This window comes from Nonomuraea sp. CX421 (assembly GCF_059358955.1).
The window spans coordinates 1-52528 of sequence record NZ_JCADBK010000039.1 but is presented as its reverse complement, the minus strand read 5'-3'; the positions used below and the strand labels follow the sequence as shown (position 1 = coordinate 52528).

The following is a 52528-nucleotide window of genomic DNA, read 5'->3' as shown; positions in this document are numbered from 1 at the left end:
CGTCTCTTGTCACATGGATCTCACCCGCACCACAGCATGGGCTAGATCACCCGCACACCATCTCCCTGGACGTGAACGTCGCTTTCGCAGGTCAGCGCCATGTTAACGACAGAGTTCGCGTCGATGCATGCTTCCGTGTCGGCTGTGTGGTGCAGCCGTCAGACGGGCGAGGGTCTCGCAGTTCTGCGGCGTTTCGGCAGCTGAATCCGTGCGAGGGAACCTTCGCTCTGCTGACACGTCGTGGCACAAGTGCCATCCACTGACCTGGTTGACGGGCAGATGACCTGCCGTTTTGCCGCGAGTTGTCAGCGCCGAGGTGCCAGCGGATGTCAGTGCGGATCCAGGACATCCAATAGACGCCTTGTCCCTCGAGAGAGGTGCGCTATTAGGACCAGACACGTGAGTTTCTTGGCGTTCGTCCTACTCGACGCCACCGGTAATCCTGCGTCGAGCCCTGCCTGGTCGCGCGGATGGGACAGTGCCTGAAATCTGCGGGTCGCCGTCCTGGCCACCGCAGTGTGCGCAGCATGGCGGCGTCCACAGGAGCGTCCAGTGCATCGACAAGTCGCGCGCTTGCCGCTCTTGCCTTCTCGCTGGTCAGAGCCCCACATTGCGCATGGCGTTGTCGCGCCAGCGGTCGACGGCTCTGATGTAGCGCAGGACCACGGGTGAGGCGGGGGCCCAGCGGCCGTGTTTGGCGATGACGGCGACGGGGACGCCGGCGGCGTAGGCGACGGTGGCGCCGCCGGCGCGCAGGCTGTGCGCGGTGACGGTGTCGGCAGAGGGCACGGCGGCGCGGACGGCGAGGTCGCGGACGATGGTGTTGACGGCGTCGGCGCCGAGGGAGGGGCCGATGGTGCCGTGCCGGTTGATGCGGCGCAGCAGCCGCCCGCTGGTGTGCCCGGCTTGGTCGAGGACGTGCAGCCAGTCGCGCCAGGCGGCGACGGGGTCGGTGAGCGGGTGGGTGCCGCGCGGGATGGCGATGGTCTCGCTAGCCGAGTCCTTGTCGGTCTTGGAGGTGCGGATGGTGACCTCGAGGCCGTCGGCGACCTCGCGCACGTCGTCGCGCTGCAGGGCGACGAGTTCGCTGCGGCGGCCCATCAGGGCCAGACCGAGTACGAGCAGCAGCCGGTCGCGCCGCCCGATCGGGGTGTCGAGGTCGCAGGCGGTGACCATGGCGCGCAGGGCGTCGATGGTGATGGGCGGGGCTTCGCGCTGGCCGCGGCCGCCGGCTTCGGCGCGCCGGCGTTTGTAGGCGCGCAGCGCCAGGCGGGCGGATTCGGTGGCCGGGCGTCCGGTGTGGCCGGCCAGCCGGTGCATGGTGCGCACCGCGGCGATGGCTTGTTCGATGCTGGCCGGGGCCTGCCTGGCTTCGCACAGCTGGGAGGTGTATTCGGCCAGCGTGTGGGCGGTGGCGGGCAAGCTGATACGGCCATGGTCGGCGCACCAGGCGGTGAACAGCGCCCACTGCCGGGCGTAGGCGCGGCGGGTGTTGGCCGGCACCCCGTCGGCGATCCGCTCCTGGGTTCGCGCGCTGAGCGCGTAGTCCGCGGTGGTATGCCCGCTATCGCTCCCCGTATTTTCTGGCAGCGGATAAATCGGCGGCCGCTCCCCTGCCACCGGGGCCGGCAGCGCCTCCCGCTCGTCGTGCACGCCGTCTCCCGCCCGTTCCGTGGCCCGTCCGGCACCGGTCCGGCGCCGCGATTCTGACCCGCGATAAGGAAGGTTATCACGGGTCAGGCCGAACCTTAGGATCGTTTGCGAACGCACGAAACTGCTGCGATCGAACGCTGCGAACGCTACGCTGCCGCCTGTGACGAACGATCAGGAAACTGCGGCGGCGGACGTACCGGACAAAGGTGACGACAAAGCGGACGGCGGGAGTAACGGAACGGCAGAGGAGCTACGGTGCGCCGGTCCCGGCTGTGCCAAGGCCCTGCCCGGGCGCAGCAGCCGCGCCAAATACTGCAGCGACGCCTGCCGGGCAGCCGCCTATCGGGCGCGCACCACCGTGCACGCCGCTCCCGTGGCCAACGCACTGCTGCGCACTCAGGACCTGATCACGCCGCTGCTGGCGGTCGGCGAGCAATGGCGGGTCGCCCAGGAGGCGCTGCGCGCCCAGCTCGCCGAGCTCAGCAGCGGCGCGCTGGCCCAGGTCGAGGCCGCCGAACAGGCCGCCGAGGAGGCCCGCGCCGCCGCTGCGGCGGCCGAGCAACGCGCCACGACCGCGGCCAACACCGCCGCAGCCCGGATCGCCGCCGCCGAACAGGCCCGCGCCCAGGCCGAGACCGCCCGTAACCGCGCCGAGGAGCGCGAGCAGGACGCCTGGCGGCAGGTCGGTGAGCACCAGAACGCGCGCGTCCAAGCTGAGCAGGTCGCCGCTGACGCCGCCAACCGGCAACGTCAGGCCGAGCACGACCGGGACACCGCCCGCCAGCGGGCCACCGAGCTCACCGAGTTGCACGCCACCGCGACCGCGCACATCGCCGAACTGGAACAGCAGGCCGAGGACGGGCAGCACGAGCTCGCGGGTCTTCGTCGCCTCCTGCAGGAGCAGGATCTTCGGACCCGGGAGACTGAGCAGGAGCGCGACCTGGCCCGCGGCACCGCCGCGGCGCACGCAGAGGAGGCCGAGCGGCTACGCCACGCGCTGGCCGCCGAACAACAGCAGCGCGTCCAGGCCGGCACCATGGCCGCCGTGGCCGAGCAGGCACGCGAGAGTGCCGTTCAGGACCGAGCCGACGCCACCGGTGAGGCCGATCGGCTGCGTGGTCAAGTCGCCGACCTGACCCTCACGCTGAGAACCGCCCAGCAGCAACGCGAAGAGGCTGTCACCGCCGCCGCGGTGGCGCAGGCTCTATTGCGCAAGCAGCAGGACGCTGAGCCTGAAGACTCTGCCGAGCCTGCAGGTGCGGGCCATAGTGGCGGCTAACAAGGCCACCTCCTCCACCGTTGATTCGCGAAGCCGCGACGGGCCGCAGTCACACGCTTGCCGAGTCTTCGGAGTCGTAGTCATCGTTGCCCTCGTCGGCAATCGCGTCCAAGAGCAGTAGGGTGCCCTCCGAGTCGACGCAGTTGAGTAGGTCGCGGTGCGGGACGTCGTCCGCTGCGTATGCGTATCGCCTGGTCAGGAGGTCACGCATCGCTCCCTCGCCGGGTGCCTCCTGCCGCCCGCGGAGGTTCCAGCGGCTGGCGACGATAGCGGTCTGCATGTCCATGTGCATGTCAATGAGGTGGTCTGCGAACGCTGCGAGCGGCATCTGCGGGGATGCTGCAGTCTCGCTTTGGCGGGCGAGCTCCATGACCCTCGGGTCGCCGACGTCAGGCCTGATACCAGCGTGCTGCATCCGCCAGTTCCAGGCGGCGTTCATCAGAGCCACCAGAATCTGCCAGTCGAGCCATCCCGCATCACGCAGCCGCACCATCGTCGTGTGGCCACCTTCATCAGCCAGGAGACGCGGGAGGGTGTACCGGAGGGTATCGCTCGCAACCTCGTACCGCTCGTGGATGACCTGAAGCGCTTCCCTGCGGTCGTAACCCGGCCCGGCAGCAGTCGAGGGCCCGAGATGCTCCTGTTCGGCTGGCCGGAAAGTTCCCGACGACAGTGGCCTGGTTGCAGCGGCACACCGACCATAGTGGTCGTCATCGAGGAGAGCGGCAGACTCCGTGTACGGCCGGCCGACTGAGACCTTGTGGAAGAGGCCGCCTTTGACCAGTGGCTCCAGGAGGTCTTGAAGATCTCTCGGCGGGCGGGCATGAACCGCCTGGAGAAGCTGATAGCACTGTGCGACGACGGCTGCATCGTCCAGTGTGCCGGAAAGGATCACGCTGGCTACGACTTCGGGATTGGAGTCGTCGATGTCGATGCTGTCGGTACCGTGGCTCGTACCCGCCCTCACCTGAACGGTGATGCGGACCGTGCTGGTGATGAGGACCGGGTGCATGAGTGCGATATCGGCCAGGAGAATCTGGAGGGCAGCGACGAACCCCTCGGCAGCCAGCACTGTCATCCGGTCGTTGGCGAACTCGACGATCCAGCGGACGCCGAGAGCCCGGAAGTCGATCACTCTGGTCGGGCCGAGGTCGCCGAGGACCGGTCCTGCAAGCTGCTCGGCCGCACGAGCCTGGAATTCTTCCTCGGTCAGGTCGAATGCAGCGTCGACATGATTGATGGCCTCAACGAGCCGCTCGTACCACTTCGTTGTGTTGTGCGCGGCTTCGATGAGTGGCTCAAGATCTGGCCAGAACGTGCGGATGCCGGCCAGCTCGAGGATGGCGTTTGTCTCGTGCGCCGTGAGCTCGGGGTACTGGTCGCAGTCGAACGGATCGGTCAGTAGCTGGGCTCGGGCGATGAGTGCGATCTCCGTCAAGGCCGCCGCGTCAACCCAGGTGCCGGCCTGTTGCGCGTACCTGGCTGCTTCGAGGAGCGCTTTCGGCACGTGCTGCTTCACATCGGGGTCGTCGCTCGTCATGGCCACGGTGGCGGATGTGCAGGTGTACATCTTCGCCGCGTACATCAGCCCTAGATCGGCGTACACCGAGCCCAGGTATCGCATCGTGAGGATAGCGCCGTACAACGTGTCGCCGTGGAACCACTTGATCTTCGCGTGGTGCAGCTCGGCTAGGCCCTGCAGTGGCTTGCCGACCCGCAGAAAGGCTAGTCCGCGATCGCGGCACCGTTCCGCGGTAGCGGCATCACCCTGAACCTGGGCCAGCGCGGCGTCGAGGCCGTCGCGCACCTTCTCGTAGTTCGGGTGCTCGGATGCGGCCGGGGCGAACATCGTGAACACGCGAGCCAATTGCCTGGGCGAGTACACACGCGCCCGCGGGAGCAGATCCACCAGCTCCTCCAGGTGCGCCATCGCAGCCTCAAGGTCGACCAGGCCCGACTGCGCCACCCTTGAGGCGTCGACCTCGGATTCGTCGAATTGCACCCCGACGCCGAAAGCGACCGCTGCAGGTTCAGGCTTACCGTCGGCGGCTTCGACCTTCTCCCAGTTTGGAACCAGGTACGTGAAGGCAAGCGTTCCGGTCAGGGTCGCGGCACGGACCGGATGCGTGCTTGAGTCGGTCGCACGGCGCAGGTCGAGGAGATGCGCCCGCAGCCGCGCCATAGCCGCAGCGATCTCGGATGCCTCCGCCTTGGCGACGCCCGTTCTCCACATCACACCCCAGTACGAGGCTAAGGTCACGGCATCGTCGATGATGTCCGGCCGGTTGCTGGTGCCCGCGTAGCCGATGGCGCGGCGGACCAGATCCTCGATGCCGTCCGCGATTCCCATGCCGCGAAATCGTGCGACGGCCATCTCGTAGCAAGCCCGGAACACCAATTCGGTGTCCTCATCGTCTTTGGAGTCAGCCAAGAACATGCCCATGAAGTTGAGCCATTCCGGCAAGTCGGCGTTCACGTCCTGGTCCCACGTCGCATGTCGGAGCCCGTGCGTGACCTCCCCCTGCACCGCTGGCGTCAGGGCAATCGGCCCTTTGTTGCGCCGCAGACCTTCGATGAGGTCGGCGTACCATCGCGGCGCCGGCTCACCCTCCAGCGGCGGCACCAGATGCGATGGCAGCTCCAGATAGTGCCGTGCGACCCACACCAGGTCCTGCTGGGCGAGAAACGTCGCAATATCGGCACCGCAGAAGATGTCGAGCATCACCCCGTACGTCTCCCGCGCCGTTCGCTGCAGGTCGTGGGTAATGCCCTCGGAGATGGCGTGCACGCTGAAGAACGCCACATGTTCCGCTGGCGCGGCACCCGCAGCACAGATACCGGCGAGGTCGTCGAGAACCTTCTGCTTCAAGCTCCCGTTCTGTACCGTGCAGGCGACCACGACCGGTGAGGTCGACGCCGCGGCGGCGAATCCCGCCGAGTGCGGCAGTTCGTCAGGCAGCCGGGTTGTGAACGACTCCGCGTCCCGCTGCTGATCACCGCCCGAGCTGACTGGTCCAGTGGCGATGAGGATATTCGAGCTGATGCGCTTTTGGGCGACCCGTGTCGCGATCTCCTCGAACCGATGGTGCTCGTTCCTCGACGACATCTCGCTCAGGCGGAATCGGATGTATGCCTCTGCTTCCGGGATCGGTTCAGTCATCGATCGTCCTTCACTTCCCGAGGCTTGCTGTCGGTCGGCTCGGCCCGCCGATCTATCGCCTGATGCTCATAGTGAGAAGATCAACGATATACGGGGCTTTCCACCGTGAAGGCGGACGCGGATGGGGCGCCGCTCTTCGGGCGATGATGCCGCGCTTGCGACGCGGAGCGTCTCTTCGGCTGAAGGCTGTGTGCGCGACTCACCGTGGCGCGGACGGTGGTTCAACGGCATCGTACAGCCCTTCGCCATCTCGCCGAAGGGTGCACATTCGGCAAGGAGGGCACACTTGGCCGACCTCGGCTATTCAGCCGGAATTTCACTCCGATGATCGATAAATGAAGAAGGTGCCTCCGACCTGCGATGATCTGACTGCTTAGATCAAGACATCGCACAGAACGGACGCACCTTCCGGGTGAACGGTACGGCATGGGACCGCCGCTTGTCAGTCCAAGGGGACGGCAAGGGACTCATCGGGCACGCGGGAGCCGTGCTCCTGCGTAAATGCGCTGATCAGACGGGGTTAACCAGAGCGCTCGGCGGGGTGTTCGCCCGGCTGGGCGGCTCGCCGGTATGGGACCGGGGCGTGCTGCTGGTCCAGCTTGCGGTGGCGATCACGCTGGGCGCGACCAGCATGCGGCAGATCGCCCTGCTGGCCCACCACGAGCCGCTGTTCGGCCCGCCGCCGTCGGACTCCACCATCCGCCGGGCACTGGAGCCGATCGGCCAGGATGAGCTCCTGCACAGCAAGCTGGCCCGAGCTCGTGCCCGGGTTCGGCGGCACGTGTGGGAGCTGATCGCCGCCACCGAGACCGGTTTCCCCTGGCTGCGGGTGGCGGGCAAGGTGCTCACCGGGTGGATCGTCATCGACCTGGACGCCACCCTGATCACCGCTCACTCCGACAAACAGGGCGCCTCGGCCACCTTCAAGAAGGGCTGGGGCTTCCACCCGCTGGCCGGCTGGTGCGCCAACACGCAGGAGTCACTGGCGATGCTGTTACGGACCGGATCGGCCGGGTCCAACACCATCACCGATCACGTGCGGGTTCTCACCGAGGCCATCGCTCAGATCCCCGACGGCTTCCGGGCCAAGATCTGGTTCCGGATCGACAGCGCGGGCGCCACCCGCGACCTGGTCGAACACATGAAAGGGCTGAACACCACCCGGCGCACGGTCCGTTTCACCGTCGGCTGGAAGATCACCGACGTGGACGAGGCCGCGATCGCCAAACTCCCCGCCGGCGCCTGGCAGCAGGCCGTGCGGCAGGACGGGACGGTGCATCCCTGCGCCGAGGGCGCTGAGGTGACCGGGCTGGATGAGCGCGCCACCGCCTGGGGTGTCCGGTTGCTGGTCCGCCGCGTCAAGCCCTCGGCCCGCGATGCCCGTCAGCTCACCGACCTGGAGAAGCAGACCGGCTGGAAGTACGCGATCACCGCCACCAACCTCGGCCCGCGCGGCCTGCGTGGTGTCCCCGGCAGCCATCACGTCCAGTTCGTTGATGCCGTGCACCGTGATCATGCCGAGGTCGAGGACAGGGTACGCACGAACAAGGCCATGGGCCTGCGCAATTTGCCGTCGAAAACGTGGAACGTGAACGTCGGGTGGGTACTCGCCGCCAACCTCGCCGCCAACCTCGCCGCCGACATCGACGCCTGGACACGCTTGCTGGGCCTGCACGACGACGCGGAGTTGGCCCGCGCCGAACCGCAGACCCTCCGCTACTGCCTGTGGCATCTTCCCGCCCGACTGGTCTCCCACGCCCGCCGACACACCCTGAAGATCAGCAGAACCTGGCCCTGGAAGAACGCCTTCCTGACCTGCTGGCAGCGCCTATCCGCCCTGCCAGCGCCCACCTGAACAGCGTGAACGCATCCCACCCATTCCGAAAGGAGTAACCGGGTCCCATCCGCGGCTCGTGGAACCGCCGCCCACCGAGCGTCTCGGGCAGGCCGCCGTGCCACCCACCCGCACTGAACGGGACGATCAGGCACAAACCCGACCAGCCGAAACTGATCAGGAGGGACGGCCACCTCGTGAGTCATCGAGGCCGACATTATGATGATTTAAGACCAAGTCAATGGATATGTTACGTGCCGACCGAAAAGCTTGGTCGTGGAGGCAGAGTCAGGCCAGGACAAGGATGGATTTCTGCGGTACACCACAGCGCTTGTCGCACCGTCGGCGCTTCCCAGGTGCTCGCGGGCACACTGATGTCATTGGTGCAGATGTTCTGCCCTAGGATGAGCTGCCCAGGCGGCCGAGCGGAACGTTCCCAGTTGCGCATGGACAACCGCCCCGCGAGGAAGACATGAAGGCGGGTGGCCAATGTATTTGGCGGAAGTCCGGGCGGAAAACTTCCGTATCTACGGCATGGCGACCAACGGTCCGGAAGCGGTCAACAGATCGCTGAGTATCACCTTCGATCGAGGACTGAACGTCCTGGTCGGAGAGAACGACAGCGGCAAAACGGCCATCATCGATGCCATTCGGCTGTGCCTGCTCACCACCGCCATGGACACCAACAGAATCACTATCGACGACTTCCATTGTCATGACTCGGCTCGCGCCGAAACCTTCACCATCACCTGCGTACTGCGAGGGTTAACCACGCAGGAGAAGGCTCAGTTCGTGGAATTGCTTACCTCTAAGGACAACGAGCAAGCCCTTTATGTGACGCTGCGGGCCGAGCTGATCGACCCGCTTCAGACGAACCGGGTGGCGATCACCGTTCGCACCGGAGAGTTCGCCGAGGGGCCGCACCTGGACGGCGCGGCCCGCGAGATGCTCAAGGCCACCTATCTGCGGCCACTCAGGGACGCAGAAGGAGAGCTGCGGCCTGGGCGCAACTCTCGCCTCTCCCAGGTCCTGGCGAAGTACCCCAAGATGACCGGCCAAGATCACAACGACTTCGACGAGACGACCGATGAGGCCACCACCCTGGTCCAGGGACGCCTCCCTCAGCCGCGCCTTGGAGCGCCTGGAGCTGAAATTCGCGGTCTCCTCCACGACCACACACTGGACCAGGCGCGGGCTGGGCTACAACAACGCGCTGTTCATGTCCGTAGAGCTGCTGCTGCTTGGCAACAACCACATGAACTCTTTGTTGTTGATTGAGGAGCCGGAAGCGCACCTGCATCCGCAGTTGCAAAGCCGGGTTATGGAGTTGCTCGCGGAGAAGGCACGGCTTCCGGCCAATCCGGTGCAGGTCATCCTCACCACGCACAGTCCGAACATCGCGGCTGCCATACCCGTGGACAAGCTGACGCTGGTATCCGGGGGGGCCGCTTTCAGCCTCGCATCTGATCAGACGAGACTCCAAACCGCCGACTACGCCTTCCTGGCCCGCTTCCTTGACGTCACCAAAGCCAATCTGTTCTTCGCGCGGGCGGTGGCCATCGTGGAGGGCGACGCAGAGGCCCTGTTGCTGCCCGCACTCGCCGCCGCCACCCAGCGATCCTTCACTGCCTGTGGCGTTAGCGTCGTCAACGTCGGACATGTGGGGCTGATGCGCTACAGCCGCATCTTTCAACGGCGCGACGGCCGGCCGCTCCCGGTCCGTGTCGCGTGCATCCGCGACCGCGACGTACTCCCCGACGACGTACCTGAGGACATGCGGACGCAGAAAAGACTCAAGCAGGACGGTACCACCGCTCCCGAGGAGATTGCCGTCCACGTCGCTGCGCTCACCGCGGAGGACGGCGGCGCGGTCCGCACCTTCGTGTCCGATCAGTGGACCTTCGAATACGATCTCGCGGTGGCATCGTGGCCGCTAGCACGGATCATGCACCAGGCCGTGCAGGCGGCCAAGGCCTCGCATCGAGGAGACTGGCCCGACGAAGCGCAGCTGACCGAGATTGAGAAGCGGGCGGGCGAAGACATCGACGCCTGGATGGCCGCAGGTCGTCAGCTGTCTGAGGTCGCGGCCGATATCTACCGGCCGTTGCTGACGAATCAAGCGAGTAAGGCCATCTCCGCCCAGCATGCGGCCCGGCTGCTGGAGCCCAGAGAACTGCGTGATGAAGGCCTTCCAGCTTATCTCCGTAACGCCTTCGCCTATCTGTGCCCGGAGAGCTGAGTGCTGCCGTTGCCCTGCCAGCAGGATGCGCTGTCCGCCGAGCAGATCGCCAGCCTGGCCGCCGCTCTCGGACTTGAGGTGTCGCACGAACAACAGTCTGCTTTTCTTCAAAGCACCTCCTCGCTCGACCTGCAGGCGGCCCCTGGCTCGGGAAAGACGAGCCTGGTGGCCCTCAACTGGCGTTGCTCGCGAACTCCTGGTCCTCGCCCGGTCAAGGAGTGTGCGTGATGTCACATACGAACACGGCCACCGAAGAAATCGCCGACCGTCTGCGGAGATCATCGAAGGGCAGAACTTTCCTGCAATTTCCGCACTTCATCGGGACCATTCAGTCGTTCACGCACACCTTTTTGGCCATGCCAGCACTCCGCTCGGCAAAAATCCAGGTGCGCTCCTTCGACGATCAGCAGCACGCGCGTGTCGCGGACCGTCTGCTGGCCTCTGGCGGCTATCGGTTCTCGACCCTGCGGAGCTGGCTCAGCAACACCCACAAATACGATCCACTCGCGGTTTTCCGCACAATGCACTACGTGTTTCACGACGAGGCGCTCGCCATCGACACCCCCGCAGGGCTGAGGCTCGGACATGACACCGACAGCTATAAACAGCTCCTGCAGATCAAGCACAAACTCGCACAGTTGGGATACTTCCGCTACGCGGGCATGTTCGCGATCGCTGAACGTCACCTGCATGGCAACCCGGAGGTCGGGGCGGCTCTCCGGCTCCGTTTTCCCTTCGTTTTCCTGGACGAAATGCAGGACACGAGCCTCGTACAGGAACGCCTGCTCCACCAAGTCTTCCCGGCCGACGAAGTCATCGTGCAGCGCGTGGGGGATATCAATCAGCGCATTTACTCGCCCGACTCGCGTAAAGCCGCAGAGCCTGCCTCCTTTCCCCGGCCCCACGCCATGGAACTGTCGACCAGTCGCCGCTTCGGCCCGCAGATCGCCGCCGTCGCCGGCGCGCTCGCCGTCCATCGCCGGCAACGCATCGAAGGCGTCGGCCCTGACGGCACCTTGGCCCTCATGATCTACAACGATGCGTCCGTGGACTCGGTGGTGCCCGCGTTCGAGCACCTGGTCACACAGCGCATCCCCCGCACCACGCTGCACCATCGTCCGCCGCGCGTGCTCGGAGCTCGCTCCACCAAGGGGACCACTCCTCGCAGGCCCCAGTCCATCGAGTGTTACCTGCCCGGATACGCCCGCCCGTCCACACACGCCACCCCCGCCAGCTTCCTTCACCAGACGCGACAGGCTCAGGAACTGTGGCGAGGCCCGGGTCAGTCCGGGCAGGCCGTCCAGCTGCTTCTGACGGCAATGCGCTCGCTCCTCGACTCCGCCGGGATCGCCCTCACCGCTGGAGAGGAGGCCGTTCCGAACTTGAGCGGCCTGTCGCGCGATCCTCGCCATCCCCATGGGCGTCTCCGTCGTGCCCTTCTCGAGATACTCGAAGGCGACCTCGCGGATCCGGCGGCCTGGCAGGACATCACCGCGCCTCTCGTCGACATCCTGGACGAGTTGTGCGGTGGGTTGGGCCAATCCCGCACAGCCGTCAAAGGTCTGCTGTCTTTTCATGACGTCGAAAGAAAGAACGGCATCGACGCTCACGACGGCCCAATGGACAGCGCGGTGGTCACCTCCATCGCGGGAACGATCCATAATGCCAAGGGAGAAACTCACGCAGCCACGCTGATCCTGGAATGCTTGGACAAGAGCGGACACATCTATGATCTGCACGAGGTTCTGACTCTGCTCGCCCACGGCAAGCCCGTAGCCGAAGCATCAGGGAGGGTACGCGACGCAGCGCAACTCGTGTTCGTCGCCGTCACGCGTCCCACGCATCTGGTGGCCATGGCCATTCATCACGATCGCGTCCAGGCATTGCTCCCCGCACTACGCTCCCAAGGCTGGGAGGTCCATAATGTGAGCGTCGATAAGGACGGTCTCAGACGCCGCTGAATGTTCCCGCCTCACATCACGATACCGCTGCGCGCAGTCCGCGCTGCCAATTGTAAATAGCGACATATCGTGTGCCGCGTTGAGACTGATTTCGGTCACGGCCCGCAAATCCCGGATGCCCCGACCGATAGGCACCTGCCGCAGGCGCAGCGGATCAGGTCGCAGTGGGAGTTCGATGTCCTCCTCACCATGCCATGGGGGTTGGACGACAGCCGGCCCGGGGAGAGCATCACGGGCTGGCAGGACCCGCGCATCCACGCTGGTGGAGGGGAGCCGGTATCGTCGCCGTGCTGGTCGTCATCAGGGGTTGCCGAACGTCACCACGTGGCGAGGTCCAGCAGGGCGAGGTGGAGGGGGCCCTCGTGGTTGGTGAATGGGTTGTGCACGACGGTGGCGGGCGACGCGGATGCCAGGACGTCAATGACCACTGCCGCGTCCTGCTGAGGCAGGGCACCCACTTGGCGCAGCACGACGGCGAAAAGATACGCGCGTTGTAGCGGCTGCAGGTCAGAACATGCCTCCGTGATGGAATCCCATGGGGCGGCGAAGATGGGACTGTCTTCACGGATGCGCATCGGTTCGTTGAGAGCAGCCTTGAACGCTTCGATGGCGTCGGCATCCGTTCGCAGTCGGCGCATGAGCGGCTTGGTGAACAGGGGCAGAAGCCAATCGGGCATACCCGTTCGGACGCGGGTGTGGGCACGGGCGACGATGGCGGGCAGGTCTTGCGGATCAGCTGTGCCGAACGCGATGGCCAGTGTCTCCTCCCAATGGCGGCGCTCGCGAGTCGCAGGTCCGGCACGGAACCAGGCTTCGAGGTCCCGAAGAGCGGCGATGGACACGCTGTCCGCCGGAAACAGCTCGGCGTAGGTGGCCAGTTGCTTGCTGACGTTGATGCTGCCGGGTTCATACTCGACCGCGTCGGGGATAAGGATGGCCTTGAACACCTCGTCGGAGACATTCCATGCCTCTCGGTCCAGCAGCACCTCGAAGGCCTGGTCTTGCCGGCCGGGTGCCGTTGCGCCAAGTGTGGCCACGAGCGCACGGAGCGCTCCTTCATCGCCGCGGTTCTCGTCCTTGGCCCACAGAAGGAAGTTCCGATCTTGGCGGAGCGCAGCATCGGTGTCGGCCTCTGCACGAAGCATCTCGGCGATGGCGGGGTATCGGGAGGCGACGGTGGCCAGCGCCGCCATGACATGGCGGCGCTGCTCACCGGCGGTCCGCTTCTCCCGGTCAGATGCGCTGTTCAGGCGCTCGAAGAGACCGTCGCCGAAGTGGAGATGCAACTGCTCCCAGTTCTCGGCTATCAGGTCGACCAGAATGTGGTCCACCTCGTCGTTGTAGAGGACATGGAGTTGGACGCCGGGCACCTGCCCGGCGTAGCCAATGCTCTCCAGGATGCCGTCGCTGAGCGTGGGATCGCTGAGCAGGAGCATGCCGATCCATGCCAGTTGCCGACGTTCGGCGAGGTCAGGACCGTAAGCGCACAGATCCTGCCGAATATGCGTGCGTAGCCACTCCATCTCAGCGGTCAGCGTGTTGGCGCCGGCCACATCGTCGTGAGCTTGCTGGTGCCGCTTGATCGCCTGAAGGAGACCGATGAAAGCGGTGCGGCGAACCTCGGTGTCAGGTTCGTTACGCCATCCCGCCATCACGTCCATGAGATCGTTCACAGCGAGCGAACTGCGCGCCAGTTCGAAAGCCAGGACCTCGCGCAGCTCCGGTTCGATGTGTTTGAGCAAGCCGAGGGTTGTATCAACGATGCGGCGGGAGGCGTCGCCAGTCCTGCCGCAGTACGCCCTGAGAATCGCGACCGGAATGGAGTCCGCGAGCCCCGGCGTGATGGGCTCAGGGTCGTGGATGAGCTGGTCGGCGAACTCCTGGACCGCCAATTGCCCAGGCCAGGCGGTGATGACGGCCGGGACATGCCACATCAGATAGTGAGGGTCCACCGCCGTACACAGCGCCGCCAGTTCGGCCGGGTCGTAACCGGCGAGCACCTCCCGTGCGGTCTCGCCTTCCGCGCCTGCCCGCTGAGCGGCGTCCTCGAGTTGCTTCCAAGCCTCGGCCACCGCCTGGGCGACGATGACCTGATCTTCAGTACGACCACGTTCAGCTGGCTGACGTAGCAGGGAGACGAGAAGGGCGAAGCCCTCGCTGAAACCGAGCACGTTGATGGCAACGCCGGCCAAAGGCGCGGCACGCGCATAATCATCGCGCAATCTGCTGGTGAGTACGGTACGGACCTTCTCGTCATCCAAGTACCGTTCGACCAGCGTGCGGGCTGCGGCGTAGGGCCTCCATGTCTCCAGCCCCTGCAACAACAACTCCCGGGCGTCATCGGATGGCAGCGCGGCGGCCAGGCCGACGACGTTGTAAGCCGTCGGCCCCTTAAGCTCGGCGGCAACGTACGGGCGAAGCACCTGCGCGAATTCCGGATCCTCGCGCCACTGCTGGGGGATCATGTTGACGTTGTACAAGAGCAGGCCGCGTTCTTCAGGTTCGGCGAGCTCCGCGGCCGCCCACGCCTTGAAGCGGCTGTCGCCGGCGAGGACATTGCAGGCCAGGCTCCATGCGAGGTCGCGGTCGCCGCCGGTGCGTCCGTTCGTCGTCAAGGTCTCCAGCGCGAAGTCCGCCGCCTGCTCATCGCCGGCGGCGGCGATCTCGACGAGAGCTGCGGCGGGCCAGGGTCCACGGACCCGGTCCTCTTGATGGAGCAGAGACAGCAGCCAGTCGCGTTCTTCCGGGCGGAACAGGGCGGCGTCACCTGACGGAGTACCGCGTTGCAGCAGGTCGAGGCCGACCAGACGGAGCGGTATGGATGGCTGGCGCCGAGCCCATTCGATCAAGCGGGTGGTGTCGGGCGTCTCGGGCCAGCCGTTGCCAAGAGCGAGGATGGCGGCGGCCTGCACCGTCGAGGACGGCCCGGTCTCGGTGAACGCCATCAGCCTATGCGCCACGCGCGGCTGGCCACCGAACCGCTGTGCGATGGCCAGGGCCGCGTTGACCTTCACCAAGTCCTCAGGGTGCCGCAGACCCCAGAGCAGGTAATCGATCGCGGCCTCATCGGGGATGTTGAGAGTACGTAGCGCCCACATGGTCGCTGACGGGTCGGGGCGCGGCGCGGTGAGCCACCGTTTCATGACCGGAAGCAGGTGGCTGCGGACGGAGTTACTCGCGAGCGTGCCGACGAGTGCGGCGATGAGGTTCGCCCGGTGCCGCAGCGACGGATGCGTTTCGACCCGTTCGATGAGGCGCTCCACGTGCGCGCTCAGCAGTCTCGGAGTGAGCTTCACGCCCGCGGCAAGCGCTTCGGCAAGCAGTTCGTAGCCGTCGATATCCGCCCAACGGCGGCCACCCGCGTCGAGGGCGGTGGTGAGCAGCGCCTCGGTCGTGTGCGGGCTGACCTGCTCGCTCAGCAGGGCCAGCAGCACATCGCGCCAGGCCGGATTTTGAACGAACCGCTGGACGGCCTCGAGCTGCGCGGCGGCGGGCAGGGTGGCCAGATATCGGCCAGTCAGGTGGTCGAGCAGCACGCGATGCAGGAACCCGACGGCACCCGCGCCGTGCGAGACGATAAGGCCGAACTCGTCTTCCGCCACGGCAAGGACCGCATCGGCGATCCTGCGGGCCTCAGGCTGCGGATAGCCGAGGACCTCGTCGTCCATCATCGACGCGACGATGAGCTTGCGCATCTCCGCCTTGGTGACGGTGCCGGAAGGATCCGCGACGCGCAGCCGGAAGGCCACGGCGGCGAACAGGGTGGTCATCTCGCTGCTGGGCAGGAGCGCTCCTCGCGCGTGCGAGGCGCGCTGCCGCATCTGGGGATGTTTTTCGATGAGGAGGTCGACGAGCCGGGCGTAGATCTTAAACCGTTGCCGCGGCAGGGGCTCACCCTGCCAGGTCGTGGCCAGCAGCGTCAGGAAGAGCGGGGAACGGGAGAGTTCAGCGAGTTCGGGAGTGGCGGCGAGTTGGTCAAGAAAGGCCTCGACGTCGGCACTCCAGGTGGGCCGGACGGCCGGTGCGGTCTCGGACTGGGGAACCGGCCGGAGGATCCCGGCAGCGATGGCGCGACGTTGCTCGTCGGTCAATGGAGTGATGTCCGCTCTGCCCCACGGACGGCTCCAATTGAGCCGGTCGAGCGCGTACGGACGGGTGGACAGGATCGCCGAGGCGTTGGTGCGGCCGAGGAACGCCTCGAGGATCCCCAGAGCATGTTCGGCCGCGCCCACGTCGCTCCACTCGTCGACGCCGTCAACGAGAAGCAGCAAGCGGTCGTCCTGCAGCGCGCGCTGGACCAGTGGCCACAGATGGGTGGCACTCTGCGACTTCAGCCAGGCCTCGGCCGCCGAGACCAGCGAGTTTTCCGTCGAGGCTTCAAGATGGCGGCACAGGAACCCGAACGGCAGCCAGATCGGCAAGTCGGTGCCGTGTCGACGCTGCAGCGCGACGGATTGCGGCTGGGAGGAGAGCAGGTCCGTTGCCGTGAACCGCAGAAGACTGGACTTGCCTGCTCCGGGGCGGCCGATCAGCAGTCGGTACTTGTCGGCAGCCAGCCACTCATCGGCCGCACCGGCGTTCGCCGTCACCAGCGGGGGCCGGCTTGCTCGGTTGAGCAGGTGGCGAGCGGATCTGAACGACTGTCGGCGGGCGCCCAGGCGGGAGGCGATGTAGATAGGCCCGTCGACCGGTTCCTGTGTGGAAGGCTGCTCGGTACGGGTTGGCTCAGGCAAGTCGATGTCGAGCATTTCCGACTGCTGATGGACGGGATCGACATCAACGATCACGAACGGGTGGTCCGGTTCTGCACCATCGACAGGGTGGACTCCGCCCTGGGCAGAGAAGACGGCCTGGTAGAGGTCGCGCAGTCCGGCACGCAGGGTGCTGCTGTCCTGGCGGGGCAGGTTGTTCGCGAGGGCTTGCGCCGCCTGAGGACCGCAGAAGCGCTCGACCCACGTCCGGCCGAAAAAGTCGTCAACGATCCGGGGATGGTCCTTGAGCAGGCTGGAGATCTCCTGCACGCCCCATGGAATGAAAGTGATCTTAAGCGCGGCCAGCCGTTCGGTCTGCTGCCGGATCGCGGCGTCCAGTTTCGTGGCCTGCAAGTCGAACGACGTGGCGTAGTAGAAGGCCGACGTCTTGTCCGCCCATTCGCCCTTCAACAGGTCGTCGACAGCCTTCTTGATCTTGGCTGCGGTGAGGGTAGCGACCCGCCGCGATTGCAGAGTGATGTAGTCACGGCCGCCGGTTTCTCCATCTGTCAGATCCAAGGGGAGCCGGGCGTAGGCATCGATCCCGGCCTGGGCCTGACCGGGAACGCCGAAGAGTTTGGCGTACTGGACCGGACGGACCGTGTGCAGCAGCCGGAGAAACAGGCGTTCGGCGTCGGGCCAGTGCAAGGCACCGATGGGCAGCACTTGAGGCTTGGTATCGATCGGCGGTTCAGGCAGCGGCCCTGTCGGCGCAGCCCACAAGAGCGCTTCAGCTCTGGCTGCGCCGTCCGTCTCGTCCACGTAGGCCATCATCGTCCTTCCTTGCCCGTAACCCGCCAGCGCTCTGGCCGCCGACCCGAGCACAAGACGCCCCATCTTCGCACCCGATCCGCGCAACCGCGCCTGCCCGGCGCGTACGGTCGGTTCCCGAGCCCGCGGGTGCAGCATGGGCGAAGCGGGCGTGCAGGGCGAGGCTTCTCAGGGCAACCCTCATGACTCGCCGCCTTCACCCGGCTCAGGGCCGGCTGGAGGGCGTCACGAGGACTGCTGGCTTTCGTGGGGAGCGGTTCATCTTCGTAGACCACCGCAGATAACCATCGGATCACGCTGCTGATCACCTTCGAGGGCGGCCTCCTTCGATCGCCGGATTCGATAAGCGCCGACATGGTCACTGACCTGGGACGGGGCCTATACCGCCAGATTCCCCTCAGGGGATCTTCAGCGATGCATCCGTCGCCCAGACTCTCCCGGAAAGTCACCACGCGGGCGCCCTCGGGTGGACTTGGAACGATCTCATCCCTAGCATCGCTTACATTCTTTGATCTTCGGCTTCGGCTGCCGAGTGAAGGTTCTCCCATTGGATGATGTGCACGGGACGGAGCTCGTCCCGCTTCTGGCCGCCGACCCGCGGAGGGTGGGGCCCTACCGGGTCGTGGGACGTCTGGGCGCTGGCGGCATGGGTGTGGTGCTGGCCGCTGTTGACGATGCGGACGCGAAGGTGGCCGTCAAACTCGTTCACCCCGCCTACGCCTTCGACGGCGAGTTCCGTGCGCGCTTCGCCCGTGAGGTCGCGGTGCTGCGGAAGGTGCGCAGCGGCTACGTCGCGCAGGTCGTCGATGCCGATCCGGACGCGGAGCGGCCGTGGCTGGCGACCGAGTACGTGCCCGGCCTCACTCTGGAGGCGCACGTCAGCCGATCGGGGCGGCTGACCGGAGATGGTCTGTACGGTCTGGCCGCCGGACTCGCGGAGGCGTTGACCGCCATCCACGCCGCTGAAGTCGTACACCGGGACCTCAAGCCGTCGAACATCATCCTGGCGCCGCAGGGGCCACGCGTGGTGGATTTCGGCATCGCGCGGGCGCTCGACGAGACCGCGATGACCAGGACCGGCATGGTGCTCGGGTCGCCCGGCTGGATCAGCCCGGAGGAGTATCGCGGCGAAGGGGCCGGGCCCGCGGCCGATGTCTACGGTTGGGGCCTGGTCGTCACCTACGCCGCCACGGGAACACCGCCCTTCGGCAAGGGGCGGCCAGAGGTGCTGGCCGCCAGGGTGCTCGGGCAGGCGGTGGAGACGGACGCCATCCCCGAGCTAATGCGTGCGCTGGTCGACCGCGCGCTGGCCAAGCATCCCGGCGAACGTCCCACCGGCGGCGAGGTCCTCGCCGCGGTCCTGAAGTCCTGGCGGCAGGACGAATCGGTCCAGGATGTCGAGGACACCACCACGCTGCTCACCCGCACTTGGATCGCGCCGATCACAAGCGAACCCGGCTGGCCCACGACTGTTGAACCCGAGGTTCCCTCGCTGACGATCATCGAGCACGAGGCCGTCCCAGCCGCGATCGACGAAGCCGAGACCAGTGATCGTCCGCCCGCCAAGACTCGCCGCCACGCCCAGAAGATCGCCGTTGCCGTCGCAAGTCTGGGCCTCGCCGCCGGGGCCGCGGTGCTGATGCCTCGGCTGCTGGAGGAGCCGCTGCGATCGCATCCTGCCGAGGCCATGCCTTCGCTGGTTGCCACGACCTTATCTGGCGCTCCCGCATCCACCGCACCCTCTGCCACCGCGTCCCCTTCCCCCTCCGCGGCCCGGTCCTCCTCGCCCCGGTCCGCGACCTTCGCGGGCATCACCTTCACCCTTCCGGCCGACTGGCGACTGGTCGAGGTGAGCAAGACGCTCGCCTGTTTGGAGTCTCCGGACGACCGTGGCGTCGGCGGCCCTTGGGGATTGCCATGCCGCCCGGATTCGCTGGTGCTGGAGTTGCGGCCCGACCCTCTCGCCTGGCCCGTCGCCAGCATCGACGGCCAGGAGCAAGGGTGGGCCCAGGGCAACGCGACACTGCCCTGCCTCGCCGGAGGCAGCGTCACCTCCGACCCGGCATACGCTTCCTCCGAAGTGAACGTGGAGGAGCTGTCCCCCCGGTTGGCCCATGACGTGATGGCCTTCGACGACTATGCGACGGCTGCCGGCGGGAAGGTCGTCGCATCCGACCTCACCCCGCTCGCCGACGGACGCAAAGCGGCGCACCGCAGATGGAAGGTCCCCTGCCACGAGGAGGACTGGACCTTCGTGCAAGAGGCGTGGTGGCTGCCCGTCTCCCGCGTGGCCTTCTACTCGCTCTCAGTCCGGGACGGACAATCGAGGATCTACGACAAGATCGTGCGCTCCGCGAACTTGACGGGCTACACGCACTCCGCCTCGACGACGGCCAAGCCCGCGTTCGCCGACGTCGAGAAGCTAGGGTTGCTGAGCCTGTCCGACGGCGGGTCCTCACCGGTCTTCCAACGGGCAAAACGCCAATGGGTGGACCACGACGAAAGACACGTCCCCAAGTCCCGGGCGAGCAACTGGTACGCCGCCGAGGTCGGCGCCCCAGTGGCGGCGAAGGTGGCGTCGGGGTTCACCTTCTATGCGCTCCGCGATGGCGCGCCCAACGATCACGAGATGCGTACTCTGCCGGAGCTGAAGGAATTCCTCCGCGCCACCGCGGGAGCCAGGAAGGGCTTTCCCGCCTTCACTGTGTCCTTCGACGAGAACGGCCTCATCTATGCCGTCGCCCAGGAATACCATGCCTGAGCCACTCGACCGTGTGTCGCCCGGTAGCCGCCTCAGAGCACCCCGACACCGGGCGTAAACCGCACCCGGCCGCGTCCGGGCCGATCGGCCGGACGCCGTGCACGACGCGAGCAGAGACACCGACAAGTTCCACAAGCATGTCGAGCAGGCTCCGGGCGCGGGGCTCACGAGTCCAACCCCGAACCTCCAACCCCGCACACCTCGCTTATCCAACTCCGCGACCATCATGAAGATGGTGGAAGCACCTCACTGCCCGGCGCGCCCTGCGGGATTAGTCTGCTCGCTGGCGTTCGATGCGGCTCCCGCCAGGAACCGCTCGTGTGCGGCCTTCGCCGCCGAGACGAAGATCTGGTTGAGCGAGGCGCGGTTACGGCCGTGGGTGACCAGGCCGTGGCAGTTGCGGCACAGGGCCAGCATGGCGGCAGGGTGATCACGCGCTCCGTCGGCGAACGCGGTGGACGGGTCGCCGTCGGTGTGGTGCACCTCCAGCAACGGTCTCCCGGCATCAGTGACGTCCTGCTGATAGCCGGCGTCGGCGCAGGAGGGGTTCTCGCACCGGCCGCCGCTGCGCTCCAGCACCATGTCGCGGGTGCGTTGCTCCCGGATCCGCTGATCACGGACGGTCAGCGTCCGCCGTTCGAGGCGGCCGGAACGTTCGGCTTGTTCGATCTGCTGACACCTCTGTCGATATCGGCTCGGTGCCGCGGCTGCCATCATTCTCAATTCCGCCAGCGCCACTTGAGCTCGCTGGAAGGCTCGGGCTGGCTCCGTCGCCCTGTCGGCAAGCTGGGGCTGGCACCGCCGGTCCCACAGACCGTCGAATCGTGAGCGGGCCAGACGCAGGCAGGAGAACCGGGTGCGGCGCCACCGGTGAAGCATGCGCTCGTGGTCGGGAGTCAAGGCCCCGTTGTCCCAGCAGAGGGTGCCGTGGTTGGCAAAGTGTTCCAGCTCGCAGAACAACACGCCGTAGGTGCGGGCCCGGTCGAGGCACACGACCTGGCGTCCTCGAAGGATCGTGGCCACCGTGGCGTGGACATCGCGGAAGGCGGGGGCGGCTCGCACCTGCCGGGGTGTGATGTTGTGGTGTGCCAGATCTGCGGCCGGGAGTTCCTCACCGGGAACCGGGTTGATCAGCGTGTTCAGCAAGGGCTTGCCACTGCTGCTGTAGATCGCCAGGTCGCACACGGTGGCGCGCTCGTGCTGTTCGTTGATGGGGTCTTCGATGTCGCCCCAGGTGCCGACCTCCAGGATGACGCTGTTCGGATCGGCGAGAACGGCGGCTGCCCATTCAACTGCGTCCCACCGATCTGCGGCACGTTCGGCTGGCGTGGGCGGCCGGTCGTGGGGCAGCGCCTGGTCGTGTCGATACAGGGCACGGACGGGATAACGATCAACGATGGCGGGGAAATCACCGGCGATACCCAGCGATGCGGCCACGAGGAGATGGTGGTCGTCGATGTCGGCGTTCTGCACGGAAGGGGGAATGGAAACCGGACACCCGTTCACGTGGACAGGGCCAACAAGGAACGCGTCAGGACGCAGCGCGTGGCGCGGCCTCAGGCCCCAGGCGGTCAGACGCCCGCCGGTGACCAACTCGGCCGGCACGGCCGGCCATAGCCGTCCGTACTGGTCATGCGCCTGGTACGCCACCCAGCCTTTCAGATCTGCCGAGTAGATCGGCGCATCCCACCCGGTGGGCAAGCCCCACCACAGGGGCTGCCAGCCTGACAGCTCAGGCGTAGCAACGGGCTCGGTGAGCTCCGCGTCCGTCCACATCCCAGAAGAGCGCATGCGGCCTATCTCACTGCGTTGCGTGCGGTCTTCGCTGGTGAAGTGCTCGACTCGTGACCATGTATTGCGCCTGAACCCGGACGGGCCGCTGCGCCCGGTCGATCCGCAAGACATCACCGATCCAAAGACACTGAGCCGGATGCTGGAGCCGCGCGCCCGTCTCGCTCAACACCTGCGTAGCCGGGTCATGGCCGACGTCATCCCACTCGGGCTTCTCGCCAGCCAGCTCAACCGGCCGTATGCGCTGGCCCTGGTGCAGCAGACGGCAGGGCGCGTTTGGCGTACGCGTGCCGGTCGAACGGCTCCGCGCACCACTCCCGAGTGTTGCCCACGGTCTGCCAGAGCCCGTAGCCGTTCGGCTGGCAGGTGCGCACGGGCGCGGTGCCGTGCCAGCCGTTCTCGCCGGTGTCGCGGCCGGGAAGGAGCCCTGCCAGCTGCCGACCCGTCAGACGGCGTCGATGAGCTCGCTGCCCCAGGTGTAGCGGGAGCGTGCTGGTGTAGGAGTTCCGCAAGCACGGAGCATGTCCGAGGGCCTTCCTCTTCACACCACGTCCAAGGGGGCTCATCCTCCTCTTCTGCCCTCTTACGGCGTACGACGCCGTGCCTGGCCGCTGTCGAAGCGGTCCACGGTCTTAGAGCCACCGCAAAGCCCGATGTCCTGCGGTTCCGGCTCTCACGGCCCTCTCCTAATCAGGAAAACACCCTGACCGGATCGGTGCTCTTCTGCGCTTGAAATAGATCAGCGGTACACCAGGGACCCCGGCCCAAGGTCAACATGCGCATTTCTTCCTGCAGGTTGCAGAAAATCTTTGCGACTCTCCTGCGAGCGCCTCGAGGGCTGGGTTATTGTTTCTCCTTGACGCCCGCCTGCGCATGCAACGAGATCTTTGGGATCGCGGGCCGTACTCCATCGAGCGACCGTTCCCGTGTCGCCCTTTTGATAGATCCTGTTCTCCGCTTGGCGGCCTGCCCTGCCGAAATCCTGCGCTATTGCCGCAGGAGTGGTTCCGGCCGGGTGCCGTCGTCTGCGTCGCTTGAGTGTGCCTGAAGGAGGTGAGCTACATGCAGCACAGAGTCCGCAGCCACCCGCGTCGTCTCCCCGATGGGCGCGTCACACGTGTCTCCTCTCACATGCGAAGCAACAGGGGCACGAGGAGCCAGCCTGTATCCAGAAACTCAGGCTGGGGCATCCTAATCGTCGTCTTGATCGTCGTTTTCCTGGCCTACGCCGCCAGTAAGGGCCACTTGTGATCTCTTACGCCCTCTTGCCTGCTGGACCGAAGCACCCCGGCATTCTTTGTTCGGTGCAATCTTTTCCACTCATGGAAAAGAAGCGCTAGCAGGCCGCCAGGCACTGAAACGCATCTGCTTGCTTATGTTGACGTCCGGCGAAATAAGGGCAAGGCACAGCCGGTCGCGGCACCACTTGAACTTTCTTGTTCCTAGCGGGCCCACTTGGCGTGAGGGTCGCGCCGTTTGCGATAGTCCGTCATTGGCTCTGGTCACACTGCGAGAGTTACCTTGCGGCTTCTCCGCGCGATGGCATCTGTCACGCTGCCGCACAGCACAGTGCCGCGTCCGGATCGACGAGAGCCGCCTCCCTACCTCAGCGACGAATGAGAATCATGGACTCGGGACAGAATCCGTCGTGGCTCACCGCAGCCGTCACCGCAGTGCAAGAACTGTGCGCCAAGACTGCGCGACCCCGCTCATCCGACCGGCCACGGCAGGTGGGACCGGCCTACGCGGCAACCGAGAGAGACCGAGGCTGGTTCAAGGTTGTACTGCGCCAGCCGCTCGACATGGACAGGACCGAGACGGTCTTCCTCACCTGCGGGCAGGAGCCAGACACCCGCTATTCGGTGTTCGAGACCTTCAGCGACCAGGGGCTCCTCTACGTCCGCGTCATGGAATCCGCCCCGACGCAGGACATGGTGTTGTGCGTCCAGCAGTCCACCTCCGGCACGCTGGTGGAGTCGCTGGTCAAGCAGCTTCGCGAGCTGTCACCCTCCCCTTTGACGTCCGCCTTCGCCACCGCCCGGCTGTCGCGCCTCTGCCTCCCCTGCCGCCGGTGCGAGAGCACGGCCTGAATGCGGAACAGGATCAGGCGCTTTCGGCGTGCTGCGCCGCAGGGCTGCACGCGATCTGGGGTCCTCCCGGAACCGGAAAGACCCGGGTCATCGCTCATGCCCTTGACACCCTGCGTAAGGCTGGCAAGAGCGTGCTGCTCGTCTCGGGCACGAACGTCGCCGTCGACAACGCGCTGCAGCGCGCCGCCGAGCTCGTCACGGATCTGCGGGCCGGGCAGTTCGTCCGGGTGGGAACCCCCACGGTGCGCACGGTCGCCGACGACGAAAGGCTCGCCCTGGCCCACCTGGTCCGAGCCTCGTTGGAGCAGGTAGAGCAGGAACGCTCGACGATCGCCGCCCGCATCGACACCAGCCGCGCAGATCCCCGGCTGGCTGCCGTGCACGCAGCACGGGAGCGGCTGCACGGATTCGATGCCGCGGCCTATGCCGCGGCCAGCGCCCGCATCGCCGCCTTCGCCGACAGACAGCAGCGCCTCAAGCGATGCGAGCAGGCGCGAGCACGTTGTGACCAGGAGCGCCGCCATGGTGAGCAGCTCGATGAGCTGGTGCGGCAGGCCGAATCGGCCTGGCGGGAACGAGAAGCCGACCGGCGCCTGCACGCCGAAGCCGCTCGCCTGCAAACTGAGCTGGCCGACTACGACCGGACCGCAGATCGCGCGAGCTTGCGCGTGGCGAGCCAGGAGGTGACGCTGCACGATCTGCAGGACCGGCTCGCCGAGCAGGAGACGTGGTCGCGCTGGAAGCGGACGTGGCACGCCGCGGAGTTGGCCGCGCTGCGCACCGAGATCGGTCAGGCCGAGCGTGCCCTGGCCGACAGCCGCGAACGGCTCGGCCAGATCCGCGGCGCGCTGGCCCGATACGCCCCCGAACTCCGTCAGCGCATCGCCGCCTGCGAGCAGGCCGCCTCGTGCTCGCCAGCCGAAATCGCCCGCCTTGAGGCCGAGCGTGCCGCGCTGCGCCAGCAGGCGGCCGCAGCGCGGCGCTCGCACGAGCAGAGGCTGGCAGCACTTCGCCAAGCCGAGCACGACCTCGACGACCTGCCCGACGTGCCGGAACCCACCCCGCAGGACCTGGCGATGGTTCAGCAGGCCGATGAGGCCGGATTGCCCGACCTGCATGGCCGTCTGCGCGCACTCGAAGCAGCTGCCCAGGAGCCGATGCAGCAGCTGATCCTCCTGGAGGAGCAGCATGAGAAGGTCCTGGCCAGACGGCGGCGACTCGAGCGCGACGCCGAGCAGGAACTCATCGACGCGGCCCAGGTGGTGGCCACAACGCACGCGATGCTCCGGATGCGGCCTGCCGTGCACCGGCGTTCCTACGATCATGTTCTCATCGACGAAGCCTCGGCGTCCTATCCCGCCGAAGTGCTGTACGCCATCAGCCGGGCCACGCACGGCGCCAGCCTGTTGGGCGACTTCATGCAGAACGGCCCCATCGTGGACCTGCCCGAGCCGCACAGCGCCGAGGTGACGGCCTGGCTGAAGCGCGACGTCTTCACCGCCCTCGGCATCGACGGCCGGCGTCCAGTGCCGGGATGCGTCACGCTCACCCACCAGTATCGGTTCGGCCCCGCCATCAACGAGCTGGCCAACCGGCTCGCCTACGGCGGGCGCCTGGTGGTGGGCCAGCCTGCCGCCGACGAGATCGTCCTGATCGACACCTCGGGCCTGCCGCCCGAGCTGGTGTCGGTGCGGCGCGACGGCGGCTCGCCGTGCTGGGCGGTCGGCCCCTTGCTCGCCCGGGCCCTGGCCGAGCACCACCTCGCCGCGGGCGAAACCTCTGTGGGCGTGATCACCCCGTACCGCCAGGAGTCCGATCTGATCACCGACGTGTTCACCGACACCGACGTCGACGCCCGGGCCGAGGCCGGCACCATCTACCGCTTTCAAGGCCGGGAGTTCGACACGGCGATCGTCGATCTGGTGGAGGACGGCTGGAGCCGGATCGCCAGGAACCTGCCCGGAGCACGGCAGACCGTCAACGTGGCCGTCACCCGGGCCCGCCGGCTGCTCTACCTCATCGCCCCCGGCGCCGCCGTCGCCCGCGCCGGGGCCGGACCGCTGCGTGTCCTGGGCGATCTGTGCCGGGAGCGCCGTGTCACGATCGTCTCCGCATGCGACCTGCTCGGCCTCGAGCACGCCCCCGAGCCGTCGGGGGCCCGGCGCACCGTGTGGGAAGCGCTGCGCGGCCACGTCAAGGTCACCGGCCTGTACGACGAGGAGCTCCTGCCGGCCGAGCTGTGCGCGGCCATCGACGCGGCCGAGCGCAGCGTGTGGATGTGGAGCCCTTGGGTCGGCCAGCGCGTCTACGACATCCTGCCCGCGCTGCAGGCCGCCGCGCAGCGCGGCGTCGTCGTCCGGGCGGTCGTGCTGCCGCCGCGCGAGAAGGAAGAACGCTACGAGCCCTACGTCCAGGCGCTGCGCCAGGCCGTCCAGCATGTGGTGTTCCTGCAGGAGGAGCACCAAAAACTCGCCGTGATCGACGACAGCCTCACCTTCCTCGGCAGCATGAACATGCTGTCGCACCAGCGGGTCGGCGGACGGCGGGAAGTCATGGCCGTCATGCGCAGCCGGCACTTCGCCGCTCACATCCTGCGGCACGAACGTGCCGATGAGTTCGACCGCCCACCGACCTGCCCGGCCTGCCGTCAGCAACGCGAGGCCGCCCTGCGCGGCAGCGGCTCGAAAAGACGCCTGCACTGGCTCTGCCCGCCGCCCTGCCGGCACCCCATCAGCCCGTTCCCAGACATCGACGGCGGACGCAATCAGCGACGTGCACCTCGTCGGCCCCGGCCGTAATCCCCGCCGTGATCCCCAACCGTGACATTTCCCTTCATCTTCCGGCAGGACAATCAAGCATCCAGCTCGATAGCCAGAAGGCGTTCGGCGAACGATCCTCACCATGGCATCCGCTCAGGCCCTGACGGCGAGGGGACGACGTGCTGTTCTCCAGATGGCGCCAACGTGACGACATCCATCGTTGGGCTCGCGAACTGCTGGCCTCCCTCGAATATGACCGGCAGGCAGGCCGCCGTCTCCTCCAGGACGCCACCGCCGAGGTGCATCGCCACCGGCGCGCGATGCGTGATGACAAGGTCGGGACCCGGCTCGGCCTGCTTCCGGTCGGGAAGCTGGACTATGACGGTCCCAAAGTCCCGGCGGGAGTCCTGCAGGCCGCCGGACTGCACACCGCGGCCGACATCCAGCGCCATCGGCACCACCTGACGCGCTTTGACAGAATCGGGCCGAAACACGCCGACAAGCTCCGGCAAGGCCTCGCCAACGCTCTTCGGCTCCGTAACGACGACCTGCGGCCCGCGCTGGATGATCGCGCTTGGCACCGGCACGAGGTGAACCTGGCCAGAGCCCTGTACACGCTGCAGGCCGCCAGGAATCTGTCGCAGGCGGCGATCTGGCCCGTTCTTCAGCCCCTGCTGGACGATCTACGCGGACTGGTCCAGGCGACGCGACGAGGGTCCTGGCTGCTGGCGAGCGACGACCGCCAGCGGCAGCTGCTCGTCGAGCACCAGGAACTGCGGGAACGCGCGCATGCTCCCGCCATCGGCATGCTTCTGGCCGATCTGCGGCAGCACCAGGACCGGGTTGAGACGCTCCTGCGGCGACCACTGACCGACGGTGAGGTCAAGACCGTCTGGACGAAGCACAACGCCGCCTTGATGGCCCTGCTCGAACAGCTCACCCTGCACGAGGGCGACTCCAGCGAAGTCCGCGTCATCCAGGCCGGGGCAAGGCGCGGATCGATCCCGGCCGACCTGGCCGGCCAGATCGCCGCCCTCCAGCTCGACCGCTCGCTGCTGCGCAAGGAGCTGCGCCACTACCAGGAGCTGGGTGCGGCCTTCGCGGTCATCGTCGGCCGGGCCATCCTGGGAGATGAGATGGGGCTCGGCAAGAGCGTTCAGGCGCTGGCCGCGATCGGGCACGTCATTGCCCGCCAACGACAGCAGCACCACCTCATCATCTGCCCGGCCTCGCTCATCGACACCTGGCTGCAGGAGATCACCGAAACGCTGCCGGGCGTTGAGGCCTACACCAGTCGCGGCCGGAGCGCCGAAGCGGACCTGCGCCTCTGGATGCGAGGCCACGGTCTCATGGTCGTCTCCTACGAGCGCGCCAAGGCCCTGGTGCCCCATCGCCTGCCCCAGCTCGGGTTCGTCGTCGTCGATGAGGTTCATCTGGTTAAGAATCCCCGCAGCCAGCGCACACAGGCCACGGCCACGCTGGTGGCCTCGGCACGGCGGTGCCTGCTCATGGGCGGTACCCCTATGGAGAACAACGCCGGTGAGTTCCTCAACGTGATCGACCTGGTCGACCCGGCCAAGGGCCGGCATCTGCGCGAGGCGTTCGATGGCGGAGAGCGTGCTGGCCGTGAGCCCGACCGGTTCCGGCGTGCCATCGCCGATGTCTATCTGCGGCGTAACAAAGACGAGGTGATGCAGGAGCTGCCGCCGCTCATCTTCCACGACGAGCCCATCGGTCTGACCGGGGCTGAGCGGCGCAGCTATGAGCAGATCGCCCTCACCGAGCACGTGGCGACCGTCCGCAGGAAGCTCACCACCCTCGGTGGCGCCGCGTCAGGAAGGATGCAGCGCCTGCGCGAGATCGTCCAGGAGTGCCGCGCCAACGAGCAGAAGATCCTCGTCTTCAGCTTCTTCCGCGACGCGCTCACCCTGGCTGAGGCGGTCCTTGGCGCTGACTGCTCCGTCCTGCACGGCGACGTCCTGCACAGCCGAAGACCTCAGCAGATCGACGATTTCGAACGTGCGCCCGGCTTCGCCGCTCTCATCGCGCAAATCATCGTCGGGGGTCAGGGGCTGAATCTTTCCAGCGCCTCGGTGGTGGTCATCCTCGAACCGCAGAACAAGCCCAGCACCGAATGGCAGGCCACCGGCCGGGCTCACCGCATCGGCCAGACGCGGCCGGTGACGGTCTACCGGCTCATCGCCTCTGACACGCTGGAGGAACGGCTGGTGCAACGGGGGCACGTCAAGGCCGACATCTTCAACCGGGTGGCACGCCCCAGCGACCTGGCCGACACCATCAGGGCCCGTCTCCTCATCGACCACGAGCCCGACCTCGACGCCCTCTTGGAAGAGGAACGCCGCCACATCCGCGCCCGCACGCCACCAGGCGCGGACGCACCGGCATCCGCCGCGGAGAAGAACATCACGCGGTGAGCCGGCCGCACGCCTCCGCACCTGTCAATGGCCTTTGAGTTCTCACGGCCGCCGTCACGCAACGAGCCTGAGGCATGGCCCTGCGGCCCCACAGCACCCGCATCAGCTGCTGGCCGGAAGGCATGGACCAGGGGCAGGTGATCGATTGCAGGTGAGGCGTTCGTTGCTCTGCGCAGTCCGACGACTGCCTCCCCGCTGATGTTCCCGTATAGAGCGTCGCACGCCGAGTTCCGCCGCCTACCTGCATCACCGCGCCACCTCGGGGACCTCCGTGGCAGCGACAGCACCGAAGGTCACGGCGGCACACGCGCTGCCGCCGTACTCCTGGCGCTGCGTGGACGCCTTCGGCGCCCGATGCGGGGACCACGTGACCGCCGCCGGACGCCGAGCATGACGGGCAGCCCAGTGTGGCCGCCGGCAACGCAATGTGGCCACAGCCGCGGTGCTCAGCAGGAACGTGAAGCGCCGTCCCACTCGAACAGGTCCCTGGGTGGGACGCTCAGCGCGTCGGCGATCTGGAAGACCTTGTCCAGGTGCGGGCTGTACATGCCATTCTCGATGCGGTTGATCGTCTTGCGGTCCACCTCGGCCATCTCACCCAGTTGCTCCTGGCTCAGCCCGTGCCCTTGGCGGAGCTCGCGCAGCCGCGCGCCGAACTGTCTGCGCAGTTCAGCGAGGCGTGGCGTGGTCGGTTCGGGCACTCACCCACGGTGGCGGGCATGATCCTCAAAGGTCTGTACCAACGTTGGTACAAATGGTGGTAGTGGCACCGGGCCGCACCGCTGTGACGTGCAAGCATGCAGCCGCACCCCGACGCGTACAGCCGTCCCGCAGCCCTTTGGAGAAGAGGCATGACCCGCTTCCGCCAGGCCCACTCCCTCCCGGCCCGCACCATCACCCCGCCCCGCCGCGACCGCCACGACGGCATGTCACCGGCCTGGCTGCTCATGCAGGCCGCCCAGCTGTCCTGGGAGATCCGCAACGTCCTGCAGCTGATCAACGGCATGCGGCTCAACCTCAGCGAGGAGCTCCAGGTCCACAGCGAAGCCAGCGACATGCTGCTCAACGCCGCCCACGCCACCGCCATCATGGAAGCCCGCCTCCCGCTGGCCCCCGCCTGGGGCACCGGCAAGCCCCGTGCCCGCTCCATCTTCGCCCAAGCCCGTGAGGCCGGCACCGAACCCGCCGACGTCCGCCCGGACGTGGCTCTGACCCGGCCGCCCATCAACCCGCAGATCATCTGCGACGTCGAGGCCGCCTACCTCGAAGACCCCGACCCCGACGCCCAATGCGCCGGCACCACCCTGAAGAAGGAACGCTGCGCCAAGACCATCGTCACCGGCATCGGCTCCCACCACTGCGCCGTACACCTCACCCCCGCCGAACGCCAGCGCCGCGACAAACTCCGCGCCGCCCAGGACCGGCGCATGCAAGCCATCCAAGACGCGCTCGAAGAACACCGCCTGCGGCTGGCCACCACCTGGATCGACCGCTACGGCCAGCGCCCCCACCGCATCGAACTACCCGCCGCGCCCAACCGCCCCCGCCAGGTTGTGCCCATCGACGGGCATCCCGGGCTGACGCTCGGCAAGGACGAGCAGGCCATGCTCGCCCTGTTCGACACCGGCTGGCCAGCCTTGTGCCCCCGCGCTGCGGAGATCGTCAACGCCCTGCTGGACCATCCCCGCGTCACCACCGCCGGCCTGGCCGAGATCGCAGCTGGCCAGACCCCCGAACGGTGGCCCACCGGCGAGCAGTGGCTGGCATCCAGTATCTGGGACGGTATCCAGCCGCCCGATCTCGCTCTGCCCGACCTCGGGCACGCCCCCGAACTGGACGAGCACCCCGCCGTACAGGTGCTGCGCCGGCACCTGACCGCCGCCCGACGCCACTTCGAGGTTTGGCAGGCGGGCTTCGATGCTCTCGTCGAAGCCTGCGACGATCCGCCTATCGACACCATGGCCGAGTTGCTGGCCTTCTGGCAGGACACCGGCCTCCTGGTCGCCAACGGCAGTGAGGCCGGCGCGCCCGTCTGGTCGCTTCCAGCCTCACCGCCCTCACCATGGCGGGTGGTGTACGCCAGAGGACCTCTCGCCCAGCCGCACCACCTGGCCGCCGCTTTGGACTGGCTCCTCGACAGCGACACACCCCGCGATCCCGACTGCCCGCCGCGCGAAATCTTCGATCTTGTCCTCGCCTCGCCTGTCCAGCCCAACCCCGGTACCAGCGTGGCTGACGAGGCGGTCAGCGTCCCAAGCTGATCCACCTGACTCACGCCATCCGCAGGACGCGCCGCGGATGCGCGCTCAGATCACCAGAGATTGCGGCAAAGACGGTGGGGGCGCGTCGAAATGGCCGAGCCGTTCTTCAGCGCAATCAACAATGAAGGGCTGCACCGCTTCGCTTTCATCACCCGCGCGCCAAGGCGAAAAGGCAGGTCATGCGCTATATCGAAGGGTTCTGCAACCGCCGGCGCCGGCGTTCGGCTACCGGCCACCCCTGGAGGTGCTCAACGAGTCCCCTCAAATTCAAACAGCCGCATAGGCTGCCCCCATAAGGACGGCTGTCCGGAATCACCGTGGCCCCCTCAACGTGCTGATGGCGGGATGGCGGCGCTGCCACGCTTTCGCGGTGCGGGCGCGGTGTCTCACTCGTGCGCATCGTCTGCTGGCTGCTCGTCCGGGTCCGGCCGGTCGGTCAGCAAGAGGGCGAAGAGGATATCTGGATGAGGGGAAGGTGCGGTCCAAACAGAGCGGTTCTGGGGTTCGAGGGAATCGGTTGGCGTCTGTTGTTCCCGCGCGTCTAGCGCCTCGCAAATGTGCGGTGCTCCGGGCCCGTTATGGCGTGACCGTTTCACTGCAGCGCCCAGCTGGTACGTCAGATGCGCGGCGTCTTCGAGGCTCAGCGGCATGATGCGCTGTCGCATGGCAGACAACGCGACGCTGATGGAGGGACTGGGCGAGCGGCTTGCGAGCGCCCAGCCCGCGTTGCCGCGGATCAGCGTAACCGCCGTACCATCCAGCTGATCTTGTAGGGTGTTCAGCGCGTCTTGGACTCTCTGAGGTGTCCAGCCGAGGACCGCTGAAAGGGTTTCTCGGCTCACCCATGACGGGCTGCGCCGAGGCGCGAGCATGGTCTCCACCATGGCAGCGTCCTGGGCGGATTGTCCGACGTCAGGCATCGGTTCAGTGATGAGCTCACCCGGATGGAGGTCGAGGGCCTCGGCGATGCGGAACAGCCACGTGAGGCTGACCTGGTCGGGTTGCAGTACTCGGTGCAGATCCTGTGGGTGGATCCCGATCTTGCGGATGAAGTCCCCCGTGTCCCAGCCGAGTTCGCCGGCGCGGGCCTCGATCAATGCGTAGTCAAGCGTGTGGGGCGAAGAACCGTTCATAGCTGACCTTCTTGGTCAGGGACCGCCGTCCCGCCCGGCGCACCGTGCTGGTCGTGGAGGGGCTTGCCGACATGCCAGCAGCCGGTCTCGACATGCCAGGGGCGAGAGTAGGACTGCGGAGGGTCCCACTCGATGCCACAGGCGGCGGCAGCAGAGACCAGGGCACCGCCATCTTCCCCGACAGCGCCCTTCAGCCGGCGACTGCCTCCGGGCGTTAGACGGCAATACAATGCGGCCGCTCGCACCAGGTCGCGGCAGTAGTCCGGCAGGCCGTAGTAGCTGCTGAATACCGTGAGCTGGGAGGCTGAGCCGCCCAGGGAACGCGCGTCGATGTCGCTGATCTGCAGCTCGCTACAGCCGCTCACCAGGGCGATGGTCAGGGCAGCAGTGATGTAGGGGTGAGCTAACTGGCTGCGGATGCGCTCGGCGACGTCGTGGGTGAAGGGATAGGACAGACCCGGGCCACCGGCCGCCACGAGGTCGACGGGTGGCTGCAGCAGGAGCCCATGCAGCAGGAACCCGGCCTGCGCGCCACGTACCCGCGCTATGCAGTGACCCGGGGTCGGGGAGCCCAGCACGAGTTGTGACAGGAATGCCCGAAGTTGGAGGCTATCGGCCCACGGGTGGGGATAGCGCCCGTCCCTGCCGATGATGTCGCCGGCCACGGGCGGGAGTTCGACACGCCCCAAGACGTTATCGACAAGGGTTCCCTCCCTCCAGAGGGCGAAGCTCCGCTCGGCCAGGATGGAAACGGATGGGTTTGGGTCAGGTCGTTGACTCCATGACAGGGACCGGCCGGCGATCCAGGTGCACGCTGCCTCACGCCCGCGGCGGTACTCGGCATCCACCCGGGCGAACTCGGCAGCGGTCAACCGCCGGTAGGCATCAGCCCGGTAGCGCGGGAACGGTGTGGCCAAGGTGACGGGAAAAGGTGCGAGCGGCTCGTCGCTGGCAGGCGCGCTGTCGCGTGTGTTACGCCCGGGACGCTCCTCGGCATCCGACGCCCGCGCGGGGAGGCACTCGTGCCAAGCGCGCGAGATGCGGTAGTCGATGTTCTCCACCCACCGCAGGGTCACATCCGGCACTGCGTCTGTGTGGTGGATCAGCACCAGGCGCACGCTGGTCTGCTCACGCAGCCATAACAGGCGTTTCCAGCGCTGCGCTCCCATCAGATGAGCACGCAGCATGATCAGCGTCTGGACATTCCCGATGATCATCCACGTGGCTGCGGCCGCCCACGCCGACGGCGAGGTGCTCAAGTGCTGTAGGTTCAGCGGAATCGCCTGTTTGCCCAACGCCACCAGCAGATCGTGCGCCAGTACTACGACATCGGTGACTCCAGCCGTCGGGTGCACGGTGACGGTGCCGTGCGCGGGGGCATGCGCGGCCAGCGCCTCGGCGGTGATGTGCGGCGCATCGGACGGATCCAGCAGGATGGTCAGTGGTGGGATGGCAGTGGTGGGCATCTCGTGGGTGTCAGCAGCGCGCATTTTGGACCTTTCGCACCGGTCATCTGTCGGACGCATCGGCTTGCGCGGTGAGCGGCTCCCCCGTCGCCCGGAAGTCCGGTGCAGCGACCGGATCGTCAACCATGCCGTGATGCCGGTGGGGTGCCGAGGACGGGTGCTCACGGTTCCTCTTGCTCGCCGAGTTTGTCGATTACCCACGCCAGCACCTCTTCGTCCACCGTGGTGCGCCCGAGGTGTTTCAGCGCCCGCGCCGCCAAGACGGTGACGCGTGCCCAGGCGCGGAAATTGCCATGCCCGGCGTTCCGGTTGGCCGCGAGCAGAATCTCCAGGTCGGCCTCGGCCCAGATCGGGTGGTAGACCGGCATCACCGTCATCACCTCGGCGGGTGTGAGCGGTTCGAACTTCTGCCACAGCAGGACGCGCGAAGACAGCATGGGCTCGCGCCGCAGCACCTTGTAGCAGTTGGCGCCCCCTACAAAGATGATGGCGATGTCGGTGCCGGGGTCGTCCCACAGATGCCGCCACAATTCGAAGCATTCGGTGGACAGCCACTGTGCTTCGTCGCAGACCAGCACCCGGAACCGTTCTGACAGCGTGTTTTTGAGCAGGGTGTCGAATTCCAGGGGGTGGTTGGGTTTGGGTCCCGGCAGTTCGAGAGCATCGAACAGGACACCACGGATGTCGCGAGGGTAGGGGTGGGAGCGGAACTGCACGCGGATGGTGTCGGCCGGCATCAACTCGCGTAGCGAGGCGTTCACCGACAACGTCTTGCCCAGACCGGCGCTGCCGTGCATGCAGACCATGGCGCGCTCGTCGATGGCGATGGCCAGGTTGTCCTGGGTTCGTTGGAGCGCGTCGGTGACCACGACGCTGGCGCCCTTCAGCCGCAGGAAGTGATCCCGGCTCTCGCTTAAGGGATCCACGAAACCCGCGCTCACGCGACATCACCCAGGTCGGCGCTGCATCCCGGCGCGGCTGCTCGAGCACCATCCAGCCCCGCAAGCCAGACGTTCTCTGACAGAGTCTTGCCGAGCATGGCCTCGCCGTGCGCCCACGCGCCGCTATTACCGTCCCTCTGGGATAGCCCAGAAACTGCGCTCATCATGGATGGTCCTGTTCAGGCATGGCAATCGGCCGTGCTGGTTTCGGCAGGGCCCAGCCCGGCGCGGGTGGCCTCAGCGGGATGAGACCGGGGCTGACGGATGGGGGCCGCTCGCCCTGCCCGGACTGCTGCAACTCGGCGCTGGCCTCCTGGGAGGTCAGCGCGCCCAGAACGCGTGGCGGCTCAGCTTGGGTGACGGCTGCATAACGGACCCTGCGCTTCTTCGCGGCGGCCTTGAGGATCTGTTTGACGCGTTTGCTCGCGGTGCGGCGCGACGCCTGTACTGCGGCGGCCTGCTGCTTGGACGCCTGATCGGACAGGTGGGCGGGGCCCAGATGGCGGCCAGTGGCTGCGTCGAACACCTCGATCTCATGGTCGTGATGCGGCATGTATCGCAGGCGTACCTTTTTGCCGGCGTTGCCGGTCATCCAGTCGCCCACGTACATGCGGCTGCCCCAGGAGACCCCGTCGCCGGTGATCGTGCGCACCCGGCCGTCGTCCTCCAGCATGAACAGGCGCAGGTCCTCGGCCGGGATGTCGTCGACCGGCCAGGCATCGCTCTGCCATGCCTGCAGCGGGGTGCGGCCTGCCAGAGCAGGTTTGGGCAAGTCGACGTTCCATTCCCGTACCCAGTCCAGCAGCAGCTCGACGAAGTCCTCGAACATCAGGGCGGGCGCATCCGGGTCGATGGGCGCCCCGTTGAGCTCCGTTGCCTGACCGGTGTAGTGGGGCAGCGAGTTGCAGAACATCTTCTGCACCGCGCCGTTCAGCGCCTCTACCCTGCCTTTCAGATGAGGGTGGTAGCCGGGCAGTTCACCTACGAGTACGGCGAAGCGGCCCAGAGCGGTCGCCACTGTTTTGGACAGGAAGTCTCTGCCCCGATCGACCCGCACGACCGCCGGCGCTCCCCCGAACGGCCCGTACCGGTCATCACGCATGATCGAACTGCGCAGGGCGGCCAGGACGCTGGCCCGGTTGGGGTAGGTGGGAGTGATGGCCAGCCCGCAGATGCCATCGGTGGAGCAGTCGATGAACCAGGTCACCCAGGGCTTGCGCAGTTGGCCGTCGACGTCCACCTTCACCGGCATCTCGACATGATCGCCTTCCCAGACCGCGTTGCGATGATGGCCCTCGCCCTCTGTTGGCCGCCGCAGGTGGACATCGAAACGGCGGCGTGCCCGCTCGCCTTTGCGGATGCCGGCCTTTTCGCCGGGGGTCAACGCGCGATTGACGGCCCGGTACAGGGTGCGCTGACTGGGCGCCGCAGGGCCACCCGAACGCTCTTGTGCGACCAACTCGCGGTGCAGGCGGGCGCAGTTTCCGCCCAGCAGCGCCAAGTGGGCCAGAAGGTCGTCGGTCAGGACGAACGCCTTGTGCGGCTGGCGCTCGGCACGCCCGTCGGCCCGAGCCCGCGCAAGCCAGCGCCACACCGTCCGCTCGGAGGCGGCCAGGCACGAGGCCACCAGCCGCACGTGCGCGGTCGTCAGTTCGCCGCGCGCGTCCAGACTGATCAGCCGGCGGGTCGCCGGCCCGCGTAACTCATGCAGCGATCGAGATTCCGGATCTGCTGCGGGCACGCGACCCGGCGGGTCATCAAACGTTCCGAATCCTGGGTCAGGTTCGAAAGGGAGACATCGATGTGGCCTTTCGATCCGTCGGGCTGCGCTACCGGACCGTTCGGCAGCCCGACTCAGCATCCATAGCCGTACGCGGTGCCCGGCACTACAGTGGCTCGGAAGGGCCGCGACCTCCGCTCACAGTATGATTTACGTCACCATGTGGCGCATCGTAGCCCACAAAGCACCCACTGCGACGGGGTAGCCAAGATTGGGCCCCAAGGATCCTCCACAGACTTCCCGACCCGATCCCCGCCTCACAGCCCCGACTTGGCGCAACAAGCGAAACGTGCTCGCCGCGGTCAGGGACTCGGCGCCCAACGACCTGGCGAAGAGCTCGACAGACAAGCGTGCCCGGCGTTGCCCCCGGCAGCCACCGCCGACAACGTCTTGGGCATGGCGGGAGGCTAGCGGCGGGGAGCGCCGACCTCCAGATGCAGCTGGCCATCCCCCAGCCGGCTCCAGACCCCCAAGCGGCCCCACATGTCCACGACGGCGCGGCCGCTGTCGTGGAGAGCGCGATCCACGTCCGCGAACTCGTTCAATGACGGGACGACGGCAGAGCCGTCGAGAACGCGCCGGATGGGGGTCCACATGGCTGCGAGATATCGCTCGACTGCTGGTTCCGCCGCCAAGCGGTCCAGCACGGGAGGCTGTCCGCTGGCGCGCGCGAAGGCCTGGGCATGCGCGATCAGCTTCAGTACCTGGCTCGTCTCGTTGGCCAAGCGACTCATCATGGCACTGGAGTCGATATCGCCCCTGCGGCAGATGTCGACCAGGTCGGGCCAACCTTCACGCACACGGCTGCCGCAGATCTCGGTGAGTGCGTGGAAATATCCTTCACCGTAGACATCGCCAAGATGAACGGGGCGGCTCGGCCCGTCGATGGTGGTGGTGACAGTCCCGAGCACCTCATTGGACACCAGGTCGCACCGGTACTCGTCGGCTGCTTCATAGGCGAGGATGGCGGCTGCTTCCTCCAGTGTCTGATCACGGACGGGCACGGCGGGGCGCGTGCCTGCGACGGCCCGCAGCCGCCCCTGCAACACGTGCCCATACTCGTGGGCGGCCAGATGAACGATATCCATGACATTCAACTCGGCTGTGGCGTCCAGAATGATCAGCGCCTCGGAATAATCGGATGCTGAGGCAAGAGTTACACCAGCGACTCTTCCGCCTAGCCGTTCAGCATGAAATCCATGCTTGCCGTACCGGGCGATGGATTCGCCGATGTCGCCCGACAGCACCACGGTGAGCGAGAACGGAGGAACCGCCCGTTGTGCGGCGTACTCCGCGACCATGGCATGGATCTTTTCAATCGCTGGTGAATAATGGCTCTTCACGGTTGAGGGTGTAGTCGTTGTCTGAACCCGCCTGTCTCGAGCAGGCTTCTGGCGATGTAGTTGGTGAGGTTGCGGAACCCGAGTGCTGAGCCGCGGAGGTGTTCGAGGCGTCCGTTGATCGCCTCCGTGGGCCCGTTGCTGGTGCCGGGCCGGTCGAAGTAGGCGAGCACGTCGTCGGCACGCTTCTTCAGTGTCCGACCTAAAGTGACGACCTCGACAAGAGCGGCCGGGACACCCTTGCTGACCGAGTCGATCAGTGCGGTCATCAGGTCCCGGCCACGGCGGCGGTCTTCGTGGCGGTAGGCGGCGATCATCCGCTGGTAGATGCCCCAGGTCGCCTCGACCTCGACATGCTCCTCGACGGCGAACAGCGCCCGCAGCCGGTGGATCTGCTTGTCGGTGAGCAGCCCGGCCCCGGTATGCAGCGTCCGGCGCGCGGAGTAGAGCGGGTCGCCCTTGTGGCCGCGGTGTTCGTGGATGGCCTGCTGGACCCGGCGCCGGCACCGATCGAGCGCGTCGCCGGCCAGCCGGACCACGTGGAAGGGATCCATGACCGCGACCGCGTCGGGGAGCTCCTCGGTGGTGGCGGTCTTGAAGCCGCTGAACCCGTCCATCGCGACGACCTCCACGCCGTCGCGCCAGGCGTCTGTGCGGGCGGCGAGCCAGGTCTTGAACACCTGCTTGGAGCGGCCCTCGACCATGTCGAGCAGCCGTGCCGGGCCGGTGCCGTCGCGGATCGTCGTGAGGTCGATGATGACCGTGACGTACTTGTCGCCGTGACGGGTGTTGCCTCCAGACGTGCTCATCTACACCGATGACCAACACGTTGTCGAACCGTGCCGGGTCGTCGATCAGGACCCGCTTGCCCTCGGCGAGGACGGCGTCGTGGGCGGTGTTCCACGCGACCCCGAGCCCTTCGGCGACCCGGGCGACGGTGAGGCGTCCGACCACGATCCCTTCTAGCGCCCACCGCAGCCCGCGGCGCGACAACCTGGCCCGTGGCTCAGCCGCCAGTGAGGTGTCCTGGCGCCACACGTGGCCGCAGCCACCGCATCGGTACCGGCGGATCGTGACCAGCAGCGTCGTGGGCCGCCAGCCGAGCGGCTCGTGGGCCAGGCGCCGGGTCACGGTGTCCCGCGGGGTCCCTTCACAGCCGCAGCGGTGACACCAACGGTCGGGTTTTACGACCCGGCACGCGAGGACTGCGCGCTCGGGCTCGAGGCGCTGGCCGGTGACGACGAGCCCAAGCTCGTCGAGGCGGCAGAAGGTTGTCAGGTCGGGGTGGGCGAACGCATCTGTGCGCTCACCGACGGTGGCATCGGACGTGGCGGCTCTTTCAGGATGAGCGTGTAGGAGCCTTTCCCTCTGGAAACCTCGACGTCCATCTGGGACCGCCGCGCCGGCTACACCCTCATCTGGCGAAGAGCCGCTCTAGCCGCGACTACAGCCCAGTCGCTGGGAGTAGGTCATCTGTCGAGGGATCCGGGATCACGGCCGATGGCGGAAGCTGATGCGCATCAGCCGACTGTCAGCCCAGTCTTCGAGCCGAGTCGGCCGGATGGTGCCGGGGTCGTGGGGCTGATTGAGATCCGCGACGATCTCCGCCAGCACGGCCTGACGTTCAGCTGGGTCGGTGACAGGCGTGGCCTGTGCAGGCAGATCTGCGCGGATCCCGTTCTTGAGGTGGAAGGTGAAGTTGGGATTGGCGAGAAGGTTCGCATGCCAGTCGGTCGCGGCACCGCCGGCGCCGCTACACAGGTAGGTGGTGCCCGCAGCTCGGTAGAAGAAGATCTCGATGCGGCGTGCCCGGCCGGTGCGGCGCCCCAGCGTCGTGATGTCGATGATCCGTTCTCTGGTGCCCGCGGCGGGGGTGATCTCGATGGCTCGTCGGATGTGGTTGGGCAGGTGGGATAAAGACTCGTCCCGTGCGGAGTCGTTCGACCCGGTCGTGTCTGGAGTGCTCATGCGGTCTCGGCCTGAAGGGCGGGGCCGAGGAGGAGTCCACCGTCGATGACGTACTCCGACCCCGTGATGAACGACGCGTCTGATGACGTGAGGAACAGGAGAAGCCGGGTGACGTCGGTCGGCTCTCCAAGTCGGGGGATGGCGAACGGCTCGGGTGAGTAGAAGTCGGCGATTGCCACGGTGGCGCCGGCTGCTGGTTCTTGGATGAAGGGGGTCGCGATCACGCCGGGGTGGATGGTGTTCACACGGATGTGGTCCCGGCCGAGCTCGAGCGCTGCCGTTCGGGTAAGGCCTCGCACGGCCCACTTGCTGGCGACGTACGGCGCGTAGTGGGCCGTGCCGCCCAGGCCCATCGTCGAGGCGATGTTGACGATGGCTCCCCCTGTTGCGCGGCGCAGAGCGGGAGCGGCGACCTTGATGCCGAGGAAGGTCCCTGTGAGGTTGATGTCGAGGATGCGCGACCACGTGGCCTGGTCCGTGTTCTCAATCGGCGCCGGCGGGTTCTGGACGCCCGCGTTGTTGACGAGCACGTTCAGGGCGCCGAAGGCTCTCTCGGCGGCTACCACAGCGGCGGACCACGAACTCTCGTCGGTGACGTCGAGGCGGGTGAAGTGAGCGCGGGTCCCGAGCTCGTCGGCGAGAGCGGCGCCGCGTTCGGTGTCGATGTCGCCGATCACCACGTTCGCTCCCTCCGCGTGAAAGGCGCGTACGTGGCTCGATCCCTGGCCACCGGTCCCACCGGTCACGAGCACGGTCTGGTTGTCGAAGCGGTTCATCAGATGTTCCTTCGGTACGTGGGTGACTGACCGGAATCATCGGCGATGAACGGCCGGCCGATGGCGAGCCGAGTGACTCACCACTGCCTTGACACTAGGTTGGCGGCAGTGGCGAGTCAAGCCACTCACCTCGTAGACTCAGCCCATGAGCAGGGTCGTACCGACGTACCACCAGCGCGTCGCCCAGGAAAAGCGCGCGCTGATCGTGACGGCCGCGACCGCACTGTTCCTCGAGTTGGGCTACGACCGGACGTCGCTGGCGCGGATCGCAGAGCGCTCGGGTGTCTCGCGGGCCACCTTGTTCAAGCAATTTCCGAGCAAGGCTGCCCTGTTCGACGCCATCGTCACCGAGTCCTGGTCAACCGCTGACGAGGAGGATCCTCCGCTGGCAGGCAACCTTGTTGACGGGCTCAGCGCCATCGGTCGCCGTTACGCCGAGCTGTTGAGCCGGCCCCAGATGACCGACCTGTTCCGGATCGTCATCGCCGAACTGCCGCGGTTCCCGGAGCTGGCCCATGCGCAGTTCTCGCACGGGAAGATGCCCTACTTCGAGTCCGTACGCAGCTACCTCCTGGCTGAGCACGAGGCGGGAACGGTGCGGGTCGAGGACGTGGACCTCGCAGCCACCCAGTTCCTGGGCATGATCTCCAACTACGTCTTCTGGCCGACACTCCTAGTGCCGGGTTGGGAGGTGAGCGCCGAACGCGTCGCTCAGGTAGTCGACGAGGCCGTCCGCACCATCGCCGCCCGGTACGCCGCGACTGGACCAGGGGCGTCCACCAACGACTGAGTCCCGCCGACCGCGACAGAGTCCCGCCGCCACCAAAGGAGCTGATGCCTACGCAATCGAGGCCGTCGGCACCAAGGGCGTTCGCGGGGCATCCCAGGGCATCCCGGGGCGGACACCGAAGGAGGGAGTCTCGATGTGTTGACCCACCTCGATCAGCCTGGCATCAGCACGGCCCAACAAGAGGTCTCAGCAGCGGGCCCAAATGTGCAAGGCTGCGCTCTCGGGGTGGAAACTCCCAACGACAGCAAGAGGGGTGGCCCAAGACCCGCAAGCCCAGGCCCGCAGCTACACCCTCATCTGTGAAGAGCCTGAATAATCTGCGGCACAACCGCTTTCGCGAAAAACGGTGAGGGTGTAGATCTGGGTCATCACTCGTTCCTTATCGGATCATCCGAACTTGTCGACGTGCCCATAACAAAACTGCTCGACACCGGAAGGGTGGCTTCCTCAATCGATGCGAGAACCATCCATCGACATGTTCGGTGGCTGCTGGGCAATGGTCATCCCCCGCGTGCCACTTCTGACAGTCTCGATCATGGCGATAAAGTCAGCGGCGGACTCTGTTGTCGCGCTCACCTGACGCATCAGTTCCCCGGCGGTCTCGCCAGGTAGCCCTGCTAGATGGCCCAGCATGGCTGTCACCAGAGGATCTGGATAGGAATTCCACTCCTCGATCGCGGCGCAGTAGGTTTCGACCATGCGCGCAAGATCGGCCGTGCGAGGCAGCGTCAATACCTCCATGAGGCGGCGCAACGCGTCGCCGAAGGCAACGATCCGCTCCCCATTCTCGGGAAGCAAAGGCGCCACAGCCTCGACGAGTGTGTTCACATCGGCCTGGTAAGAGAACACCGCCTCTTCCCGCATCCAGAGAACGTCTTCGCCCCACAGAATCTTGTGTGGATGACCGATATTAGAGGATGATGCAATTCTTTCGCTCACTGGCGCGAGCTCGAGCTCGATGCTCACGGACTCGGTCTTCACGAAGATTGTGTCGACGAGGCTACGCCATTCCTCCGCACTGCACTGTGAGCGCCAGAGAAACGCGTAGCGCTGCCACTGCGTGATCGTGTCCTCGCTGCCCGGCATCACTGCGCTGGCACGATGAGTACCACCGCAAGCCAGAGTGATCAGCAGCAGATTGGCTGAGCAATGCGCGTATCGCCGCTGTGGCCCCGCCATTGATGGACGATACTCCGGGTAGGAATCCTCGCGCGTATCCAACCGTCGAAGCAACTGCACGGACTGTACCGGCCGCCAGTTTCGCCCGTCCCGTTCTGTCAGTTCTCGCAGGAACGACAAGATGGGTGAGCGGGTGGAGAGGACCGCCCATGACAGCAGCGCTCGGATCAGCCGGTCATCGATCTCCCTTCGCACTGCGCCCTGTTGCTGCTGCATCAGGTCGTCGAGCAAAAATGCCAGTAATCTGGCGATGAGGAATTCCCCGAACGTGGCATGCAGAAACTCGAATGTCTGCAGCACCTGCCCATCGCGGGTCGCTCGCGCTTCGTGCATGAAAAAGAACTTGCCCGGGGTCAGGTCGCCTGTGCTCAAGGGCGCGGCGAATTCTGTTTCTCGTTCCAGCGTCGACGCCAGCTTGAGCCCGTTGAGGTCCCGGTCGAACTCCTCTCCGGTCGTCCACTGCCGTCCCCGGTTGAACATCGAGAACGCCACGTAGGACAACTGATGCATCTCCTGTTCGACGAGCGGGGCAATGCGATCCTTGGGGTGGAACTTCATCACCTCCCGTTCGACGAACTTGCGAATCAGCCGCTCGTACAACTCAACCTGCCTCAGTCGGGCAGCGGACCTGAGCGCGTTCTCATCAGCGTCATAGAGTGCCAACATCAGCAAGAGCAACGGTTGCTCTGCGAGAGGCCCTTGAGCTTTGGCGAGCATTGGATCCAGCGGCTGGAGTGCCCGTTCGCGGAAGTAGGCGGCGTTGTTTTCGTTCCATATACCCAGCCAGACGCCGATCTGCGCGTCGTCGAACGGCTCCAATCGGACCACGACCGTACCATCAGGGAAGGCGGCCCGATGCGCCACCGCCGTACGGGAGGTAACGATGACAGCGACAGCACGCCCGGCGTCCAGTTCCCGCTGCTGAAACCGGGCCACCTTTCGAGGTAATCGCTCTGGCTCACGCCCGTGGCTTGCAACAGCTCATCGAACCCATCGAGCAGGACGACTCGCAGAACGCCTTGCGCTCCTCTGGCCAGCGCTGGCCATTCCAGTCGCTCTCCACTCAAGCCGTAGACGGCCTGCTCGATCTGCTGTTGAAGGTCTTTTTCCGCGGCAACCTCGCGTAGTGGCACTCTGATGGGCAGGAACGAGTCATCCGGAAGCGTGGCGGACAGCATCTTGGTCAGCACAGATTTGCCTGCGCCGGGCTGGCCGAGAACGACTAGCGGGAGCCGAGTCGCCATTCCACTGGTTAGGTATCCGGCCAGGAAAGCCGTCAAATCCCGCCGTATCTCACAGTGTTTGAAAGCGGACTCAGCACTCAGATCGCCGACGGCGGACGTGTCCGCGACGCGGAAGTTGGGCGTCACGTACGCCTCTTCGAGCGTGGGCAATCGCATACCTGCAGGGGCGTCCCCGGTCTCAGCGATCGGGCGAGCCAGGACGGCACGCTGGAGCCGCGAGATGGTCTCCAGCTGAACGGGCAGCGCCTCTCCTGCTAAGCCGGGCCCCAAGAGCATCCGCAGCTCTGCCAGTTGCCTCCGCATCGCTTGCTGGTCGATCATCCCGGCCCACAGGGCGAATTCGGGGACCTCCGCCGCCAGCTGCCGAAACTGGTCCTCGTACAGCTTCAGACCCGCCACCTGGATCGTACGGCTGCACATGACATGGACTTGCTCCCATTCGTGTCTGTCAAGATGATCGTAGAGGCGGAGCCCGCTGAGGAACTGCAGCATTCTTTCGCCGTATGACTGGTATGCCTTGCGGACGCGATCGAGGTTACGCTCATAAGGCCACTGCGGAGCCGGACACGGCACATTTCGCACGTCCAGAACTAGATCCTGCTCCGCCCTGCTGAGATTAAGACGCTTGAGGTCACGCAGAGGAAGCTGGTGCAAGGTCTGCAGAAAGGCCGTGACCACCAGGATCGTATGTGCGGCCTCCAGGCGTTCCGTCCGGCTGGACCACTTCTGCTCAGCCCGCCAGTCCCGCCAGCGCGCCAGCAGATCGTTCCCCACTCTGATCAGCTCGCCCTTGACGTCAATCAGATCCCATAGTCCGAGCGTTCCGGTCCCCAGCACCGTGTCCAATAGCTTGACAGCCGGATCTTGCCCGCCGAGCAGTCGTACCGCATCGCTGTACCGATAGCCTCGTGCCATATCGAGAGCGTAGTAGGTCTAGTCGCGCTGCAGGATCAACGCTCTAAGTTCCCCGCGTTTAGATGGCCTCTGCCGGCTCTCGCGTCGTCGATGAACTATCTAGCCTACGGTTCGACCGCCGGTCGCCTTCGCTGACATCTTCGTGACATGCCCCACTGACATCCGTGGCAAAGACACACGTCGGAGCAGAAGCAGCGCTGTCAGTTAGTGGCATTCTTGCCACCATCGGTCACTAACTCAATGTGACATGCCGCTCACTGAAGGGTCCGAGGTGCAGCTTGGGGTAAGCGGGAGATAGCTGTGTACCGTCACAACAGGAGCGATGTTGAGCAACACAGATCTTCAATATGTGGCGGTGGAGTCGGGCCATGCGCTGACCAGGGCACTGACACCTTGTGGCAATTTGCAACAGACACTTTCGTGGCAATCCGCAGTGGCTTCGCATGACCGACACCGAGATCGAGATCACCGCAGCTCGCCGAACCCGAGTGGGCCGCACTGCTCACCCCGGTCGACCGGCGCCGCCTGACCCCGCTGTTCTGGCTGCACGTACGCCCCTACAGCGAGGTCCGCCTCGACCTGAACGCCTGGCTGAGCATCGGCGCCCTCGGCCCGTTGGATGCGGGCTAAGGTCCGAGCTGACGCTTGCGGCGGGACGGTTGTGTCGTACCCGTGGAGCAAGATGGGCGGCATGATGGACTGGAAGAGTGATGTCGCTGAGTTCGTGCGGGAGGAGTTGCCTGTCGAAACGGCGGAGCGGCTCATCGGCATGTTGCGGCCGGCCATCAGGCTGTCGGCCGCCGAGGACGGAGAGATCGTGGTCGGGCGGCTCGGGGGTGTCGCAAGACTGCCGTCCGGTACGCCGTGGCCGTCAGGCACAGACGGCTGGCCGCTGTCGTTCGTGGCTGAGCTCGACTGCGGGGCACTGACGCGCTACGAAGTCGACATCGTGCTGCCGGACACCGGTACGCTGCTGTTCTTCCTCTCCACCCGGCCTGAACGCGAGTCCCAGGTGATCTACGTGCCGTCGGGGACCGCGCTCGCCGAGCGGCCCGTACCCAACGACCGTGCCGAGGTGCACGCCGAGCAGGCGCTGGCAGCAGCCACCGAACCGACCTGGCCGGGGCGCGATCATCCCGCACTGGCAGACGTCTTCGGAAGCATCGACCAAGCGCATGAGGCCGTGTGGGAACACATGGTGGACGAAGAGACCGGCGAGAGCTTCGAAATGCAACTCGAGGACTACAGGGCCGCTGGGGCGTCTGGGCCGCCGCATCAGGTGGGCGGATACTCCGATTCCGACGCAAGGGACTCGATCGAAGCTGTGGCGGCGCGTGCCGCCGGCGCCGGCTGGCATGGCGATCCGGCCTTCTACCAAGAGGCACGCCAATGGGTCACGCTGCTGCAAGTGGCCGGAGCCAGCGCAGCGGAGATGACCTGGGGCGATCACGCGTACCTGCTGTGGGGCATCCGCAAGGACCACCTGGCCGCGCGCGACTTCTCCCAGGTTCATTTCGACGCCCGGGGGCGCTGGCACTGACACTGACGTGACGGGCCTCCCCCGTCGGCGGATGACTTGATGCATACGCGGTGACCAGATAGACCACACAGCAAACCCAAGCCAGGACGAGGTCATAAACGAGGTCGACGACCGCTGGAAGATCGAGGGCTACGACGTCTACCTTCGCCTGCTGGGAGGGCACCCACACCTCGCTTGGCGTGACCATCGAGCGTCGCCTGAGCGTCTGCCCCGCGATGCTCAGAGTCTGGCGGCAGCGGAACTGGCCGCCTCCATCCGTACGGCGCTGTGATTCCTCGGCCTGCCGGTAAGGCTGACCCAACCAGCCGCCATCTGTGACGTTCCCGCAGGTAGATCCAGGGAGATGCGAGCGGTCGTCTACACGGGGAACTGGTCGATGACGCTGTCGTAGGTTTTCTGGGCGGGTCCGAGCGCGATCTTTGAGTAGATCTCGAGCGAGGTACGGCTGGCGTGGCCGGAGTAGGGCTGGATGCCCTTGCTGTCGGATGATTTGTCCGGCGTGTGGTGTGGGCGAGAGGCGTGTGTTCCACACCAACATGCCCCCCTACGGTGAGATCCAGCTGCGTGCCGACCGGCGCCTGGACCTCACCGACCTGCCGACTGCGTAACGCCGGACGCTCGCCCGTTCCGGCGGCAGCGTGGCTGGACCATCCCGGCGCTCGATGTCGGCGATACTGTGGGCGTGGAGTACGTGTCCAGAGTGCCGCGACCGCCGCTGGACAGGCTGATCGACGACCTTTACTACCTGGAGGGTGCGCCGCCGTACGCCCGGCTGACGCTGCCACCGATGCCGTCGGCGTTGCTCATCGTCAACCTCGGGGCGCCGTTCCGCATCCGCGCCGGCACCGACATCGAGACGGCCGAGTACGCCGACGGCTGCGTGGTCACCATGCCCACCCGCGCGTTGGAGTTCGGCTATCCACTCCGGACCCGGTCCGTCGGCGTGCACGTCAAGCCGTGGGGGCTGGCGCCGTTCCTGCCGATGCCCGCCGCCGAGCTGTGTGACCGGCCGGTGACGGTAGAGCAGGTTTGGGGCCGGCCCGCCATCGCTGAGCTGCGAGACCGGCTGGCCACGGCGGACGGACCGCACGAGATGCTGACGCTGCTCGAGGAGGAGCTCATGCGACGGCTGTGCGAGACCGCCGGCCTGGGGCTGGTCCGCCATACGAGCAGCGTCATCGCGGCGGCCGGCGGGGCGGTGACGATCGGCGACCTGAGCGTGGCAGCCGGTGTCAGCAGCACTCATCTGGCACAGCGGTTCAAGGAGCTCATCGGCGTCACGCCGAAGCGGCTGGCCCGTACCTGGCGCTTCGCCGCCACCGTGTTCGCGATCAACCCCGCCGGGCCGATCGACTGGGGCGACCTCGCCGGTGGCGCAGGCTACTTCGACCAGGCCCACTTCGGCCACGAGTTCCGGGCGTTCACCGGGCTCACGCCGACCCGGTACGTCGAAGTCCGGCGGCGGTTCCTGCGCGAACATCCCGGTCACGCGCTGGACGGCTGGCCGCTGCCGGCCGATTGATTTCTTACAAGACCGACAGCTCACGACACGCTAATTTGGGGCACCCCGAAGCAGAGGAGAGCCCCGTGGGCAAGGTGGTCATGTACAGCTCGGTGTCGGTGGACGGCTTCGTCGCGGACGAGAATGACCAGCCCGGACCGCTGTTCGACTGGTTGTCCAGCGGTGACGTCCCGTTGGACGAGAGCGGCGAGCTGAAGGTGTCGCAGACGTCCTACGACTACACCCGGACGTACTGGGACCAGATTGGAGTCACGATCGTCGGCCGCCACGTCTTCGACCTGACGGACGGCTGGGGCGGGAAGCCACCGAGCGGCATCGACCACGTGGTCGTCGTGTCGCACCGGCCGATGCCCGAGGGCTGGGACCCCGAGGCGCCGTTTCACTTCGTCGACGGCGTCGAGGCAGCCGTGGCCAAGGCGCAGGAGCTTGCGGGTGACCGCATCGTCGAGGTCGCCGCTGGCGACGTCGGTGGCCAGGTGCTTGCCGCGGGCCTGATCGACGAGGTGCGCATGGACGTCGTACCCGTCGTGTTCGGGTCCGGCAAGCGCTACTTCGGGTCGGTCCACGCGCAGCACCTGTTGGAGGATCCTGACGTGGCGATTCAGGGCAACCGGGTGCTTCACCTGCGCTATCGGGTGCGCCGTTGACCGATCTGAGCGGGTACGCGAAGAAGTCCACTGCGAACGGTGACACAAGCTCGGACCTCCGGCTGCGTTTGCGCATCGCTGCTACCTGCGCGCTGTCGAACGCCACCCCCTCGCCCGCGACCGCGCCATCGGCCGGCTCCTGTTCTACTCCGGCGTCCGGATCGCCGGCGTTCAAGCTGATCGAGTCGGCCCAGGCCCGCTGGCGCGCGGTCAATGCGTGACGCGAGTTTCCCCGACTGGATCGAGGCCATGGTCACCGTGACCGCGGGATGGGAGTTCCTCGCTCACCGCCTGCGCGAATGGATGGTGTTGAGGTCGATCGCCGTCAATGATCCGTGGGGACCGGAGGATTTCCTGGCTTCCTCCGATTGGTGTCAACGCACGGCCGCGCAGGTGCTGACATCATCGGCTGCACTGCGCCTACTCGCCGACAGGGGAAGAACACGACGTGTTCGCGCTGCCGCCGGTCTTCGACTGGCTCAGCAACGCCGGTAGCCAAGTTCCTTCGATCCACAGGTCTTGACGATTGCTCGCTCCGGGGTTCGCACCGCTCGCGGTTGGCCTCCGACGTCTCGCGTCACTGCATCCGAAGTCGCAGGTGAGAGCCGGCCATGAACTCCCTGCGGCCCGTTTTCTGGCGTACAGAGTGCCGAAAAAACCGGTCGAGGTGAATGATCTTCGTGTCTACAGTGGAGTCGTTGTCCCCATTGTGTACGCAAGATCAAGGAGGACGGCTTGGAGGCATCGAAACTCCACCGGGCCATTGAGGCCGGATGGGCGACAGCTGCCGCGCTGGGCCTTCAGGTCGACGATGCGGTCGTCATCACCAACTCCGACCGCATCACGTTGCGCCTGGTCCCCTGCGATGTTCTCGTCCGGGTCTCACTCTCGGCGCATCTGGCCGGCATGGAGTTCGAAGTGGAGATCGCCCGGCGTCTGGCCGAGGTCGGCGGTCCGGTGGCCGAGCTGGACCCTCGGGTCGAACCCCGCGTCTATGAGCGTGACGATTTCGCCGTCTCCCTCTGGACCTACTACGAACCCGTGGGATCGGAGATCGCGCCGGCCCTCTACGCTGATGCGCTCGAGCGGTACCACACCGCCCTGCGTCAGATCGACCTGGAGGCACCGGACCTCACCGATCGGGTCGCGGGCGCGCTGAGTGAGGTGAGCGACAGGAAGCAGACACCGGAGCTGTCCAATCCCGACCGGGAGTTCCTCAGCAGCACGCTCAGCAACCAGAGCACCGTCATTAGTGGCGGGAAACAGCTGCTGCACGGCGAGCCACATCCGGGCAACCTGCTCAACACGAGAAGAGGGCCACTCTTCGTGGACCTCGCGACGTGCTGCCGCGGCCCGATCGAGTTCGACCTCGCCCATGCCCCCGAAGAGGTCGCGGAACACTATCCGGAGGCCGACCACGACCTGGTTCGCCGGTGCCGCGTCCTCATGTGGGCGCTGATCTCGACCTGGCGCTGGCGACGGGACGACCAGTTTCCCGAACGGTCCTACTGGAGAGTGGAGACCCTCAACCGGGTCCGGGCCGCACTCGCCTGATCAGGCGGAGCAGCAGCCGTCCCCCGGCAGCAGGCGACGTTGTCGGCGGCGGGGTGGGCGAAGTCCGCTGGGTGAGCGGACGCCAGCGCCTGGCGCGTGTCCGGCCGAAGGCCCGTCGGCAGTCGCGTCGGAGCAGTACTTGCGAGGCCGCCCACCGCGGTGGTGACGGGCGGGGGCAGCACTCGACACCGCACATGATCACTCAAGGCCGTCTTGCTGTCTGCGAAACGATCAAACGTCGCTCAGTACAACGATCCGGAGGATAAAGAACAAGCTTAGTAGGCGCGCACGATCGCGGACTGCTGGCGGAACTGGCGCGGCGACAGGCCGTAAACACTGCGGAATGCCTGGCTGAAGTGAGCCGAGTTGGCAAAGCCCCACCGGGCAGCGATCGCCGCGATCGACTGGGCGGCCAGCCGAGGGTCGGCCAGGTCGCGGTGGCACCGCAGCATGCGACGCTCACGGATCCAGCCGGCGACAGTGTGCCCTTCGGTGTGGAACAGCTTGTGCAGGGAGCGCAGCGAGATGTGGTGCGCCGCGGCGACTGATCCGGCGTCAGAGTCGGGTCGCCGAGGTTCTGCTGAATGAAGGCGTGGATCTGGGCCAGCAACGCCCGCCGCCTGGTCTCGGGCGATACGGTGCCGTGGATGTCCAGCGCGCCGGCCAGCGCCGCAATGAGCACGTCGAGCGTCAGGGTGGACAGCCGGACGGTGTCGGAAGGGGTGAACTCGTGCAGGCGCCTGGCGAGCTGCAGCATGAAATGCGAGGACAGTGCTCCAATTCCCTGCGCGCCCGGAAGAGGAACCATGGTCAGGCGCCGCAGGTCCCGCTGCGGCAAGGGCAGTAACGAGCGCGGGAATTGCAGGACCAGCACCTGATTCGATGACTTCCCTGGAGCGTGGCTGGTCAGGTACGGATGTGAGCTGTCCCGGAGCATCAGATCCCCGACATGTAAGTCCGCGCACCGGCCGTCCTGCTCCGCCCTCATGCCACCGTGCACGACGCAGTTCAGGAAGAACACCTCAGGATCGGACTGGCGAATCAGCTTGGATGTGCGGTGGACGGAAAGCGGTGTCGTGGTCAGCAACATCGCTTGCACGAGACCGAGCCCACTGAAATCGGCCTGCGCCCGGAATTCGCTTTCCAGATGCGGTTCGCACCGTGCCTCGAGGGGCACCCACAATTTCGAGCTCACCTCGCGCCAGACGGCGAATCGTTCTTCCGCTGGAACCTCGGCGGTGCTGACCATCTCCACAACGCCTCCTTGGGTCAACTGCCGTCACCGGCCTTATCCTGGGCAATCGACCCGCGTATGTCGTCGTCCGCTCGGCGCGGGTACCTGTACCTCTGACGGAGTACAGGGCTGATCGTTGTCCGCCTGCGATGTTCCAACGTCTGTTTGAAGGTCTGTCAGGCACGTAAGGCAACCTAGGCTGGCTGCCGCTGCCACGTCGGTGGATCGTCGAGAGGCCCGTGTCCAGTTGGCGGCTGCACTTGAGGGCGAACCGGGAATGTCGTAGAGGCCCACCGACCAGGCCTGGAACTCCTGAAAGCTCTGGCGGGTCGCCACAACCCCCATGCTGTGCAGGAGCACGCCGCTTCGCCTGGCCGGTGGGGATGGGCCGTGAAGTAGCAGCGCACCGGTCCCTGTGTCAACGAGCGTCGGGGCCGTGCGGGTTGTGTACGAGAGCTTGATCGGGTGATGCTGGATCGGCCCGGGAGCTCGGATCCCGCAACAGCGCCGCGACCTGTTCGGCCACCTGACGGACCTCGGAGAGCTCCAGCCGCTCCTGGAGAGCCTGCTCACCGAGGAGGGCCCAGCCGGTGCGATCAGGAACATGATCGGGGAGGCTGACCCCTTCGCCACGATGCTGGCCGAGGAGTATGGCCCCCACCTGGCCGGAATGCTGCGGCCGCGCCCAGGGAGATGGTGTTTGAGAAGGCCACCTGTAATCCGGTGGACTATTAGGAGGCAATCGCCTCAATGG

At 66.4% G+C, this 52528-nt stretch carries 34 protein-coding genes and 2 pseudogenes; 17 read left to right on the top strand and 19 right to left on the bottom strand.

The genetic code is table 11. The annotated features are described in order from the left end of the window. Positions 1-597: 597 nt before the first annotated feature. Entirely contained in the window at positions 598-1653 is a 1056-nt protein-coding gene (locus AC5L3X_RS37835; protein WP_494863535.1) for a site-specific integrase, read from the bottom strand. A 160-nt stretch (positions 1654-1813) separates the two neighbouring features. On the opposite strand from AC5L3X_RS37835, the gene AC5L3X_RS37830 reads away from it, so the two are divergent. Continuing rightward, a complete protein-coding gene (locus AC5L3X_RS37830; protein WP_494863534.1) occupies positions 1814-2932 on the top strand; it encodes a hypothetical protein in 1119 nt (372 codons plus the stop codon). A 49-nt stretch (positions 2933-2981) separates the two neighbouring features. Here AC5L3X_RS37830 and AC5L3X_RS37825 read toward each other — a convergent pair whose 3' ends face one another. Beyond that, positions 2982-6092: a hypothetical protein gene (locus AC5L3X_RS37825; protein ID WP_494863532.1), complete on the bottom strand. Its 3111-nt coding sequence runs from the start codon at positions 6090-6092 to the stop codon at positions 2982-2984. 439 nt (positions 6093-6531) lie between these two features. On the opposite strand from AC5L3X_RS37825, the gene AC5L3X_RS37820 reads away from it, so the two are divergent. The 5 genes from AC5L3X_RS37820 to AC5L3X_RS37800 all read left to right on the top strand — a co-directional run bounded on the left by AC5L3X_RS37820 (position 6532) and on the right by AC5L3X_RS37800 (position 12126). Next, the gene (locus tag AC5L3X_RS37820; RefSeq protein ID WP_494863531.1) at positions 6532-7947 is read left to right on the top strand and encodes an IS1380 family transposase; all 1416 of its coding nucleotides are present in this window, start codon (positions 6532-6534) and stop codon (positions 7945-7947) included. Between the two features lie 468 nt (positions 7948-8415). Beyond that, positions 8416-9204: an ATP-dependent nuclease gene (locus AC5L3X_RS37815; RefSeq protein WP_494863530.1), complete on the top strand. Its 789-nt coding sequence runs from the start codon at positions 8416-8418 to the stop codon at positions 9202-9204. After that, positions 9146-10165, top strand: coding sequence for an ATP-dependent nuclease (locus AC5L3X_RS37810; protein WP_494863527.1), 1020 nt, complete (start codon positions 9146-9148; stop codon positions 10163-10165). The genes AC5L3X_RS37815 and AC5L3X_RS37810 overlap by 59 nt, the downstream gene beginning before the upstream one ends. Further along, positions 10166-10393, top strand: coding sequence for a hypothetical protein (locus tag AC5L3X_RS37805; protein WP_494863525.1), 228 nt, complete (start codon positions 10166-10168; stop codon positions 10391-10393). After that, positions 10393-12126: a UvrD-helicase domain-containing protein gene (locus tag AC5L3X_RS37800; RefSeq protein ID WP_494863538.1), complete on the top strand. Its 1734-nt coding sequence runs from the start codon at positions 10393-10395 to the stop codon at positions 12124-12126. Before AC5L3X_RS37805 ends, AC5L3X_RS37800 begins: the two co-directional genes overlap by 1 nt. A 317-nt stretch (positions 12127-12443) precedes the next feature. Here the strand turns inward: AC5L3X_RS37800 and AC5L3X_RS37795 are convergent, their stop codons facing one another. Continuing rightward, positions 12444-17651, bottom strand: a complete 5208-nt coding sequence (locus AC5L3X_RS37795) for an NACHT domain-containing protein (protein ID WP_494863523.1) — start codon at positions 17649-17651, stop codon at positions 12444-12446. A gap of 505 nt (positions 17652-18156) precedes the next feature. On the opposite strand from AC5L3X_RS37795, the gene AC5L3X_RS37790 reads away from it, so the two are divergent. Beyond that, entirely contained in the window at positions 18157-20409 is a 2253-nt protein-coding gene (locus AC5L3X_RS37790; RefSeq protein WP_494863522.1) for a serine/threonine-protein kinase, read from the top strand. Between the two features lie 246 nt (positions 20410-20655). Here AC5L3X_RS37790 and AC5L3X_RS37785 read toward each other — a convergent pair whose 3' ends face one another. Together AC5L3X_RS37785 and AC5L3X_RS37780 are read right to left on the bottom strand one after the other, a co-directional pair. Beyond that, the gene (locus tag AC5L3X_RS37785) at positions 20656-22110 is read right to left on the bottom strand and encodes a hypothetical protein (RefSeq protein ID WP_494863521.1); all 1455 of its coding nucleotides are present in this window, start codon (positions 22108-22110) and stop codon (positions 20656-20658) included. Positions 22111-22427: 317 nt separating this feature from the next. Further along, positions 22428-22712, bottom strand: coding sequence for an SUMF1/EgtB/PvdO family nonheme iron enzyme (locus AC5L3X_RS37780; protein WP_494863520.1), 285 nt, complete (start codon positions 22710-22712; stop codon positions 22428-22430). Between the two features lie 1290 nt (positions 22713-24002). On the opposite strand from AC5L3X_RS37780, the gene AC5L3X_RS37775 reads away from it, so the two are divergent. Further along, entirely contained in the window at positions 24003-24290 is a 288-nt protein-coding gene (locus AC5L3X_RS37775) for a hypothetical protein (RefSeq protein ID WP_494863519.1), read from the top strand. After that, positions 24272-27088: an AAA domain-containing protein gene (locus AC5L3X_RS37770; protein ID WP_494863517.1), complete on the top strand. Its 2817-nt coding sequence runs from the start codon at positions 24272-24274 to the stop codon at positions 27086-27088. Before AC5L3X_RS37775 ends, AC5L3X_RS37770 begins: the two co-directional genes overlap by 19 nt. A gap of 98 nt (positions 27089-27186) precedes the next feature. Here AC5L3X_RS37770 and AC5L3X_RS37765 read toward each other — a convergent pair whose 3' ends face one another. Further along, entirely contained in the window at positions 27187-27636 is a 450-nt protein-coding gene (locus AC5L3X_RS37765) for a hypothetical protein (RefSeq protein WP_494863516.1), read from the bottom strand. A 3-nt stretch (positions 27637-27639) separates the two neighbouring features. On the opposite strand from AC5L3X_RS37765, the gene AC5L3X_RS37760 reads away from it, so the two are divergent. Beyond that, a complete protein-coding gene (locus AC5L3X_RS37760; RefSeq protein ID WP_494863515.1) occupies positions 27640-29484 on the top strand; it encodes a DEAD/DEAH box helicase in 1845 nt (614 codons plus the stop codon). Between the two features lie 446 nt (positions 29485-29930). On the opposite strand, the gene AC5L3X_RS37755 is transcribed toward AC5L3X_RS37760, so the two are convergent. Continuing rightward, positions 29931-30185 (bottom strand): helix-turn-helix transcriptional regulator, encoded by a 255-nt coding sequence (locus AC5L3X_RS37755; protein WP_494863514.1) that lies wholly within the window; start codon positions 30183-30185, stop codon positions 29931-29933. A gap of 150 nt (positions 30186-30335) precedes the next feature. Here AC5L3X_RS37755 and AC5L3X_RS37750 point away from each other — a divergent pair, with 150 nt between their 5' ends. Next, positions 30336-31745, top strand: a complete 1410-nt coding sequence (locus tag AC5L3X_RS37750; protein WP_494863512.1) for a hypothetical protein — start codon at positions 30336-30338, stop codon at positions 31743-31745. Between the two features lie 386 nt (positions 31746-32131). On the opposite strand, the gene AC5L3X_RS37745 is transcribed toward AC5L3X_RS37750, so the two are convergent. The 8 genes and pseudogenes from AC5L3X_RS37745 to AC5L3X_RS37710 form a co-directional block, all read right to left on the bottom strand. Further along, entirely contained in the window at positions 32132-32878 is a 747-nt protein-coding gene (locus AC5L3X_RS37745) for a helix-turn-helix domain-containing protein (protein WP_494863510.1), read from the bottom strand. Further along, the gene (locus AC5L3X_RS37740) at positions 32875-34368 is read right to left on the bottom strand and encodes a hypothetical protein (protein WP_494863508.1); all 1494 of its coding nucleotides are present in this window, start codon (positions 34366-34368) and stop codon (positions 32875-32877) included. The genes AC5L3X_RS37745 and AC5L3X_RS37740 overlap by 4 nt, the downstream gene beginning before the upstream one ends. Before the next feature lie 137 nt (positions 34369-34505). Further along, a complete protein-coding gene (locus AC5L3X_RS37735; RefSeq protein WP_494863506.1) occupies positions 34506-35285 on the bottom strand; it encodes an AAA family ATPase in 780 nt (259 codons plus the stop codon). A 163-nt stretch (positions 35286-35448) separates the two neighbouring features. Further along, complete coding sequence (locus AC5L3X_RS37730) at positions 35449-36996, bottom strand: TnsB C-terminal domain-containing protein (RefSeq protein WP_494863537.1); 1548 nt, start codon at positions 36994-36996, stop codon at positions 35449-35451. 476 nt (positions 36997-37472) lie between these two features. Beyond that, on the bottom strand, positions 37473-38408 hold the full coding sequence (locus tag AC5L3X_RS37725) for a hypothetical protein (RefSeq protein ID WP_494863504.1): 936 nt from the start codon (positions 38406-38408) through the stop codon (positions 37473-37475). Continuing rightward, a pseudogene (locus AC5L3X_RS37720) lies at positions 38405-39683 on the bottom strand (ISL3 family transposase). Before AC5L3X_RS37720 ends, AC5L3X_RS37725 begins: the two are co-directional and overlap by 4 nt. A 213-nt stretch (positions 39684-39896) precedes the next feature. Beyond that, entirely contained in the window at positions 39897-40373 is a 477-nt protein-coding gene (locus AC5L3X_RS37715) for a nitroreductase/quinone reductase family protein (protein WP_494863502.1), read from the bottom strand. Further along, positions 40370-41149: a glucose 1-dehydrogenase gene (locus tag AC5L3X_RS37710; RefSeq protein ID WP_494863500.1), complete on the bottom strand. Its 780-nt coding sequence runs from the start codon at positions 41147-41149 to the stop codon at positions 40370-40372. The genes AC5L3X_RS37715 and AC5L3X_RS37710 overlap by 4 nt, the downstream gene beginning before the upstream one ends. Before the next feature lie 145 nt (positions 41150-41294). Here AC5L3X_RS37710 and AC5L3X_RS37705 point away from each other — a divergent pair, with 145 nt between their 5' ends. Then, the gene (locus AC5L3X_RS37705) at positions 41295-41939 is read left to right on the top strand and encodes a TetR/AcrR family transcriptional regulator (RefSeq protein ID WP_494863498.1); all 645 of its coding nucleotides are present in this window, start codon (positions 41295-41297) and stop codon (positions 41937-41939) included. Between the two features lie 1844 nt (positions 41940-43783). Here AC5L3X_RS37705 and AC5L3X_RS37700 read toward each other — a convergent pair. Continuing rightward, complete coding sequence (locus tag AC5L3X_RS37700; RefSeq protein WP_494863496.1) at positions 43784-45277, bottom strand: NACHT N-terminal helical domain 7-containing protein; 1494 nt, start codon at positions 45275-45277, stop codon at positions 43784-43786. A 691-nt stretch (positions 45278-45968) separates the two neighbouring features. On the opposite strand from AC5L3X_RS37700, the gene AC5L3X_RS37695 reads away from it, so the two are divergent. The 5 genes from AC5L3X_RS37695 to AC5L3X_RS37675 all read left to right on the top strand — a co-directional run bounded on the left by AC5L3X_RS37695 (position 45969) and on the right by AC5L3X_RS37675 (position 50540). After that, positions 45969-46817, top strand: a complete 849-nt coding sequence (locus tag AC5L3X_RS37695) for a DUF1963 domain-containing protein (protein WP_494863494.1) — start codon at positions 45969-45971, stop codon at positions 46815-46817. 682 nt (positions 46818-47499) lie between these two features. Then, positions 47500-48339 carry a helix-turn-helix domain-containing protein gene (locus tag AC5L3X_RS37690; protein ID WP_494863492.1) on the top strand — a complete coding sequence of 280 codons (840 nt, stop codon included), beginning with the start codon at positions 47500-47502 and terminating at the stop codon, positions 48337-48339. A gap of 65 nt (positions 48340-48404) precedes the next feature. Then, positions 48405-48986: a dihydrofolate reductase family protein gene (locus AC5L3X_RS37685; protein WP_494863490.1), complete on the top strand. Its 582-nt coding sequence runs from the start codon at positions 48405-48407 to the stop codon at positions 48984-48986. Continuing rightward, positions 48983-49207 (top strand): hypothetical protein, encoded by a 225-nt coding sequence (locus AC5L3X_RS37680; RefSeq protein WP_494863489.1) that lies wholly within the window; start codon positions 48983-48985, stop codon positions 49205-49207. Before AC5L3X_RS37685 ends, AC5L3X_RS37680 begins: the two co-directional genes overlap by 4 nt. Before the next feature lie 514 nt (positions 49208-49721). Beyond that, positions 49722-50540, top strand: a complete 819-nt coding sequence (locus AC5L3X_RS37675) for a phosphotransferase (RefSeq protein ID WP_494863487.1) — start codon at positions 49722-49724, stop codon at positions 50538-50540. A gap of 275 nt (positions 50541-50815) precedes the next feature. Here the strand turns inward: AC5L3X_RS37675 and AC5L3X_RS37670 are convergent, their stop codons facing one another. The 3 genes and pseudogenes from AC5L3X_RS37670 to AC5L3X_RS37660 all read right to left on the bottom strand — a co-directional run bounded on the left by AC5L3X_RS37670 (position 50816) and on the right by AC5L3X_RS37660 (position 52435). Then, the gene (locus AC5L3X_RS37670) at positions 50816-51043 is read right to left on the bottom strand and encodes a helix-turn-helix domain-containing protein (protein WP_494863536.1); all 228 of its coding nucleotides are present in this window, start codon (positions 51041-51043) and stop codon (positions 50816-50818) included. Positions 51044-51216: 173 nt separating this feature from the next. Continuing rightward, positions 51217-51789 (bottom strand): annotated as a pseudogene (locus AC5L3X_RS37665) (AraC-like ligand-binding domain-containing protein); the annotation flags it as partial. A gap of 403 nt (positions 51790-52192) precedes the next feature. Beyond that, entirely contained in the window at positions 52193-52435 is a 243-nt protein-coding gene (locus AC5L3X_RS37660) for a hypothetical protein (RefSeq protein WP_494863485.1), read from the bottom strand. Positions 52436-52528: the final 93 nt, after the last annotated feature.

Coding starts and splice junctions, on each gene's coding strand:
- AC5L3X_RS37715 (WP_494863502.1), bottom strand. CDS start 40,373: ATGAGCACTCCAGACACGACCGGGTCGAACGACTCCGCACGGGACGAG.
- AC5L3X_RS37800 (WP_494863538.1), top strand. CDS start 10,393: ATGTCACATACGAACACGGCCACCGAAGAAATCGCCGACCGTCTGCGG.
- AC5L3X_RS37750 (WP_494863512.1), top strand. CDS start 30,336: ATGACCCGCTTCCGCCAGGCCCACTCCCTCCCGGCCCGCACCATCACC.
- AC5L3X_RS37745 (WP_494863510.1), bottom strand. CDS start 32,878: ATGAACGGTTCTTCGCCCCACACGCTTGACTACGCATTGATCGAGGCC.
- AC5L3X_RS37810 (WP_494863527.1), top strand. CDS start 9,146: ATGTCCGTAGAGCTGCTGCTGCTTGGCAACAACCACATGAACTCTTTG.
- AC5L3X_RS37705 (WP_494863498.1), top strand. CDS start 41,295: ATGAGCAGGGTCGTACCGACGTACCACCAGCGCGTCGCCCAGGAAAAG.
- AC5L3X_RS37815 (WP_494863530.1), top strand. CDS start 8,416: ATGTATTTGGCGGAAGTCCGGGCGGAAAACTTCCGTATCTACGGCATG.
- AC5L3X_RS37695 (WP_494863494.1), top strand. CDS start 45,969: ATGATGGACTGGAAGAGTGATGTCGCTGAGTTCGTGCGGGAGGAGTTG.
- AC5L3X_RS37795 (WP_494863523.1), bottom strand. CDS start 17,651: ATGATGGCCTACGTGGACGAGACGGACGGCGCAGCCAGAGCTGAAGCG.
- AC5L3X_RS37700 (WP_494863496.1), bottom strand. CDS start 45,277: ATGGCACGAGGCTATCGGTACAGCGATGCGGTACGACTGCTCGGCGGG.
- AC5L3X_RS37825 (WP_494863532.1), bottom strand. CDS start 6,092: ATGACTGAACCGATCCCGGAAGCAGAGGCATACATCCGATTCCGCCTG.
- AC5L3X_RS37740 (WP_494863508.1), bottom strand. CDS start 34,368: ATGCGCGCTGCTGACACCCACGAGATGCCCACCACTGCCATCCCACCA.
- AC5L3X_RS37710 (WP_494863500.1), bottom strand. CDS start 41,149: ATGAACCGCTTCGACAACCAGACCGTGCTCGTGACCGGTGGGACCGGT.
- AC5L3X_RS37775 (WP_494863519.1), top strand. CDS start 24,003: ATGGACAGGACCGAGACGGTCTTCCTCACCTGCGGGCAGGAGCCAGAC.